We start from the raw sequence: 55,087 nt of genomic DNA on the forward strand, positions 1-55,087 counted from the left end.
TCACCGAGTGCTCCGTGCACCGGCGGCGTCGCCATAAAGGTCATGTCCGGGCAGAGGTTGTACGCCCCGCGTTTGCAGTAGGCGCAGCGGCGGCAGGGCAAGCCGGGTTCCAGCGCGACCCGGTCGCCCACCTGGAGCCGGGTGACACGCCTCCCCACCGCGTCGACCACACCCATGACCTCATGGCCGAGGATAAGCGGCGCTTCCACCACAAACGGGCCGATCCTCCCGTGGGTGTAGTAGTGCACGTCGCTTCCGCACACGCCGACCCGCCGCACCCGCACCCGCACCTCGTGCGGCCCGGGGGCACCGACCGCCCGCGTCTCCCAGCGCAGGTCACGCGGGCCATGCAGCACGCTCGTGCGCGAGGAGACGAACGCAGCTTCTGAAGTCGTCACGGTTCACCCTTTCTGTGGAGCGGCCGAGCTCACCACACCGTGTAGCCGCCGTCCACCACCAAGGTCTGTCCAGTCACAAAACTGGCTGCGTCGCTGGCGAGATACAGCACGGCGGGCGCGATCTCGCGCGGCTCGGCCAGGCGGCCAAGCGGCGTCTCCTTGAGCCAGGTCTCACGCCACGCGGGCGTCTCCAGGCCGCGCTTGGTCAGCGGCGTCGCCGTGTAGCCGGGCGCCACCGCATTCACCCGCACGCCCCGCCCCGCCCACTCGCCCGCCAGCGAGCGGGTGAGGTGAATCACGGCGGCCTTGCTCGCGTTGTAGGCCGCCTGGGGCTGCGGATGGTTGCTGATCAGGCCGCTCATGCTCGCCGTGCTGACGATGCTTCCCCGACCCCGCGCGAGCATCTGGCGCCCGAACGCCCGGCAGCACCAGAACACGCCGTCCAGGTTCACGCTCAGCACCGCCCGCCACTCCTCGTCGGGTGTGTCCTCTGCCGGAGTGTTGCGGACAATGCCCGCGTTGTTCACCAAGACGTCCACCTCGGGGAGGCGCTGGGCCAGGGCCTCGACCGCCTCCGGGTCACTCACGTTCAGCGCCTCAAAGGCGGCGCCCAGCTCGCGGGCCGCCTCCGCGCCCGCATCCGGATTGAGGTCCGCAAGGGTGACCCGCGCCCCGGCCTGGGCCAGGCCCCGCGCGATCTCAAAGCCGATGCCCTGCGCGCCGCCGGTCACCAGGGCGTGCCGGCCGTCCAAGCGGAACAGGTCGAGGATGGAGCGGTCATGGGTGGTCATGGAACCTCCTGGGAGAGAGTGGGTGGGGGAGAGGTCACTCGGCGGGCACGTCCCCCGGCGTCATCAACACCTTTTGTGCGCCCGCCAGCCCGGGATGGGCCTTGAGGTTGAGCGCTTCCCCTACCCGCGTCAGCGGCAGGCGGTGGGTGATCAGCGGCTCGACCTTGACCCGCCCGGCGCGCAGCCAGTCGAGCGCGAGCGGCACCGTCTGGTTCAGCGCAAAGGAGCCCAATACGCTCAGGTCCCGCTGGAAGAGGGTGTAGGGGCTGAGGGCCACCGTGGCTTCTTCGGGGGCGACCCCAAACACCAGGACCTGTCCCCCGACGGCCGTCAGGTCAGGCAGCGCCTGCACAACGGTGGGCACACCGGTCGCCTCGGCCGTCACGTCAAAGCCGTGGGGGTGCTTGTCCAGCAGTTCGGTGCTCAGCTCCGCGTGGGGCCGCAGCGTCGCGCTGGCCCCCAGCGCCCGCGCGAGGTCAAGCCGGTCCTGCACCGGGTCGACCACCGTCACGCTCGCGCAGCCGCTGGCGAGCAGGCCCTGCATCAGCAGCAGTCCGATCGCGCCGGCACCAAAAAGCAGCGCGCTCGCGCCGGGCGGCGGGCGCAGCCGCTTCATGCCCCAGGCCACGCAGCCCAGCGGTTCGGCAAAGGACGCCTGGTCCGCCGTCAGGCCCTGCGCCGGGTAGACGTTGGTGGCCGGGCAGACGGTGTAGCGCGCAAAGCCGCCAGGCCGCGTGACCCCCAGGGCCTCGTGGTGCGCGCAGTGCTGAAAGAGACCGCGTTGGCAGGCGTGGCACTGACCGCACCACAGGTTGGGGTCCACGGCCACCAGGTCGCCTTCCCGCACGTTGCGGACGCCGGGGCCCACCTCATCCACCCAACCGCTGATCTCATGGCCGGGCACCAGGGGAAAGCGGGCACCGAAGTGACCGTGCAGCAGGTGCAGGTCCGTGCCGCATACGCCGGTGCCGTGGACGCGGATGCGCACCTCGCCGGGGCCGGGATGCGGCGCCGGAAGCTCGCGCACCTCGACCTGACCGGGTGCCGTGATGACAGCGGCCGGCATCATTTCGGCAGAGCGCGTCATTTCACCGCTCCGAAGCTCAGACCGCGCACGAGCTGACGCTGGGCCAGCCAGCCGAAGATCAGCACCGGCAGCACGGTGAGGGTGGCGGCGGCACTCATCTGCGCCCAAAAAAGGCCCTCTGAGGTCTTGAACGAGCCGATAAACACGCTCAGGGGGGCCGCGTCCGCACTCGTCAGATTGATGGCGAAAAACACCTCATTCCAGGCAAAGATCAGGGCCAGCAGCGCGGTGGCGGCGACGCCCGGCATGGAGAGCGGCAGGGCGATGCGGAAAAACTCCTGGCTGACACTGGCGCCGTCCACCTTGGCGGCCTCGTAGATCGCAAAGGGAATTTCGGACATATAGGAGTGCATCATCCACACCACCAGCGGCAGGTTCATGGTCGTGTACATCAGGATCAGGCCGCCCAGGGTGTCCAGCAGCCCCAGGTTGCGAAACAGCAAAAACAGCGGCACGATGACGCCCACCGCGGGCATCATCCTCGTGGAGAGCATCCAGGTCAGGGTGCCGTGCGCCCGCCGGGTGGGATACACCGCGAGCGCAAAGGCGGCGGGCAGCCCCAGCACAAAGGCGAGCAGCGTGCTGCCCAGGGCGGCGATCAGGCTGTTTTTGAGCGCCGGAAAGTACGCGGGCAGGGCCTTTTGAAAGTTTTCTAGGGTAGGCGTAAACCGGAACACCGGCGGCGTGGCAAACGCCTGCGCCTCGGTCTTCAAGGCGGCCAGCAGCATCCACACCAGCGGGAACAGAAAGGCGAGCGCGATCAGGTAGGTGAGCACCGTCAGCAGGATGGGGCGGACCCGGAGGCGCGAGGTCAGGGGGGTGGACGACGTGGTCATGCGTGGGCCCTCCCGCCGGAGCTGCGGCTGATCATCCGCAGCAGGTAGACGGCCAGAATATTCGTCAGAATCACCGTGATGACGCCTGCCGCACTCGCCAGGCCGATGTTGTACTCGGCAAAGGCCTTTTGGTAGATGAAGTACGGCAGGTTGGTGGTGGCGATGCCGGGGCCGCCGCTTGTCGAGCCGTAGATCTCGCCGTAGACCTGAAGCAGGGCGATGGTCTCCATCAGCACGACCACCTGGATGGCTTGGGTCCAGTGCGGCAGCACGATATGCCGGAACTCTTGCAGCGGACCCGCGCCGTCGAGCCGCGCCGCCTCGAGCTGATCATCCGGCAGGCTTTGCAGGCCGGTGAGCAGGATCAGCATGGCAAAGGGCGTCCATTCCCAGGTGATCATGGCGATCAGGCTGGCCATCGGATACTGCGCCAGCCAGTCCACCGGCGTCCCGCCCAACCGGGTGACCAGCCAGGAGAAGAAGCCGAACACCGGGTTGAGCAGCATGTTCTTCCAGACCACGGCGGTGACCACCGGCATCACCAAAAAGGAACTGATCAGCAGGGTGCGCAGCAGTGCCCGCCCCACGAAGGGCCGGTGAAGGAGCAGGGCCAGCGCACCGCCGATCACCAGGGTCAGGAGGAGGGTGCCTCCCGCCAGCACCACCGTATTCACCAGGATGTGCACATTCTGCGGATCGGTGAGCAGAGCGGCGTAGTTGGCCAGGCCGACAAAGGGCCGACTGGTGGGATCAACCAGGTTGTACCGAAAAAACGAGTAGTACACCGTCATGAAAAACGGCACCTGGGTGGTCAGGATCAGGTACAGCAGCGCGGGCCAGACGAGCGCGGCGGGGGTGAGGCGGACGCCGCGCTTGGGGGCGGGCGGCACGCGGGTCGCGGTGGTGGGAGGAGCAGCCGTCGTCATGGCATCACCTGTAGGGGAACGTCAGGCTTACTTCTGGTATCCGCCTTCCTTGGCAACGCGCGTGGCGGCTGCCTGGGCCTGCTGTAGGGCCTGGTCGATGCTCGTCTGACCACTCAGGGCGCCGGCAAGGTACTGGCCCACCTGGGTGCCTAGCGCCTGGAACTGCGGAATGCCCACAAACTGGATCCCGGTGTAGGGCACGGGGTCCTTGGTGGGGCGGGTGGGATCTGCCCGGCGAATGGCGTTGAGCACCAGGCTGGCAAAGTCCCCGGCGGCCTTTTTGTAGTTGGGGTTGGCGTAGGTGCTGCTGCGGGTGCCGGGGGGAACGGCGGCCCAGGTGCCCTTTTCGCGCGCCACCAGGGCGATGTAGTCCTTGGAGGTCGCCCAGGTGATGAACTTGAAGGCGGCGTCCTCCTTTTTGGTGCTCTTGGGAATGGCCAGGCTCCACGACCACAGCCAGTTGCTGCCGCGCGGGGTGCCGGGCCCTACGGGCGCGTTGGCAAAGCCCACCGCGTTCACGATCTTGCTGGAGGCGGGATCCTTGAGGAAACCGGCGGCGACCGTCGCATCCACCCACATCCCGCACTTGCCCTGGCTCATCAGGGTGAGGTTTTCCGTGAAGCCGTTGCTCGTCGCACCGGGAGGGCCGTACTTCTTGAGCAGGTTCACGTAAAAGGTCATCGCGTTTTTCCAGGCCGGGGTGTTGAGCTGTGCCTGCCAGTTGGGATCGTACCAGCGGCCGCCAAAGGTATTGACCATCGTGCCGAAAAGCGCCATGTTCTCACCCCAGCCGGGCAGACCGCGCAGACAGACGCCATACACGCCCTGAGCGGGATTATGAATCTTGGCGGCAAAGGTCTGGATCTGCTGCCAGGTGGGCTGGGCGGGCATGGTGAGCCCCGCTTTCTTGAAGAGATCCTTGTTGTAGTACGTCATGCTGGACTCGGCATAGAACGGCAGAGCGTAGAGCTGACCGTTGTACGACAGGCCCTTGCGCACGGGCTCCAGCACGTCCGCGAGGTCATAGCTCCGGGCGATGGCCGGATTCTTGCCGAACAGGGGGTTGAGGGGGTCCAACCAGCCGTTCTTGGCCCAGATGGGCACCTCATAGGTCCCGACGGTCGCCACATCAAAGCTCCCCGCATTGCTCGCTACGTCCAACGTGACCTTTTGGCGCAGCTCGTTTTCGGGCAACACCACCCACTTCACGTTGATGTCCGGGTATTTCTTTGTGAATTCCGGCGTGAGTTTCTGCATCGTGACCATGTCCGGGTTGTTGACCGTGGCGATGGTAATGGTGGTGGCAGCCTGAGCACTGGCACCCAGCGCAAGGCCAAGCAGAACAAGCTTTTTCATGACAAAACCTCCTGAAACCGCCCCGCGGCAGGACGAAGAAAGGGCGAGCGACCCGAACGCCAGGACACGCACAGCCTCAACTGCAGGGATAACCCCCAGTTCCCAAGAAATGGTCTCGTGGCCATCATTGAAACACAGCGCCGAACCTTCGTCTAGTCTTTGGCATTGAACTCGGTACAGACAGTGGCCTCGTGGCCAGCCGGATGGACCGCCGCCTTCTCTGATGTACCGGCAGGTTCTAGAATGCGCCCGTGGCCACGATCCAAGACGTTGCGCGGCTTGCGGGCGTCTCGCCCACCACAGCCAAACGCGCCCTGCGCGAGCCTGACAAACTCACCCCCGAAACGCTGGCCCGGGTGCAGCAGGCGATCACCCAGCTCGGCTACGAACCCGACCAACGCGCCGGGAGCCTGCGCGGCGGCCAGAGCCGCACGGTCGGGCTGGTGGTGGCCAGCATTGTCGAGCCGTTTTTTGCGCAGTTTGCCCGTGCCGCGGCCCGCACCCTACAGGCGGCCGGCTACACCCTCATCATCAGCGAGAACGAGTACAGCGCGCGCCTGGAACGCCAGGAACTCAGCCGCCTGTACGGGCAGCGGGTCGCGGCGATTCTGCTGCGACCCGGCTACGGCCCAGAGAGCCGGGAGTACCTGCACCGCCTGCGCGAACGCGGCCTGTTTCTTCTGGAGTACGACTACCGGCCTCCCGACTCGTCTTTTCCGAGCGTTGTTCTGGACAACGCGGCGTGCATGCGCGAGGCGGTGGCCTACTTGCATGGTCTGGGGCATACCCGCATCGCTGCCCTGGGCACCTATGACCCGCAGGTGCACCCCGAGGAGCGTTCGCGCACCTTTCCCCAGGCCATGCGCGAGCGCGGCCTGAGCGTGCCGCCCGCCTACCAGCGGGTGACCCTGCTCACCGAGGACACCGCCTATACCCTCACCCACGAGCTGCTGGGGTTGCCCGAGCCGCCCACGGCCCTGATCGCGCTGACCGGAACGCAGGCCATCGGGGCATTTCGGGCCATTCGGGAACGGGGACTGCGCCTGCCACAGGACCTCTCGCTCCTCACCTTTGACAACTACCCCTGGACGGCGCTCGTTGATCCTCCGGTGACCGTGATGGAGCAGCCGGTGGTGGCCATGGCCGAGACGGCGGCGAAGGCCGTGTTGCGAGCGCTCGCCGGGGAAGAAGTTCACCCTGCCCATCAGGTGCTTCCCGGCCGCCTGATCGTCCGCAGCAGTTGCGCGCCGCCCCCGGTGCTCACCCTGCGGTAGTCCGGCGGCCGCAGCGAAGGCGTTGGCCGTGTCTCTCGTTGGGGTCGTCCAGTGTTCAGGAGCACTCCAGAACGCACAGCACCCCGGTGTCCGTCCCAACCACCGCATGCGTGCCGGATGGGGTGAGCGCCAAGGCAGTGGGCCGGGTGTTCATCTGGGCGGCAACACGCGGCCCTGACGCGCGGACCTCGACAAGCTCACCGCCCGCGCTGACGGCCAGCACGGTTCGCCCGTCACTGCTGGCCGTCAGCGCTGTGACCGAATCCGGCAGTGACCAGCTCGCTCCGCCCAGGGCCTGTAGCCTGCGCCCCTGGGCCGCGACCGGGGTGTCATCCGGCAAGGCGACGAGGGCACGGGGAACGCCGCCGAGGGTGGCGAGGCGCTCGAGGTCTCCGCTGTGCGCGTCAAGCCACCACAGGCCACCGTCCGCCGTGCCCACGTACGCTCCCCAGCGCTGCACGCTCGCCGCGAGGCCGGTGATCCAGTGAGGCAGCGGCCGCGTTTGCCCCAGCGAACGAAGCGCCTCGAGGTCCCACAGGGCGAGTGTGTTCGCCGCGGTCCACGCGAGCGCCCGTGCCGCGCCGGGAAGCACCACGAGCTGATGAATGCCCTCAGGGGCGGCGGCGGTGCGGGTGACGTCCCCCCACACCATCACGCCGCCGCCCGAGTCGGTGAGTACGAAGCGTTCACCGGCGGCCTGCACTGACGTGGGCCGCCCGCGCGTGAACGAGGACGAATCGAGCGGCTCAAGCCTCGGGGACCAGCGACACGCCCGTAGGTCTGCGCCGATGGTGACGATCTCACCGCGAGGGTTCACGGCGACACCCAGAACTGGCCCCGAGTGCGCGCGGACCGTCCGGCTGGAGGGCGTGACCGGCGCGGCGGCGGCGGACGTGAAGAGCGCGAGCAGGGCCGCCCCGTCCCGGGGGCGCTCGTCGGGCCGCAGGGCCAGCGCGCGCGTCACCGCGCGTGTCAGGAGGTCCGGCGTGCCCGTGGGGAGGCTCGGCAGCGCTTCTCCCAGGGCGCGCTCAACGGCCGTGGGGGGCGGGCGGCGGGTGAGGGCGAACAGCGCGAGCGCCCCAAGCGCGTACACGTCCCCGCTGGACGTGATGGGACGGCCCCCGAGCACTTCCGGCGCCTGGAAGCGCTCGGGGGCGGTGAGGCCCGGCCAGGGCGGCGTGAGGGTGTACGCGCCGTCCCGAACGAGCACGCGTTCGGGCGCCAAGGCACCGTCAACCTCACCTTTGCCGTGCGCGAAGGCCAGGGCGCCAGCCAGCGAGCGCACGAGGGCCAGGCCCGCCGCGGGCTCGAGCGCCTGCGCCCTCAGCACCCGCGCGAGCGGCACTCCGCTGTGGGTGTCCAGCGCCGCGTAGGCGGTGCCGTGCTGTTCGAAGGCGTCCAGCACCCGCTGCCGCCCCTCGTGCGGCTCGTCACGCCAGGCCTCAGCGACGTGCCAGAAGCGCTCGCGCTCGCGCGCAAAGCCCTCATGCTCGTCCGGCACGACCAGCGTGCCAACCCGCCGGAACCGAGGAGGCAGGAACTCACGCAGGATGACGGCCTCCTGGCGATCCTCGTCGAACGCCAGGTACGTGATGCTCGCCTCGTCACGCGCGAGGGCGCGCTCTGTTCGGTAGCGCAAGGCGAGCTTCGTGCCGGGCGGCAAGGCGGCCAGGACCGCGCCGCACGCGCGGCAGGTGAACGCGCCGGGCTCGTTGTGCTGGGCACACTCGGGGCAGCTCAACGCCCGGACCCTCCGTCTGCCGCCTGACCCGCGTACTCCAGCACGACCTCGATGCGCGCCTGCGCGGGGTCATCGGGCGCGAGGTGAGCAAGGGGGTCCTGGCCGCCCCGACCGGCGGTCGTGAGAAACCAGGGCGCGACCTTGCCTTCATTCACGAGGAGCCGGGCGACCGCGGCGGCTCGGTTGGTGGCTTCCTCCCAGCGGTCGTTCCGGGTGGTGCGCACCGTGTGCCCCTCGATGCGGATGCGGCGCCACTTGTCCTGGTTTTCCCGCAGGACCCGCGCGAAGCGCAGGAGGGTCGCGCGGCCGTCCGGGGTGAGTTCCGCCGTGTTCGGCGTAAAGAGCTGCGCGGTTCGGAAGCGCCAGCGCTGCGTTCCGGGCGGGTCATTCTTGCCGGGCGTGAGGATCGGCCGACGCGCGGGCTCGACGAGGCGCCTGAGGGACGCCTCAAAGGCCTGCTGGGCTTCCTTGTAGCGCACGTCCTCCCAGCTGACGCGGCCGATCGCGGTGAGGGCCCCGACGAAGAACACCATCACCAGCACGACGTTTAGGGCAGTGTCCGCGACGGCGATGTACGGGTTGACGTCCTCACGGGCACGGTGGGCGCGGCGGAGCGTCACGCGGGACTCGCCTCCGTCCCTTCGCCCTCACGCCACGCGCGACCGGCGAGGTGCTCGGCGGTTGGCAGGCGCCGCAGGACGCCGAGCGCCTCTTGCCCGAGGGCCTGCAGCGCGCTCAGCTGCGCGACGGCGGTCCCCACCTGCGAGAGGGTGCCCTCGAGGTCCTGATGCTGCAGGAGCCGCGTGAGCTGCTCGTGGGCTTTCGTGAGACCCTCAACGTGCCGGGTCAGTTCGGCGAGGGCGCCGCGCGTGTGGCCGCCCTCCTGCGTGAAGGCGTGCGTCACCCGCTGAAGTTGTTCGGTGGCGGCCTCGAGCGCTTCTACGACGTGAGTGGTGGAGCGCTCCGCGGCGGCCGTCTGGGCCTTCAAGACCGACTCCACGGCCTGCGACACGCCACCCGGCAGGGCGTCCAGATACCGGGTGAATTGCTCGAGCTGCGCGGCGACGGCGTTGGCCTGGTCGGCGTAGTGACTCAAAACCTCCCGCAGACCGCCGCGCAGTCCATCAAAGCCCTGCTGCACGCTGCTTGTGATGCCGTGGGCGCCCATCACAAAGCGTTCCGCGCCGTCTTGAACCTGCTTGGCGGTGTCGTCGAGCTTGCGGGCCGTGCCGTGCAGTTCGCTCAGAACGCTCACGCCGGTCGCCTCGAAGGCCTGGCGGATGGCGTTCAGCTGGCCGCGTTCCATCTCTGAGTGCTGGGTGAGCTGGCGCATGCTCGCGTCGAACATCTCCTGGAGTTGCGCTTGGGCGTTGCGGAGCTCCTGGTGGTACTGGCCGAGGTCCCGGGCGACGCCTTGAAGTCGGTCGGAGCTGGCCTTGACGGCGCTCGCGGAGGCCTCCATGCTCGTCCCGATGCGCTGCGAGGTGTCCCGCAGGCTGTCGAGGCTCTGCTTCATCACCTGCCCCGCCTCGCTCAGTACGGCCTTGAACTCGTGGCTCGTTTCCGCCATAAGCTGCTGCGTGCGTTCTGCGGCAGCCTGACCGGCCTCGACCGTTCGCTGCGCGGACGTCACGACGTCCTGAAGGCTCTGCAGCTGCTGTTCCGTCGAGGCGGGGTACACGAGCGGCGCGTAGTCGAGCGCGAGCGTCTCGAGTTGCGCTTCAAGCGCGTCGAGTTCACGCAGGGACAACGTCAGCTTGGCCTGCACCGCGAGGGCCCCCAGCACACCCCAAAAGGTCCCGGCGAACGCGCCGCGCAGCTCATTGAGGGTGCGCCCCAGGCTGTCACTCACGAGCGCTGGGCTGGCGGCCTTGAGGGCGCTCTGAATCTGCGGGGCCATCTGGGTGAGGGTGAAGCCGAGCCCGACGACGGTGCCGACCAGGCCGAGCAGCAGCAGGGCATTCGGCCAGGCGCGCAGCGGCGTTAGCCGCGTGGACACGGCGCTTTGCGCATGGGCAACCTGGACGTCGAGCGACGCATTTGCGAGGCCCTTGTGGCGCAGCATCCCGCGGATGAGCTGGCCCGCGGCGCTGTGCTGCTGCGCTGCGGACAACTTGTTCAGCGCGCTGACGTCCTGAAAGTCCGCGAGGTGGGCCGCGATGGACTTCGCGCTGTCGCGCTCTGCGCGCACCTGCGCCCGTGCACGCACCACCTGAGTGAAGGCGAGCACGGCGAGTACGGCGAGTACGGCAAGCACGCCCTTTACCACGGGGTTGGGCGGGAAGATGATGCTAAAGAAGGTATCCATGTCGCCCCTCTCAGTTCTGCGTGGACGCCGAGGACCTCACGGCAGAACGGCCCAGCGGCGGACCCCAGTAGTGGGCTTCGTTGATGAAGCACCGCCAGCCGTTGCGGGCGGCGTCGCGCTCGTCCTTGCCGATGAAGCCCCCGCAGTTCGGGTGGTCACAGTAGTACCCGTCCTGGGGCGCGACGCCCCACTGCGCCCGGTCGCCCTTGTTCTTCCAGAGCCGCGCGAGTTGCGCGCCGTCCACGCCCATCTCGCTGATGTACGCGGCGAGCAGGGCGGGCTGCTGGGAGGCGTAGCGCATCAATTGCTCGCCCGCCCATAGCTCGTTCTTCCAGCCCTCGATGGGCACCGCGTGATAGCGCTCGTGAAAGGCCCGCAGGCGCCGCATGAGGTCTTGAATGAAGGCGCGGCTGGCGTCCTCGGGGGACAGGCCGGGCTTCTGCCAGTGCATTCGGATGCGGTCCAGCAGCACCTCCAGCGCGCCCTGCAGGCTCATGCCGTCGAGGTCCCGCTCGCCTTTCGCGAGGAGGCGCGCGGCGTGCGTGAGGTTCATGGGGAGGCGGCGGGTGGGGCGGTCACCGAAGGCGCGCGCTTCCCAGGGCATCACCAGGCCCCGCTCGAAGCGCAGTTCGTCGAGAAGCACACCGAGCACGAGGGCCTGCTCGGCTTCCGCGTGCCGGTACTCCTCGGCGGCGCTCAGGCCGTACCAGTTGACGTCCCTGCGGGTGTGGAAGGTAGGGAAGTCCCCACATTCCGCTTCGGCGAGGCCGCCGCGGCCGAGCACGTCCGGCAGGGCGCGCAGCGGGAAACGGTAGCGCTCCACGAGGAACAGCACCCGCGTCGGGTCGGGGCTGTCCTTGACGTTCGTGCTACCCTGCGCGAAGCTGCCGGACACCAGGTGGCGGAACTCGTCCTTGCGGGCGTCGCTCGTGCCGCGCGGCAGCAGCAGGTACTGGTCGATCTTGACGGGGCTGCGGTTGCCTTTCTTCGCGGCTTCCGGGTCGAACGCGAGGAACGGTTCGGCGCGGCCCGCGGCGGACTTCACGCGCGCGTCGATGCTCTCGCCACCCTGCCTGAGCTTCTCGAGGCGCTCCACGACGTTCTCGGTCGCGAGGAACTCGAAGGGACCGCGCGCCACGCTCGTGAGGCGGTCCAGCTGCGCTTGCGGGATGATCAGCTCGGCTTTCGGGTCGTAGTCCGCGCTGACCCACGTCTCCTCCTTCACGTGTTCGTCCGGGGCGATCGCGTCGGGCAGCTCGGCCCACGCGGCGATGATGTCCGCGTGCAGCCGCGCCTGAACGTTCTCAGGCGTTTCGTAGACGTCGCGCGCCGCGTGCTGGATGCCGCGCTCGAACTCGCGCTGAACGGTGGTGTTCACCTCGAAGAGCGGCAGGCCGTTCACGGGCGGCACGGTTTCCGCCAGGGTCCGGTAGCGCTGGAATAGGCGCGTGCGAAGGTGCGTGACGCGCCCGTCGAGCTTGCGGAGCCGCGTGGCAGACCTCAGCAGGAGCCGCCGCAGCATCTCCACGATGCCGAGGTCCTCGGTGAGGCGCAGCCGGTGGGTGCGCAGCACGAAGTACACATTCGCCTCGACTTGCACGCGGGCGTACTCGCGCAGCGCTTCCCGCAGGTCGCGGCGTGCCGCGTCGATGGCGGCGCGGTTGGGCCTCAGGAGGGAGCGCTGCGCCAGCGCGTTCCTGAGGCGCGTGACGCCGTCCTCAACCCGCCGCCAGGACTCCGCGATGTCGGCTTGAGCGCCGCGGGCGTTCTCTTCCGCCGCCTGCTCGAGCTGACCGAGGTAGGAGAGCAGCTGGTTGAGTTCCTCGTGCAGCACGGCGGGTCCAAGCGCGCGGTCCTGCAGGGCTTCGCGGACGCGAGCGCGGAACTCGGCGTAGGCTTCGCGCACGATGACGTTGCGGCGCTCGCGCAGGGACGCGGTGAGCGCCCCGCCTTCCTGCACCTGCTGGCGCAGTTCTTGCAGCATTCGCGCGAGCTTGCCGAAGTCCGGTTTCTGGGCCTCGAGTTCACGCAGCGCCTCGCGCACCTCGTCCTCACGCCATTCCTCCTGCGTCTTGCCGAGCAGGCGCGTGACGAGCCGCTCGTAATCCACGCCGAGGCGCGCCGTGAGGTCCTGCGCCACGCCGGGCTTCGCGCTCTGCCACTGCTGCAGGGCCTCGCTGAGCAGCTTCTTCGTGCAGGCTTCCATGACGTGCGCCGCCGGGAACTCGATGGCACTCAACCCGAAGGTGTTGAAGATGTGCGCCTGGTGGTCACGGTCCGGCATGGGGGCGTTCACCGCCTGCGCGGCCGTGTCCATCTCCGGATTCATGGTGAGGAGCAGCACGCGGTCCGCGATGAGTTGCGGCAGCGCCAGGAAGGACGTGCGGGTCGGCTCGGCGGGCGCGAGCAGGTACGGCATGTCGTACGGGTACCGGGTGAACGTCGCCTCGCTTCCGTCCGGGTAACGCACGGGCGGCACGTCGTCGTGCGTGGCCTGCGCGAGGTGGTTGAGTTCCAGCAGGGCGTGGTAGGCGTTCTTCTTCAATCTGTCGGCGTTCGAGTCGATGGTGTGGCTCAGGCCACGGTGCGGCAGGATGAAGAACGCGAGGGTGGATTCCTCGTCCTTCATCAGGGTGCGCAGGAAGTACCCGAAGTCCGGCGCGAGCCCGCTGCCGGTCCCGCCCGCCAGCGTGCCGACCACCACGACACGCACGTGCCCGCCCTCAGCGAATTCGACCGTGGGGTCACTGCCGTCGCGCAGCGGCCCGCGCTTGTGTGTCGCCTCGGCGGCACTCAGGGCCCGCAGCGTGGAGAGATGATCGAGGAGGCGGTTTTTGACGCGCTTGAAGTTGTGCTCCAGCAAGAAGGCCAGCCGCCCGCCCATGCGGATGTTGCTCACACCCGCCTCCGGGTCGGCGATCTTGCGCAGCGTTTCCGTGTCGGCCCACTCGCTCAGCCTGATGGTCGTGAACGTTTCGGGGTGCTGCACGACCTGCTGGTGTGTGCGGCTGTCAAAGCCGATCGCGATGAAGTCGCTGCGCTCGCGAAGCGGGGTGGGTTCGTTGTGGTTCGTGTCGATCGCGAGGAAGCGCACCCAGGGGGCGCGGTCGAGCGACCCAAGTTCCCACTCCAGGCGCGAGACGAGGTGGTTGCAGGTCTGGGTGCCGGTGCTGCCCAGACCAATCACGAGGGTCTTGGTGACGGTCATGCTGGTCATGCGCTGTGCTCCTTCGCGTCGAGCGGTGAGATGGCGAGCTTGACTTCCGCGGCGTACGGGCGGGGCGGCAGGTTCGGGCGGGACTGGCGTCCGGTGACGCGCAGGCGGTACTCGGCGGTGCTGAGCGGCAAGACGTTGCCGTCCGGAAGGTTGCTGATCGTCGCGCCGTTTTCCGCGCGGACGCTGAGGCCGCGCCCGTCCCGCGTGATGGTGAGGATGCGGTCGCCAGGCAGGTCGGATGTGTCGAGCACAACGTCACGGGCGCTGTCCTGCGCGGCCGGGTAGCCTCTGCCACAGACGTTCACGACGGTTTCCCCGTGCGGCACGTTGGTCGTGAAGCTTCGCCCGCCGACCGTGACCTGCCAGGCGCCCTTGCCCGCTGCGCGGCCCATCCTGGGGGATTGGGGGGCGCGCGGCGTTCGCGGTCGCCTGACCCACCAAAGGGCAGCGGCGAGCGCCACCACAGCGAGCACGCCGATCAGCAGCGGCCACAGCGGGCGCGGGGATGAGGGCGATGGGGGAGGAGTGCCCCGCAGAAGGTGGGCGCGGGTGCCGCCCGCGAGCGGCACGTTCTGGAAGGTTTTCGGGACGAACACGACGGCGTCGAGGGTGCGCTCCCGGCCGCTGGTGGCTTCTACGAAGGCGAGGGGGACGCTGGCGCCGCTGGGATTGCGGGCAGGCAGGCGCGTAAAGGTCTTGAGGAGCGCCTGGTAACGCGCGTCGCCCTCCCCGATGGGCTTCTGGGTGCTGCTGGCGACGCTAAAGGCGGTGTTCGTGAGGAGAACAATGACGGCGTTTGTCGTGTTGGGAAGGTCCTGGGCGATTTCGACAGCGGCGCGCTCGGTGTCGTGCCCGCCGCCGGAGCCGAGGCGAGTGGAGCGTGGCCAGAGGCGGTTGACGTCGTTCCGGGCGGCGTTCGTGGCGGGCACGCGGTAAGGGTTGAGCGTCGCGCTCGCGTGCGGGTAGACTCCCATTTCCCAGGCGTACGCGCGGACCTCGTCACCGGGTGCGAGGTGCTCGGTGACAAGCTGCGTTGCGATAGCCCGGGCGGCTTCGGCTCGCCCGGGGTCGCTGGCGAAGTGCCCGGTGCTGAAGCCGAACGCGAGCTGCAGCCGGGAGCGCTCGAGGTCCCCGCCCGCCTGCGTGACCGCGGCCTGGACGCTTTGGAAGAGGGTGTCGGCCGCGTGCTCCGCGCTCGCCGGGTCGATGCGAACGGTCTGGGTCTGCGCATGCCCGGCGCTGAGGTGCACGGCGGTGAGGAGGGCGCAAGCGCGCAGAAGGGTTCGCGGGTGGTGCGGTGTGTTCATGCGCATAACTCCGAGGCGTGGCCGCTTTGTGCATGGAGGCACTGAGCCGAAGGACGTGCTGTGAAGGGGGATGTTCCACGCAAGGTGCTCTTTACCTTACTGCTTTCTCACATTTGTCATATGTTCTCATTCTTCTTCGCTGTAGAAGACGCCTTCAGGGCCACCTCAGATGTTACTCATTCTTCCGGCCGCCGCGTGCTTATTTGCCGCGCCCTTCAGGCCACGCTCGGCCGCAGGGCGGGTGCGGGGTGCTGTCGCGCCCGCCTGCCGTCACGGCACGTCAGTACATGACGCCCCCACCGTGCACGCTGTAGGCACGATCAGCCCCGAGAGGAGGACGTATGAAGACGTTGTTCCTGACCAACCACGCCACCAAGCGGTACATCGAACGCTTCGCCGGCAACCTCAGCCCCAGGGAAGCCAAAGCGCGCCTCGAGCGCCTCGTCCGCTTCCGCCGCGTGATCCCGGGCGGCGCGCGCCTCTATTCCCTCGGGCTGCCCGGGGCACGGTGCTGGTGGCCGCGGCAGGGAATGACGGGGGGCGCGCTGCGACTCGCTCACCTGCCAACTGTGCGGGCGTCGTGGCCGTGACGGCATTGACCGCTCAGTTACAGGTCGCTTCATATGCCAACACGGGGACGAGTGTGGCAGTGGCCGCGCCAGGTGGCGACGCAAGGGACGGTATTGACCTGGGGTTCGGCACGAGCGCGTCAGGCACGAGTTACGCCGCGCCGCTGGTGGCGGGTGCGGTCAGCCGGGCACTGGCCCTGCATCCGGGCTGGTCGTCGGAGGCCCTGCGCGATCAGGTGCGCCGGTCGGCCCGGCCCCTCGCGCAGGCGGCGTGTCCTGGAGGGGGGTGCGGAGCGGGTCTGCTCCAGGTGGACCGCCTGCTGCGGCGGGACATGTGACTCGGAGGCACGACGGAGGTGAGGTGAGCGGCCGATTCAGCCGAGTCCCGTATAGGACTTATGGTCAACTCAAGGTCCAAGTAGGGTATACCCCAGCCCCTCAGTACCTGACAGGTTGAGGGAAGTGTCGACCAGGACGCAGAACAGCAGGACGAGGGGCGGCAAATGGAGGTGTGATTCAGCCCAGTGCCGCCCTGTCGCATGTGGACACCTTCGCCGCGTACCTCAAGGAACGGCTGCCTCATCACCGCTCGGACTCCCTCCGTCGGCTGACCGAGGTGCTGTTCGGCATCCTTCAGGCTGAATCCACGTTGCACCGCAAGATTGCGCAGCACATCGACCGTGCTGCCTCACCCACCTCCATCACCCGGATGGTGGCGCGGACCTTCCACGAGACGAACCTCACGCCGCAGGACGTCCAAGACGTCCTGCTCCCGCTGCTTCCTCCTGGGAAGCTGACCTTCGTGCTGGACCGGACGAACTGGAAGCTCGACGTTGCGGACCTCAATCTCCTGGTGCTGGGGGTCGCCCTCGGTGACGTGGTGCTACCCCTGACCTGGCAGGTGTTGCCGCATGGTCGAGGGGCGACGCTTCGCGCGACCCGATGGGCGGCAACAGTGACCTGCGGGGCCGGATGCTGCTGGTCGGGCTGCTCCTGAAGCGTCTCCCGGCCCGGCGCTGGGCCGTCCTGATTGCCGACCGGGAGTTTATCGGGCAGGAATGGTTCAGCTTCTTAAGGGGCCGCAAGATCAAGCGGTGCATTCGGATTCGGGACGATACGCTGCTGGACGACGAACCCGCGCGGAACGCCTTCCAGAATCTGAAACCGGGTGAGGTTCGGGGCGTGCTCGAGCGCGTCTGGGTCTATGGCAGCTTCATGCAGGTGGTGGCGACGCTCTCCCCGCAGGGAGAGCGCGTCCTGATCGCTTCTGACCTGTCTCTCTGGAATACCCTCACGACCTACCGCCGTAGGTGGGGGATCGAGTGCACCTTTTGCGCGATGAAGACGCGAGGTCTGAACCTCGAACAGACTCATATGACCCAGCCGGACCGCCTTTCGCGCCTCTTTGGCCTGCTCAGCCTGGCGCTCGCCTGGATGGTTCGCGTTGGGGCATGGCGGGCTCAGCAGCAGCCCATCCCTGTGAAGAAGCACGGTCGCCCGGCCTGGAGCCGGGCGAGACACGGGCATGACCTGCTCTGCACTGCCCTGCGCTGGGGAAAAACCACGTTCTACACGTACTTTGAACTGCTTAAATCGCCTTTTCCCGCTCCTGGACAGCAAAAATCACAACCTGTCAGGTACTGAGGGAGGTGACCATCTGATAACCAAGGTTGTAGAATGAGGCGTTTTTTAGATAATTGTATTGGCTAGATTACGGAACTTGCATAAGGAGGACGCCTTCTATGTAATGCTACTGACGTTGGTACACCGACAAGCGTGAACAACAAAGAAAAACGTGGTTCGGTAGAACCCGCCTCATTAGGTATATAGGGAGTAGTATGATTAAAAACAAGATCGCCCTCCTGAGTTGTATACTGATGAGTAGTCTTTTGTTGGGTTCATGCGGGCAATCGAATAGCCAATTAACAGATGAGCAAAAAGAGTATGCTTCTCTATATAATGAAAATAGTGTCAAGGTGACCAATACCCTTAAAGCAATCCCTGGAGACAGAGCTGTGGGAATGGTGTTCACCCGCTTGGTGTCGGCAGATGAAATAAAGGAGGCTATCGACAGTCGGGAACACCATCTCATAGGTTTTGGTTATTACTCACATACCTTTGGCGGTTACTATAGCCCAGCAGGCCCAATGCCATTCGAAGCTGGATATGCTGAATTTCGGAATAGGCTGTCATCCATTGCTGATGATGTCAACAATGGCTCAAAACAGTTCTTCCAAAGCACTCAGAATCGAATCACACGTGCTAGCTTGGAGCAAAGTCCTGATCTTCGGGCATCCATTGCAAGTCGTCTGGAGAACATTGATCTAAGCAAGCAGTTTATTGCAGATCTCGAAGAAGACGGAAATCTAATCTATGGACTGGTTCTAAGTGCGGATCGCGGAGTAATCGAACAAGTCGCGGCAAGGCTGCCGGTAGATGTGTATTTGGGTATCAAACCTAAATCTCGCTGGTCACTGGCACGCCCCAACTTCGTGCAGGCCCTTCGAGAACAATCAGGCCGGGCACTGGAGGCTCAGTCCGCTAGCACAAACACCGATAAACTAATCAATGAATTAGAAAACACTTTTAAGAAGTGGGACTTAGATTGGAGGATTAGATGAAACCTATCTTGCGCCGCCTCGTTACTTGGTCAACATCTACCCTAGTTTTTATTGGTGCCAGCTTTGCGTTTAGCTATAACACGGCAAATGCTGCTACCTGGATTCCGCGCACTGGTTACGCAAAATATATTGGCAGCGACGGTAACTTCCGAGCGGTGATAAGTCAGCAGTGGTCATCTGCCGATCTTGGAGTTTTAAAAAATGCGGACTCGCGACCTCCAGCAGCTCTCCCGTCGCCGGATGGAACCGGAGTTCCTCTTGCCCCAGCGCGAGACGAATGCTGCGCTTCCCCACCCGCACCTTCCGTGCCAGCCGCACGCGCGGCAAGGGCGACTCGAACACACACACGGGAATGCCACTCCCCCCGAGCGCAGGGAGCGCGATCCGGGCCTGACTCGCGGCCCGCTCGTACAACCCGAGGATGTCCTCGTGGATGCCCACGAACCGGGCCTCCACCTCCCCCAGCCGCGAGAGACTGCCCAGCGCCCACGCCCGCACCAGGACGCGGTCCTCTGCCGCCAGGGCGGTGAGCCGTTCCCGGAGCAGGGCCAGGGGAATCGGATGGTCGCCCCCGTACAACGCGTGCCCTTCCCGGTCATCGGTGAGCTGAACGACCTGCACCTGCCGCGCGGCCGGGCGGGTCAGGCCACTGGACGCCGGAGTGCGGGCGGGGGTCGGCAGCACGATCTGGGGGCGCGGCACCTCTCGGGCCGGGACGGGAGGCGGCACGTCTTCAGGCGGCAGAATGCCGGGGCTGACTCGCGTGCCGCTGGCCCACGCCTCCTTGCCGTAGGCAAACCGCAACGTCTCCTGCGCCCGGGTGACAGCCACGAACTGCACCGCGCGTTCCTCCTCCGGGTCGCCCTGGGGCATGGGCATCATCTCCGGGTCTTCCACGGGAGAGCCAGACGCCGTGGTGCGTGTTATACGGGCAACCGCAGCGTACACCTTCGTCACAAAGAGTTGAAGTGCCGTCCCCATTCGGCAAGACGGCACTCATGAACTCCCTGCTGTTGGAGGAACCGAACGTGCCAGCCTCAGCCTGGGGAAAAGGCCACAGGTCTACAGAGCAGAAGGACCCCAGCGTAAGTCGCTGGGGTCCCTGTCAGGCGGTGACTTCAGGGGAGGTGCTTCTCTTGGGGACTGAGGGCATCAGGATACTCGGCTTGCGTGGCCGAGAGACTGCTATCAGCAGCAACTTTGATGGTGAAGACAACCGCAGTGACACCAGCCGCTTGCTTAAGCATGCCCTTTTGTGCAAAAACACTCTCCTTACCAGTCTTTTCGCAGGACATATTGAGTGCCCAATCGTATCCGTGGAGAAGGTTTGTGTTATACGCATACGTGCCGTGGCGTTTCAAGAACAGTATCGCTGTGATACCCGACATGCTGCCTTCATCTTGGGTCGCGGACGTTTTTGCGTAGCCATGCTCTTGAGTATCTAGGTGATATCCCACGTAGGGGGAGATCGTCTTGAGCACGCTGCCCGTGAGTTTAATGGTGCCACAAGAGGCGAGGTCCGTTGGGGACACGGCGAAGTACAACACCGTTGGAGAGGGCGCATTGTCTACCAAGTTGAGATTGCAACTCGTCAATCCAGCCACTATTAGCGGAACGGGCCATTTCATTAAATTTCTCATGGGATAACTGAACTCCGCAAGTTCAGGGTGGTGCCTGCCGGGAACTGCCCCTCTCTGACACGCAATCCCAGCCAGAGCGTGTTGCCGTTCACGCCCTCAACCACGACCGGTCCTTGGGCATTCAGGTAGCCATCTCCCTTCTTAACAGAGAAGCTGCCAGTCAGCGTGCCTACCGGGGAAGCACAAACCATCTCCCCATCCACTGATGCCTCACAGGGTGGGCTAGCGGTGGCGTAGACGTCACCGCTAGCGCTAATCGTGCTGGCACCGCTGCCATCGACGCTCAGCTTGGCGCTAAGCGAGGCTGTCTTCAAGTGCCCGGTCTGGCCGGAAGGGACTCTGATATATGCCACCCTGCTACCGGGAGTCAGGGCCTCAGACACCCTCAGGGTTGCGGGTTCCAGGGGCAGCGGGGTAGCATCCTGACGACAGGACGCCAGGGCAAGCGTGAGCGACACGAGCAGCAAGACACGGCTCAGATTCAGTCTCATGGGTTTTTCCTCCTGAAGAGTCCGTCCCCCTGCCCCCGAGCAGGAGAACGTCCCCTTCACAGGCTGCTGACTTTCCCAGCAGCTTAGTTCTTGCGGATGGCCACAGCGCCGCTATAGGCGGACCAGCGGTTGGTAACATTAATCCAGTCACGCACGTAGGGGTCGCCCTGGCCATTGTAGGTTTTGCCGTCGGTGCCACTGTAGTTACCTTGACCGGACATGAAAAGGAACACGTCAGTGTAGCCGCCGACGTACTCATAGGCGCGGTAGGCATGCGAGATGCTCATATGGCCACCACCCCCTCCGCTGCTGTACAGGAACATGACGCTGTTGCCGTCCTCGTTGATGCCCCGGCGTACTGCATCCCGGACCAGGCGGGTGTAGCTGTTGAAGTCGAACGTAGGGCTCGACTCCATCCCGCCGAGCATAGGAATCTGCGCCTTGATCACACCCTCTGTACGGTACTTGCCCTGTCCCAGTAGTATGTTCAACACTGACTGGATGCCGTCCCCGAAGCCATGTGGGGTGACCAAGGTACCGCCCTCAAACTCACCTGCGCCCATCATCTGGCTGATGCGCGGCTCGTAATAACCCGCTGGCACGCTGTCGGCCTGGACTGGTTCGCTGGCTTTGCGCCGCATCTTCTGCACAGCCTCGTTGATCCCGTCGTATCCGTTCCACCCCAGCGCCGTGCGGAGGTCATCCACCATCTGGCCGCTCTTCCCGCCAGCCAGCGCATTTGCGCCGATGGCCCGGATCACAGCGGTGGGGACGCACCCTAGCCGCGCACCCACGGGTTGGCCGTACTCCTCCCAGTTAGCGATCTGACCGTTGAAGGGATTAAACAGCCGCATTCCCCACTTCCCCTCAGGCGGCAGGGTCTGGTAATAGGGGTAGCTGTTGGCCTGCTGCTCGTTCCCGAGGTCGGCTGTCTGCAATGCCTTCCAGGATGCCACCTGCTGCGGATGAGTCTTCATAGCGACATAGCCATTCAGGCCACTCCCGGCAATTCCTGCGCGCGACTTGATGCGGTTGAGGAAGCCCCAATCGGCAGGGTCCTGGTCAAGCGAGGTCTGGGCGCTGAGCTGTTCCCCTTGCCCACGCGCCGGGGTCGCCAGCAGCGCCTGCCCGGCAACCAGATTGCCCTGCCCGTCCACGGACCCTGAGGACAGGGCGCCCATCTCCTCGCCCACCTGTGCCCAGGCCTCGTGCAGCGCCTGCTGCGCTGCCGTGTCCTTCAGGTAACCGGCCTTCAGCTCCGCGTAGACCTCGTGGTCCCGCTTGAGTTGTTCGGCGCTTACCTCCTGGCCGGTCTGCACGTCGTAGGTCCGCCCCGCGTGAGTGGCGTAGATGACCTGTCCCTGCGGACTGACCAACTCCACATCACCTAGACGCGCACGCAACGCGAGCAGTCGGTCAGCAAAGCCGGGACCGAACTCGAAGGCCAGCAGGTTGCGGTCGGTGGTGGCACCCGTGGCCGTCACCGGCGTGTCTGCCTGTGCCGCGGCTGCCCAGAAGTCTGCCGAATCCTTCGGCCCGCGAATGGTCAACCAATAGAAGGGTTGACCGTCAAGATCGTTGACCAGAACGCTACGGATGCCCGTTTCCTCGATGGCCTGCCCACTGAGTCCCCCCGTACGTAGGTCATTGGCCAGCACCAGGGCCTGTGCCTGTGCTACAGGCACCACCGTACCCGGGAGTGCCTTAGTGCCCTCTGCGGGGTTGTCTGTCCACAGGCAGCCAGCACTAGGGAGAGCGAAAGGAGAAGCCCTACCCGGCCTTTCTTCATCAAAATCTTACTCACTCCTTAGCTCTAGCACATTCAAGATGGGCAGTGGGGCAAGTTTGCGGCAGTCAAGGTGATACTCAGCCCTGATGGCCCTCCAATCTCACTAGGGAAAAATCTCACTTTGCGCTTCGTAGCAGACTCCTTAAACCACCCCCAGGTAAGCAGCGAATGTGTCAACATGCGAGAGGGCGGCACGGGGCTGAATCACACACCCTTTTGCCGCCCTTTGCCCTGCTGTTCTGCGTCCTGGTCGACATTTCCCTCAACCTGTCAGGTACTGAGAACCTCTGGAACGCCAAAATGCCGCCTAGGACGCACTTTTCTTCGACCTGTCAGGTACTGAGGATCCGTGGCTTCCGACCGATCACCTTTTCTTGGCATACACGCTCTAGGCCGACTTCCTTGCCCGCTGGGCCTGTTCCTCTGCCAAGAGCGCCCGCGCCTCGCGGAGGAGGACCTGCCGCATCCACGTGCTCACCTCAAGGTCCTGAAGCCCGCGGCCTGCCGCAGCAAGGCCAGGTGGTCGTCTGTCAGCCGGACCTTCACCACCTTGTTCTTGGCTGGCTTCTTTTCATCCTGTGCCGCTGCCTTGGTCACCTGGTCAGCGTACCACTCTGTGAACCCAAATGGGCCACAAACGGGCCACAAACAGAGCGTGAGCCGTGTATGATGTCCTTGAAGAAATGTGCTGGCGGCAGCATTCATACAGGGACGACGGCCTGTGGGCCGCGGCAAACGAGGAGCGTGAGGTATGGCAAGGGGCAAGACCGGGATCGAGTGGACGGACAAGACGTGGAACCCGGCCACGGGCTGCACGAAGGTTTCACCTGGGTGCAAGCACTGCTACGCGGAGGAGATCACCCGGCGATTCAAGGGGACGTTCCCGCAGGGCTTCCGGTTCACGCTGCACCCTGAGCGACTGCAACAGCCCCGCAGTTGGCGGACGCCCAGTCGCATCTTCGTGAACTCCATGTCGGACCTGTTTCATGAACAGATGCCGCTCAGCTTCCTGAAGCAGATTTTCGAGGTCATGGAGGCGTGCCCGCAGCACGTGTTTCAAATCCTCACCAAGCGGGCGGAGCGACTGGCTGAGGTCGCCCCGCTGTTGCCGTGGCCTGACAATGTCTGGATCGGTGTGTCGGTGGAAACCCAGAAGTACACGTCGCGCATTGACTTCCTGCGTCAGGTGCCCGCGAAAGTGCGCTTCCTGTCCTGTGAGCCTCTGTTGGGGCCTCTGGAACTCGACCTCACGGACATCCACTGGGTGATCACCGGCGGGGAATCGGGGCGCGGGCACCGCCCCATCGAGGAGGAGTGGGTGCGGAGCATCCGCGACCAGTGCCAGGCGAGCGGGGTCGCCTTCTTCCACAAGCAGTGGGGTGGCGCGACGCCCAAGAAAAATGGCCGCCTGCTGGACGGCCGGGTGTGGGATGAGATGCCTGCACTGCTGGCCTCGCTTGAAGATGAGGTCGTGGAGTTGAGCGCGGACTGATTTAGCGGAACGTCACGAGGGCGGTGTCGGGCATCTGGTGCGGCGGCACCGTCTTGCCGTCGGATTTGATCACGGTCAGGCAGTTGGATTGCCGCAACTGCTTGAGGGTGTTCTTGTAGTCTTTCTCGACATATGGGGCGCGGGGGAAGGCGAGGTCATGCTGGGCAATGACCTGTTTGACCGTGAGGGTCTGCCCCGCGAACATCTTGAGCAGTTCATCCCCCAACGCGAAGTGGCCATCGAAGAGGCTCCCCTGGGTCGCGTGCGGGTTGAATTCGAAGCTCCCGCCCGCGCGGTCGGTTCGCAGCCCGGCCATGACTTCGCGGATGATCTTGCGGGCACACTGGTTCTTGGAGACGAACACGAGGTAGTGGCTGGTGCGGTCACGGTCGTGGAACTTGAACTCGAAGGGCACGACGTAGTGCTGCGGAACACCGCCCCGTTCGAGTTGCGACCACAGGTGGTCGGTGATGATCTGCTGCCGGTCACTGGGGGTACTCGCATGCTCCAGCTTGCCTTGGAGTGCCTGGTAGCTCTGGGTTCCGAGCAGCACCTCGGGCTGGCGGCGAATCTTCGGTTCAGGGTGCTTCAACTCAGGGTTGAAGCGGTTGTAGTTGAAGAAGAACAGCAGGTCGTTGCCGTGCTGGCGCACGATGGCGTTCAGGTCGTCGAAGGTGAAGCCGCCGTACCCGAAGGGGTCGAGGAAGTAGAGGGCCGGGTAGGGCAGGATCCATGACCGCACCTGTTCGGCGGTGACCCTCTCGCTGGTGATGGTCACCCGCTCCCTGATCAGCGGCCAGGCTGGGTGCTGGGTCATGGCCTCGCGCAGGCTGGCAGCATGGGCCGGATTGGCGTCGTTGAAGTGCAGGTGCAGCGTGGAGGTGAGGCCAGGGTTCTGCTGCACCAGATCGAGGATCTTCAGGGGGGTGGAAGGGAACTCCCCCTCCTCGCTGATGAACTTCCCCGGCCCTGAGAACAGGTCGACGTACCCAACCTTAGGGCCACGCTTCGCCATGATGTCCAGCCATGGTTTGAAGTACTTCACGACGATGTCCGTCTTGATCTTCGATGCGAGGCGCTGAGAATCGTTGAAGAAGTTATCCGGCGTCGGCAAGGCTGTCCCCCTTTCTTCCAGTGTAGGGGGACAGGGACTGTTATGGGGGGTTGCGGCAAGTTGTTGACCTCAAGGAAGCAGAGGGGACCCAAGCACACAGGCGGCCTGAATCTCAGGCCGCCTGTTGCACGACCTGCTGCCACGTCTTGAAGGCTTCTTCTTGGTGAAAACGGCGCTGGGGGGCAGGGATGCTGGAGCGAGCGGGATGGTGAAGGTTCGAGACTCGGGCGTGCAGGTCGAGGAAACCCTGTGCTCTTGTTCGTGACCTGAACCCTCGCTGCTGACGTTCTTGCCGTCGGGTGGAACGGTGCGATTGTTCAATCAGGTTGTTACAGCGTGCGGTGGAGACGACCTGGACGTGCTCCACCGTGTGGAGCACGGGAAGCTCGCGTAGGGCCGCACCATAGCTCCAGAGCTTGTCGGTGTGGATCACCTCCGGCACGTCGTACTCACCGAGCAGTCGAGCGAGGAACGATCGAGCTGCCTCGGTATCGCGGTGTTTCTGAAGGAAGACGTCCAGCACGGCTCCGTGTTCGTCGACGGCTCGCCAAAGCCAGTGGTTCACTCCGCCGATGTCCACGTGCATCTCGTCAAGGTGTCACCGGGAACCCCGACGGGGTTCCCGGTGGCGCAGTCCCTGGGCAAAGAGGTCGCTGAACTTGATGCACCACGTCCGGATAGATTCACGGGTGACACAAATTCCTCGTTCCAGCAGCAGTTCTTCGACATCCCGATAGCTGAGCGTGAAGCGGTGGTACAACCACACGGCGTACCCGATGACCGCGAGAGGAAAACGGTAGCCGGGGAGCCTGTCACCGCTCAGCACGTCGTCACCCTACCCGAACAACTTGCCATAACCGTTCGGCGTGGAGGACTTACCGCCCGCTACGATACGAGACGGAGCCTCACCCTCAACGTCGTGCCGAACCAACCCCATACCACCGAGACGAGAGCCCGCGTGAGTGCCCTTGAACTGCCGAGTACGCAGGTGCGTTTCAACGCTCACGTCTGCCGTCAGCTCCACCCGCCCAGCCAGCCCGGCTGAGAGGAGCGCGATCCCCCATGCCGCTCCTCAAGCCTGACGTACACGACTACGGGCAGGAGGAAGCGACGGTGTACCGCGCGTTGCCTTCCACCTTGAGTTGCCCGTTCGTCTCACTGATCACGATCGCCATGAGGACCGTGGTCTCAATCGGGACCCTGTAGGCGACCGTTTGTTGATTCCGGGTGATCTGAATGCATGTCAGCGTGCCGACGGAACCGCGGAAATCGTACGATGAGCCTCCTCCTGCCGCGAGCACGTCCTGCTTCACGAGCGCTGCGCCCTGGTAGTAGGACACTTGCGCGTCCGTACTTAAGGGCCCAACGCCGGCGCTGACCCAGCCGGTTGGTGTTTGCGTGCAACCAACCAGGAGCGCTCCCCCAGCCAGGACGGTAATGGCTTTCCTCATGGGACCTCCTCGATCCAATAGACGCCGCCAATCGGGACCCACCAGGCGCTCAAGTTCAGGCTAGCGCGGTTCCCGAGGGGCACTTGCAGGTGCCCCCACAAGTCACCGTACGGGTTCTTGTCGAAGGATCGGAGAACGCCGGAGTGTTGAACACCCAGACTAAATTCGAGACCGGTGATGGGTGTCTCCCTCGTGAACTCCCTCCACAGAATGTTAAGGCTCTCACCCCACGCGACGGGGCCCCATCCGTAGTGAGACTTCGCCACGAGCTTCAAATTCTGGCCCGTTTCGGCACTTCGGCGATTGATGTACGCTTGCAGGCCCGAGGCATAGTTCCAAGGATTCGTGGCGCGTTGACTGTTTGGAAGCTGCCACCACCAAATATAGTTGTACGCCTGCATGTCACTCACGAGCGCTTTCGCCGCCTGCTCGTATGACCAGTCAGGATTCACGTACTTCACCCCGTTCACGTAATAAAACCCCGTGATGGGCCAGAGGCAGCGACGCTGCCGGAACGCGCCCCGGAACATGGGTTTCATCAGGACCGTCTCGCGCCGCGCGTTGAACAGGCTGAGCCGCCGCGCGTCCTGCACGCTCACGTCCGGCGGCACGAGGCCCCACCGTGCGAGCAACGCCTCCCGGTACCCGGCCCGCTGCCGGATGATCACGCCCGGCTGCGTCGGCGCGACGTTGTACCGCGCCCGCCCGTCACCGGGTTTCTCCACGCCGAAAATCAGCCGGAACTCCGCGGGGGAGAGGGTGTCCGTGACGCGGCCGCACATGGTCAGGACGGCTGGAGCAGGTACGGCTCAGGGTCGAACGTCTCCAAGACCTCACTGAGGCAGTCCGCCACCCACGCGCGCACCACGCTGGCCTTGTCCGGCCATGGTCCCTCCACGCGAATCTCGCTCGCGCGGGCCTCGACGACGTGCACCTCAGCGCCGCCCCACTTCGCGGTGACGAGGGGCGTGAGTTGAGCTTCGATGGCGGCGAGCATGGCGTCCGCGTCAATACGCGGCGCGGCGCCTTTCGCTTTGCCGGTTTTCGCGTCGGGCGGCGGTCTGGGCTGCTCGACCCGGAATCGGATGACGACTCTCCTGCTCATGCCCACATCATGCGTCGAGCATGTCACGTGACACAAGAGAGGGGCGCGCAAGGCACCCCTTCAGGTTTCCGTGCGGCGCTCGATCACGTACGCGGCCTGCACGCGGCGGCACCACGCGACCAGCACGCCCCGCGCGCTCTCCGTCCACGTCAGCACGCTCCCCGCGAGGTCCTGGCAGGCCCGCTGGGCCGCGTCGAGGGACGGCGCGCGTCCCTCACGGTCGTGCCGCACGTCGTCGTCATCGAGCTTGAGTTGCTTCCAGTGGTACGCTCCCATGCCCACCCAGTTTAACCAAACCCTGAAATCTCAGGTAAACTTTCAGGCATGAGCAAAATGACGGAGCGTTCCCTCCCATGCGTCGGGGACACCGCGCAACTCCTCAGCGAAGGACCCGGACCATGGCACGTCACGCACGTGCACGACACGCCCGACTGGGCGGAAGTCACGCTGGAGCACGGCAAGGACGGCCGGATCGTGCACGTCACGCACGTCAAGCACTTACGAACTGAGTGAGGCAAGCGAAGCGCCCCCCTCGCGGGCCACTGGCGCGCAGCTCTGGCGTCACGGGTACCGAGCGACCCGGCGGCGCCGCTGCCCGGAATGCGCCCCCGTCACGCCCGCGGGCACCTTCCGCGCCGTGGCGCACGAGGCCGCTCTCGCTTGGTTCCGCTCCCTGACGGACGAGGAGCGCGGGCACGTCATCCTTCACGCGTACGAGCGGGCCACTCCACGCGGAACGGGCGAGGATGCGTAGGTCCTCCAGGGGCGTGACGGGTACGATGACCCTAACCGTACTGCCGGACTACCCGACTCGGAGGATTCCTTGACGCTGTTCGATGACACGCAAGGCACGCAGGTCGTGTTCGCCACCTTCCAGCACGCGCAGCCCTTCCAGCGCGATCTGCTGCGCGGTTACCGCCGCGCCCGCGTCGTCACTTACAGCGCCAGCCTCCGTACCGTCCTGTGGCTCATGGAGGAAGTCGAGGAGCTGGAAGTCATCATGGGCGAACCGAAAGTCACCGCGAGCCTCGCGTCGATCGCCGCGTACCAGCACGTCACCCTCACCGAACTCCACCAGGAGGCGGAGGCGGCCGGGAAGCACGCGGAACTCCTCAAGCGCCTTCAGAACGGCACGGTCAGCGTCCTGGTGCTGAAGGAAGCCGTGAGCCACGCGAAGCTCTACCTGCTCGACCGGGAAGGAAGCACGCGCGTCCTGACGGGCAGCGCGAACCTCAGCGACCGCGCCCTGAACGACGCGACCGTTCCCGTGGAGGGGCAGCACGAGCAGTTCACCGCGTTCGACGATCAGGAGCGCGCCTGGGCGCACTACGAAGCGGAGTACGAGCGCCTGCGCGCCAAGACGCAACTCCTGACCGTCCCCGCGAACCTCAAAGTCGTCACGCCCGCCGACCTGCCGCTGCTGCAGGAAGCCCGCAAACACCCCCTCGTGATCGCCGTGCCCGTGCACATCACGCACCCCGCGCGGGACGTGCGCTTCGAGCGCCTCACGCAGGAGTACGGGCCGGCCCTCAAGGAAGCCGTCACGAAGGTCAAGGGGAAGTTCGTGCTGGAATCCAAGAACCTCCCCGTCGTCGCGCGCGTCCTGCGGGACCGCAAGGCGCAGCGCGAAGCGGAAGGCGTGCTGCGCCTCGACCGAGAAGGGAACGCGCTCGTCAGCAGCGCCGGCTTCCGGGTGGAGGCGGACCCTGAACCGGCTGGGCTGCGGGACGACGCGGCGCTCCTCACGTCCTTCTTCGAGGGGTACGCGCACTTCAGCGGAGACGGGGACACACACGTCCTCCAGCAGGATTACTTCGCGTTCCTCGCGTGGCTGTACGTCAGCCCGTTCATGTCGGACCTGCTCGCGGAGGGTCTGCGGCGGGACCTCAGCCCGCACAAGTACCCGCTGTACGCCGTCCTGATGGGGAAGAGCAGCTCGGGGAAGACGACCGCGACGCGCGTGTTCCTGCGCAGCATGGTGGGGGAGGGCGCGATCGAGCGGCCCGGGCAGGACCTCGGGAAGCGCAACCTGCGCGGCCTGATGGCGGAGTCCGGGCGGCTGCCCGTGTACTTCAACGACGTGGAACGCAACAAGCTGACCGGCATCGCGAGCGACATCAAGAACACCGCGGAGATGCACGACGGGGAGAACGTGCTTGCCCCAATGGTGTTCAGCCTGAACGGCAACGAGCAGGGCCTGGAGGACGAGCTGCGCAAGCGGCTGTTCGTGGTACAGACGAACCACGCGCTCGATCCCACGCGCCTCTCCCGGGAGGAGCGCGACAACCTGCACGCGAACGCGACCCGCACGCAAAAACGGATCGGGACGGCCCTGTACGCCGCGTACCTCGCGCGCCTCCTCCCGGTCCTGGACGATGAGGAGCGCCTCACGCCGCACCTGAGCGACCCGGTGCGACTGAGCAGCGGCGTCCTGCGAGAGGTTCTCGCGTCCGCTGGCTTCACGCCGGTGTGGGCGGCGGAGGTCAGCGTGCACCGCGACGAGGAACGCGTCCTCGCGCAGACCCGAGCGACCCTACTGGGCCTCTGGAACAAGCCGCGGCACGGCTGGACGGTCCGGCGGGACCGCGTCATCATCCCCGTGCGGGACGACCTCAGAGTCGGCGCGGCCCTCGCGCGCAACATTCCCGACTCGCTCCTCATGAGCGGCAGCACGAACGGGCAGCTCGTGGTGCAGCGGGACGGACTGGAGCGCTTGATGGGCGTGAAGCTCACCCGGCCGTGGTGGCAGCGGCGATAACCCGAACGGCAGAGCGGACCGCACCGAGACACCTGAAGGTCACGCCACCCGGCTCAACGATCAGCACCAGGAGGGCCCATGCACGACGCTCCGAACGACCGGGAGCAACGCGAGCAGGAGGACGTCACCGTCCATGCTGCTCGAGCGCTCCGCCGGGAGGACCTGACCATCCCCATCATCATGTCCGTGTTCAACGTGCCCGTGGACGAGGCACGAATCCTCCTCGCGTACTACCAGGGGCGAGGCATAAGCGACGTGCGGGTCAGCGTCGAACCCTGACGCTCCCAAGGGTGCGCCGCTCTCACGGGTGTCCGTCAGCGTCAACGTCCTGATGCCGTTTCACGCGCGGCCGCTTCCGGTGCTTGTTCCAGCGGCACAGGCCGCAACCGCACACGGTGTTGTTCTTGCTGGCGGCGCCGCGGTGCTTGTACACCCACGCCCACGGCGTCCAGTCCGGTAACGCCCGCACGTGCGCGCGACGCAAGCGGCGGTGAATGTGCCGTTCCCGCTCGTGACGTACGCGGGCGCGGTCGTGTCGTTTGGTTTTGATGCGCTCACCCCACGCGTCGCGGGTGAGATTGGGCCGGTCAGACTCCCGGGTGGGAGCACTTCAAGCTGCCGACCCGCGACGCATCGAGGCGACGCGAGGACGTGGTACGCGCATGCCCTGATGTTAGCCTCCGCGAGGGCAATTGGCGTCCTCAAGATGACTTACGCAAGTGAGGCCCGTGGCGTCATGCCGTCAATGTAAAGTGAGCACTTCCCTCGCGACGCGTTCCGCAGTGGTTTGAAGTCGCTTACCTGAGCGGACGTCATGCTCCCACACGGTCAGAACGCGCCAGCCAGAAGCTCGCAGGGCCTCCTCCACCTCGGCGTCGCGCTCGACGTTGCGCGCGATCTTCACTACCCAATCAGGGCGAGTGTCAGGCTTCACGCGCCTGCACGTTGGGCAGCCATGCCACCAGCAGCCGTGCAGGAAGACGACGACGCGCCTGCCTGGAAAGATCAGGTCGGGGCGGCCAGGAAGTGACGTACCGTACCGCCGCGCGTAGCCCTCGTGCGTGAGATAGCGCAGGCCAAGCCGCCATAGGGCGGCCGCGAGAGCGCGCTCGGGTTTCGTGCGTCCGCCGTTTGAGCGCATGGCTTGAAGGCGTTGCTCGGGGGTCATCACGTCTCGTCGCTCGCTCACGCCTCATGCTCGCGTCTCTCCCGTGAGGTCGTGGCGACGCGTCTCACGTATGCTCGGAGCATGACGCCGCGCGATCTGCTAACGACCGAGGAGGTGGCGGCCGCGCTTGGCGTCACGCCCGGACGCGTCCGGCAGTTGGTGCGGGATGGCCGCTTGAAGCCCGAGGAAATCACGCGGCGGGTTCACTTGTTTCGCCGGGAGGTGGTGGAGGCGTACAAGGCCGCGCCGGTCCCACGTCGCGGGCGCCCCCGTAAATCCTAACGCTACCGTTAGTGTTTTTCTGGTAAGATACCCGGTAACATGACCGCCGACTTCAGCAGCATCGAACTCTTCGTCGGCGCGGGCGGACTCGCGCAAGGCATCGCGCACGCGGGCTTCCACCCGTGCCTCGTCGCCGAGTGGAACCGCGACGCCTGCCAAACAATCCGCGAAAACCAAGAACGCGGCCTCGCCATCGTCCGTGACTGGCCGGTCATTCAGGGTGACGTACGCGACCTGAGCTTCGATCGTTACGAGGGCGTGGACCTCGTGTCCGGCGGTCCTCCCTGCCAGCCATTCAGCGTTGGCGGGAAGCACGCCGGGTACAACGACACCCGCGACATGTTCCCTCAGGCCGTCCGCGCCGTCCGCGAGGCGCGACCCCGCGCCTTCATCTTCGAGAACGTCAAGGGCCTCACGCGCCAGACCTTCCGGAACTACTTCGAGTACATCCGCCTGCAACTCCAGTACCCGGAGATCACCCGACGTAATGGCGAGGAATGGCCCGAGCACCTCGCCCGACTGGAACAGCATCACCTCAGCGGCAACCGCGACGGCCTCACCTACCGCGTCGTTACCGAGGTCCTTCAAGCGGCTGACTTCGGCGTCCCCCAGAAGCGCGAGCGGGTCTTTTTCGTCGGCTTCCGACGCGACCTCGGCGTAGACTGGCACTTCCCGACACGCTCGCGGGGCTCAGGCTGGGGGCGTACCCGACGCTCAGGGTTCCGCCCTGCTGCCCCACACTGACGCCGCCCAGTCCGAGCCGCCAGTTCACGCCGAGGTTCTGCGCGTCACTCGCGGACAGCTGCTCGACCCGCAAGCGCACCCGTACCGACGGCACGGGCACGTCAATCAGGTTGATGGCGCTCACCATGTCCAGCACCTGGGCGCGGGGACCCGTCAGCAGCAGGCTGTTCGTGCGGGCGTCCGCGATGATGGTGACGTTTCCAGCCGGCTTCCCGCCCTCGGTGGTTGCCGTGCCCGTGCCCGCCTCACGGCCTGCCGCGCTCTCGTGGGTGCCCGAAGCACCCAAGCTCAGGCGTCCCAGGTCCGCCGCCATCAGGGACGCGTCCGCATACCCCAGCTTCACGCTGCGCGTGATGATCTCCGTGGGGACCTGCGCGTTCAGGACCGGGCCGCTTTGCAGCGTTCGAAGCAGTTCCGAGAGCCTGACCTGCTCCGCTGGGGCGGCGCGGATCGCCAGCATGTTCCGCCCATCCACCGTGTTGATTTCCGCGTCCGGCGCTTCCCGCCTCAGGGTCGCTATGAGGTCGGCCGCTTTGCCGGTCATCACCGGGTAGTACGTGGTGACACGCTCCGCACGTCGCGCGGCTGTGTCCTTGAGGGCCGCGGTCACGTCCGTATGCCGCGACGCACGTGCTTCCACAACCACGACGCCCTGCTCGGTCAGCGGAATCACGGTGATGTCTCCGAACAGCGCCCGCAGGTACGTGGCGTCCGCTTCAGGCACAGGCGTCACGTACGTCCGCCGGGAGACGGGGTTGACATCCTGGGCGGGCGTCGGGGTGGGCACGGGCGGCTTCACGGGCGGCAGCGCCGCGAGAATCGCGCGTACGTCCGCCTGCTGCCCTTCCGTGCCCTTTACCACCAGAGTTCCCCCCACCGCGGTAACGGCCGCGCCCGTGACGTCACGCACCGCGGCGGCGATGGCCGCGGAATCGCCCGTCACCGTATACGTCCGCGTCACGGGCGCCGGAGCCGCAGGCGCTCCGGGGACTTCTGGGGTTTTGGGCGTCGGCAAGCTCAGGAAGAACTGCTCGGCTTCCGCGACGTCGGCGGGCGCTCCGCTCAGGAGCACGATGCCATCGTCGAACAACGCCGTTCGGACGCGAGGCGTCAGCCCCGTGACGCGCTCCAGGTGGGCGGCTGTGAACCCCGGCAGGTTCAGGATGCGGTAGGTGCCCTGCGTGGGGGCGTTCCCGGGCGGTATGAGCCTTCCCTGCACGCGGGCGATGGCCCCGGGCGTGCCGACCAGCAGCAGCTTGCCCATCACGGCCGCCGTGGTATTCGGCGCGTACAGGTTGATCAGCGTCGCGATCGCTTGCCGAGCGGGCATGGGCGCGATGCTGTCGCGAATCGTCACGCTGGGTAGGCCCTGGGTCAGCACCGAGAGCCCCGCCGCCCGTCCGATCCCGGTCAAGGCCTGCTCCAGCGTGAGGCCACCCAGGGGCACCGTGAGGCTCACGGTTTTGTTGAGTTCGGCTGTGGAGGGCAGCTGGACGGTGGGAGCCGGCGCTGAGGGAAGGGGCGTGAAGGTGACGCTGGGCGACTGCGCGAGGCTGGGCGCACTCAGGCTCAGCAGCAGGGTCAAGGTCGGGATGCGCATTCGTCTCACAGAAGTCCTCCAGAAGCCCCGGCGTTTACGCCTGGGGCGCTCCTCAAAGCTGTAGCCATAGCCATCTCCTTTGTGCAGAGTTGAGAAAAAGCGGTGGTGGAGGCCGTCCACTTGCGGGAGCTTGAAGCTGCCTGTGGCTCGAACCGAGACTCCTCTAGGGTGCCGCCGGGGCGGGTTGGTCGCGGTCCTCCCCCGCGGCGGGCACCAGGCCGACCGCGTCATCCACGCGAATCTTCAGGCGCTTGCCGTCCGGCGTTCGCCCCAACACGCGCACCTCGGTTCCGGGGATCACGTCGCCCACCTTGACGGAAGAGGGGCCTTCTTTGGTGTTCAGCAGGGCGACCGAAACGTCCTCGCTGACGGCCAGTCCGCCGAAGGTCACGCTGAACTCGCTGATCCAGGCCTCGGCCGCGTTCGGCGTGTTCGGAGCGCCGAGGGTGGTTGGACTCACCGTGACGCGCGTTTCGGACGCGGTGGCCGCCGCTCTGGGAACTGGAGGCGTGGGCGCGGGCGTGACTGTGATACGTGGAGCGGCCTCCACGGGGGGCGGTGTGGGGGCGGGCGTGGCCTGGACGGTCACGCGGGGCGGCGTGGGCGCGGCGGGGGGAACGGGCGGCGCCTCCGTCACCCGCACGCTGGGCGTCGGTGACGGCCGCGACGTGATAGGCGCGGGAGAAGGTACGGCAGGCGCGGCGCCCACAAGAGGTGCGGGCGTGAAGTTCGTGCTGGAGCGGGCGGGCGGCGGGGGGGCCTGTACAAACGGATCGCGAACGTCGGTTCGTTCCTGGGCCGTCGCCTTGGCGTGGAGTGCGGGAGGCACTTCGGAAGCGTCCCGGCGTTCCGTTGCGGGCGCGGCCGTGATGGGTGTGGGAACGGGAGGTTCAGGCGTCACCCTGACGGTCATTTCAGGTGCCGTGGGCCGCTGACTCAGCACGGCGGCAGTGCCCAGTGCTCCGGCAAGCAGAAGCGCGCCCAACAGGAGGGGCAGGCGGGGGGTCGCGCGGCGCTGCGGCGTGGGTGGGAAGGGGAGGGTGTCGTCCGTGGTCATGGGGCGGCTCCTTGAGGGGACTTGGGTGTTCGGGTGTAGCCGGTCACGTGCAGGCGGTGCTCCTTGCTGTTCGCGCTGTCGATTTCGGTGACGGTCAGCACCCGGCGCTCGTCCTGGGTCCAGTCGAGGAGGCGGATCAGGCTGGGGTAGCGCCCATTCAGCGCGACGTCGAGGTTGACGTCGGTCAAGCCCGGCAGGGTGCTGGGCTGGGTGGTGCGCATGATGGACACGACGGTCAGGCCTTGTGCCTGCGCGGCCTGCTGCAACCGAGCGAGCAGGACCCCCAGGTTCTCCTCGGCCGGGAACTGCCGCTGCGCTTCGGCGGCGCGCTGCTCGGCCTCCCGAACCCGCTGGCGCAGCGCGGGCAGCTCACGGATCTTCGTTTCGGCGGTGCGGTAGGCCTCCTCGACCCGGGCAGCTTCTTCCTTCAGGGTGGTCTGCCGCGCGAGCATGGACCGGGTCAGGGTGAGGTGGCCCGCGACAGCGAGGGCACCCGCGATCAACCAAGCGAGGGTGCCCTTCATGGGACCTCCGGGGTGGGGCGTTCCTGCATGCTGCCGCGCAGACGCCACCCGCCCCCGGGGTCACGGTCCAGCGCTTCGAGATTCAGGCGGTACACCCGTTCCAGGTTGGCAATCGCGGTGGTGGCGGCCGCGCGGGACTCGGCCAGGGCCGCGAAGGTGTAGGTCACGTTCGGCTTCGTGGGCCGTGCGGGCACGGCGGGCGCGGGTTCCGAACCGGTGGGCTCGCTCGCGGCAGGTGGCGGTTCGGAGCGCCGGGCACTGGCGAGCAGGGTCAGGAACCGCACCGCGTACCTCCCGTCTTTTTCCGGCAACTGATCCGTGACGCGTGTGAGGTGATCGCGCCAGTTCACCCGCGATCCGAGAATGGCTTCAGCTTCCTGAACGACGCGCTGCGCTTCGGCTTCCCGGGCCAGCAGGGACGCGTGCTCCTGAAGCGGCGCGGCATGTTGCGAGAGCAGCACCTGTTGCGTTTGCATGGTGTTTCGAATTCCAGCGTTTTGCACGCCCAGCACGAGGCCAGGCAGGGTGCCCAGCGCCAAGCCCGGCGCCAGCGGCCACCAGCGAGGCCGCTGGCTCACCTTGGCCTGCTCCTGGCGGCTGAGGGCCTGAATCGGCGTGAGGGGCGGGTGGGTCAGTGCCAGCCGGGCGAGGTCTTCACCGCGCAGAATGCTCACCCGGACATTCGGAGCGTTGTGCTGGATGCTGGCCCGTAGGGCGCTCACGGTGTCGGGCTCTCCCAGCAAGATGACGTGTTGAACGTAGTCCGTTGGGGAAAGCAGGCTGGCCAGCCCGCTGATCATGGGGTAGAGTCTGCCGATCCGCTGCTCAACCGTACCGGAGGCGGCATCCCGCGTGCGGGCGATCACCTGCCCGCCCCGCATCAGCAGGCTGACGTCTTGGTGGGGCTGAACATGCAGGACGACGGTGCCCTGGGTGTCCGCGTGGTGCGTGGCGGTGACGACGGCAGGTTCGACCCCCACGGGCGTCAGGCCCAGGCGCGTGAGGCGCGCGTGCAGGCCAGCGAGTTCGTCGGCGGGGGCAAACGCGATCAAGGCGGAGGTGGTGCCCTGGTCATCGACGGTGGGGAGCACGCTGAGCCTTGTGTCCCCGTGAACCGCGTTGGGCAGGTACTCACCGGGGGTCAGGTGAATGGCGCTGCTCACTTCGTTTGGAGCGAGGCCGGGCAGCGACACGAACGTCGTGTCGCTCACCGCGCTCAGGTCCACCGTGAGAACGCGGCCACGGTAGCGGGTGCGGGCTGTGGCATCCGGCGTGAGGACCTGCACCCGGCCCTTGCGGTCGACCAGCGTGGCGCCATCGGGGGCAAGCACAAGCACGTGGGTGGGCGGGAGACGGCGCTTCTGGCTTGTTCTGGGAGTCACGGCCATACCCTCATGGTGGGGGCGGGGCGGGTTGGTCGCGTCGGCGCGCCGCGCTGGCCCTCTAGCGAGTCCAGGCGTTGCGTACGTCTGCTGGGCGGGAGGTGCTTGCGGGGAGGCTCTGGAGGTAGCGGGCATACCGTTCCCGCTGCATCACCCGGCTCTCCGCGCTGGAGGCTGCCAGAATGTTTTGCTGTACCCCGACGGCCAGTTGACGGTCCATCAGGGTGCTGCCGTCGGCCTCACGAGCGGCCATGTCGTCGTAGTACTTGTTCAGCGCGGTCTCGCCGTCCCCGATCAGCTGCTGAATCTGCGGATTGACCAGCATGACCTCCAGCACCACCTGGCGGCCCTGCCCATCCGCGCGGGGCACAAGTTGCTGCGTGATCACGCCCTTGAGGGTGGCCGCCAGTTGCGTGCGAATCTGATGGATGCGGCCCTCCGGCATGGCGTCCACAATGCGCGTGATGCTGCTGGGAGCGTTGTTGGTGTGCACCGTGCTGATCACGAGGTGCCCCGTCTCAGCCGCCGTGATCGCCGCCTCGATGGTTTCCGGATCGCGCATCTCCCCCACGAGAATGATGTCCGGTGTCTGCCGCAGCACGCCGCGCAGGGCCTGCGCGAAGCCGTGCGTGTCCTGGCCGATCTCGCGCTGGGCGATGATGGCTTTGTGGTCCTCGTGCACGAACTCGATGGGGTCCTCGATGGTCACGATGTTGCGCCGGTAGTGCTGGTTGACGTGATGAATCATCGCCGCGAGGGTGGTGGATTTGCCGCTGCCGGTGCCGCCCGTGATGAGCACGAGGCCGCGCGGCTGCTCGATGAGGCGCTTCATGGCGGGGATGATGCGCTCGGCTTCCAGCAGTTGGAGGTCTTCGAGCGTGGGCGGCGCTTTGGGCACGGGCCGGAAGGTGAGTTTCGGCCCGCCGCGCTGGTAGCTGGCGTTCACGCGGAAGGAATGGCGGTCGGTCGAGAGGCGGAAGTCCGCTTCTTTCTCCTGAGCAAACACCGCGAACTTTTCTGAGCCGAGCATGGTCTTCAGCAGTTCTTCCAGATCCGAGATGGTGATCTCCGGCAGGTCCGGAACGGGGTGCCATTCCCCGTTGAGCTTCATGATGGGGGGCGCGAGGTGCTTGAGGATGATGTCCGACGCGCCCTGGTCCACGGCGTCTTCGAGGATGGCGCTGATGTCTTCCAGGGTGGGCGTGAAGGTCGCGGGTTCGGTGTTCAGGATGGTCATCGGTCAGCGCTCCAACTTCAGGCGTACGCGGGGATGAGGTCAAGTTCGGCGTGCACGACACCCTCGACGTCATCCAGGTCCACCAGGCCGTCAGCGACCTTGGCGTACCCGTCGGTGATGAGGTCCAGCATGCCGCGGGAGAGGGCGTACGCCCGCAGGGCGTCGACGGTGGCACCCGCGCTGATGAGTTCACGCATGCCCGCGTCGACCACCATGAGTTCGTGCACCGGGATCAGGCCTTTGCGACCGCGTTCGCACCTGCCGCACCCCGCCGGGTTGACCCGGCGGGCCTTGCCGGTGACGGGAAGTTGAGCGGCCCGCAAGCGTTCTTGCACGTGCTGCGGCAAGGCCGTTTCCTGCGAGCAGCGCGGGCACACGCGCGGCACGAGGCGCTGCGCCAGGACGCCCCGCAGCGCGGGCGCGATGTTGTAATCCTCGACGCCGATGTTCCGCAGGCGCTGCACGGCGCTGGGCGCGTCGTTCGTGTGCAGGGTCGAGAGCAGGAGGTGCCCCGTGTTCGCGGCGGCAATGGCGACTTTGGCGGTGACGGTGTCCCGGATTTCCCCCACCAGAATCACGTCCGGGTCCTGGCGCATCGCGGTGCGCAGGGCGCGCTCAAAGGTGTACCCGGTGGCCTCGTTGATCTGCGCCTGATTGATGCGCGGCAACTGGTACTCGATGGGGTCTTCGAGGGTCTGAACGTTGTTCTCCTCGGTGGCGATGCGTTTGAGCGCGCTGTAGAGCGTAAAGGACTTTCCGCTGCCCGTCGGTCCGGTCACGAGAATCATGCCGTCCGGTTGACTGATCATCTGCCGGAAGCGGTCGAGGGTGCGCGGGTGCATGCTCAACGCTTCGATTTCTGGAATGTCGCTGGCCTCCTTCAGGATTCGCAGCACGATCTTCTCGTGGCCTTCGGCAAGGGGCATGCTGCTCGCGCGCAGGTTCACCCGGCCCGTGCCCAGCCGCAGCAGGATGCGGTTGTCCTGCGGTTCTCGGTTGTTCCCCACGTCCATATTGGCCATGAGCTTGAGCACGCGAATCACGTTGCCCATGCCCTGCTTGTCCACGGTGTCGTTGGTCGCGAGCCGCAGGCGCTGATCGATGCGGTAGCGCACCTGCAACCCTGCTTCGGTGGGCTCAAAGTGAATATCCGACGCGCCCCGGCTCACCCCGGTCGTGATGATGTCGCGCACAAACCGTTTGACGGCGTTGTCGTCTCCGTCCAGCTCGACTTCGGGGGTGGGGCCTTGCCGCGCGACTTCCTGCGCGAGGTCCCGCAAGGTCGTGTGAACGGTGTACGCATCACGAATCAGGCGGTCAAGCACGGTGGAGGTCGTGAGCAGCAACTCGATCTGGGGTTGTCCGCTGCGCTCGGCAACGGTCGTGCGAATAATCACCTCGCGCTGCGGGGCATCGGTGAGCACCGAGAAGACGCCACCTTCCAGGCGGTAGGGAAACACGCGGTACGTCACGCACGTCGTCTCATCCAGCAGGTGCGTGACCTCCGGGCTGGGGGGGTGTTGCAGGGCGTCCACGAACTCCAGGTGACGCGAGAGCGCCAGGGCGCGGAAGGCCTGCTCCTCATTGATGCGTCCGGCTTTCAGCAAGGTCTGCTCCAGGCGGGGGTCTTGCAATTCGTGGGTCTGTACGTTCCCGTAGCCGAGTTGAATCAGGGCTTCCCCCGTGGTCATGCGCCGCGCGCGTTCCCGCGTACGCATGGGCCGGGGACCCGCCACAGGAGGATCGTGACGGGGCCGTAAGGGATCAGACGGATCCGTCAGCAGCGTGGAAGCGGCTGGGGGCGGCGACACCGGCACGCTCGGCTCAGCCGTCACGGGCAGCGGGTCCGGCACCATCGGCGTGACCCGCACGTCCGGCTCGGGTGTGGCGGCGGCCACGGGTTGCGGCGCGCTCACCACGGGCGTGACCGCCTCTTGCGCGGCAAGCTGCGCGAGGTCCACCGGAGGACGGTACTCGTCATCGCCCTGAGGCGCGGCTTCCAGCATGGGGGGGTTCGGAACCCAGGCGGGCTCGGTGGGGCGCTGCTTCGGGGCTTCGACCACCAGCTCGTCGGGGGGCAGGTAGTACAGGCCCGGCTCCTGAAAGGGGTTGCTGCTGGCGCGAACGAGGGTGCCGCCCGCTTCGGCCTCGACGATGCCGCGTGTGGCGTCCAGCACCCGCACCGCACGGTCCGCGCGAGCGATGCCGACCTTTTGGAGGGCACGCTCGATGACGGCCTCGTCAATAAACGTGCGGGCACGCTCCAGCACAAACGCGTCTTTTTCATGCTGTGGACTGCGTTGCAGCCTTGGGGGGACCCGCAATCGCCCCACCTGAAGGATGCTGAGTTTGGCTTCGGTTCGGACAAAGTCGCCGAACATCTCTTTCTTCATGGCTTCCTCAAAAAAACGGGAATGTTGGGACACGCTCAGCAGCGCCCCTTGTGCCACGGGCGGTAGCCGTCGAGCCAGACGTGCAGCCAGTACCCGACCAAGTACCCAGCCAGCGCGGCGAAGACGCTCTGGCCCGACACCCCCGTCCAGGGCAGGGTCAGCAGGGGACTGGACCGCATCAGCCAGCGCAACACGCTGAGCATGACGCCCATGACCGCCAACGCGTACCCGAGCAGCAGCAGGGGGCCGCGCACGAACGTATGGGTGACGCCCCGGTGCCGCACGAACAGGCTCAGGGGCCGCCACAGCTCCCCCCAGAGGCCCCAGTTGCGCCGTGCCCGCACGCGAACGTGCCCCGCGAGGTCGAGGTCCGGCGTGATCAGCAGGGTGCTCAGCAGCATTCCCCCACCAAACGCGATCAGGGTGTCCTGGGGAAGAGACAGCAGCAAGCCTGCGGCAGAGAGCACGGCGAGGGCACCCAGGTTGACGGCGGTGTGAACGTCGCCACTCGGCATGCGTTAGGGCACCTGAAGGGTCTGCCGCACGGTCGCGCCGGCCAGCCCCACCCGGTACGGCCAGGAGATCACGGGCGAGGAACCGGCGTCGGCGGCGCTCAGGGTCACGGTGCCGTAGCGGGTGGTCCCCGGCGGCACCACCATCGCGCCCAGGTTCGGCTTGACGACCACTGGACCGCTCACTCCAGTGACGGTGAGCTGCCGTTCGTCGAGCGACACCGCCTTGGCGCCTGCTTGCACGCGGTAATTCAGGACCAGGGTGTTGCCGTCCCGCACGGCCGCATACGTGATGCGGGGCGCGTCCGCCTCCGTCACGGTGAGCGGCGCGGAAACGGGCGTGCTGGAGGGCTGGACGTTGGTCGCGGCCGTGGAGGTTTCCGGTTCTGTCACGGTGACGCTCACGATGCTGCCCGCCTGGGTGCCCGTCATCATGACGCGCCAGGTGTAGGTACCGGACTCGGTGGTGATCACGATGGGGGTCGTGCCGTGCGTGGTGAGGCCCGCGAGCAGGACGCGGTTGCCGATCATCCGGGCGTCGACCAGCCCGCCGCGGGTCACGGTCACGTCCGTCACGGTATCCGGAAAGGTGAGGGTGGCGAGGGCACCGGGGCCCAGGTGGAGGGTCTGGGTCTGGGTAGCGGCCTGCTGGGCAGGCAGCGTGCGCTGCAGATCACGAGCGGCGAGCGCCGGACCGCCGGTGAGGGCGAGGGCCAAAAAGCCGTGGATCAGTCGGGGGGGCGTCTTCATGGGGAACCTCCACGTTGATTGTGGTGCCGGGGCGGGTTGGACGCGGCGATGCCCGGTCGAACACCGGCAGGTCACCCACGCATACGCACCTCACCTCACCGCGCATGACGGCCCGCCGCAGGGTGTCCTCGACGACGCGCCGCGAGCAGCCCGTGGCCCGCGCGAGCGCCACCACCGTGCGGGCCTGCGGAACGAGGGCGAGAATGCCCTGCGTGCTGATGCGGTCGGTGGCGTGGGGCAGGGCGGGCAGAAGGTTCAGGCGGCACGTTCCTCCCCGGTCGGCGGCTTGCCGCACCAGGCCGGTGCGGGCGAGCAGCGCGAGAAGGCGGGCCGTCTGGGAACGGTTGAGGCCCGTCACGCGGGCAAGGCGGCGGGCAGGCGCGTCCCCTTCGAGGAGGTGCTCGGTGGCGTGCAGGGTGGAGAGGGGAGAGAGAAGAGGCTGTCTCATGGTGAGGAGGCACGCGCAGCGTGAGGACCAAGCCGCGCGAGCAGGGCCTGCTGAATCAGGGCGTGCGCGCGATAGGGGTCCTGGGCGTACTGCGCGAGATACGCCTCTTTGAGGTCGGCGAGCGCCTGCACGTGCGGCAGGACCGGCTGCCCGCCCACGCGGTAGGCTTCGCCCTCGACGCTCACCACTGGGCCACCCGCCTGCTGCCGCAAGACCAGCGCGGTGAGGACGCTGAGGGTGAGCAGGCCGCCCTGCTGCTCGGACACGCCGTACATCTCCTGGAAGGTGCGCGTGAGGGTGTCGCGCGCCACAGCGCCGCGGTAGGGGAGGTCACTCTTCAAGGCGTGACCACGCGGGGCAGGGTGTCTTGCAGGCTGAAGGTGGAGCCTCCGGCCTGGCCCTCGACGCGGATGGTGTACGTGTTGCCCGACAACGCGATGGTCGCGCTGCTCACGTGTCGTGGCCGGGGCAGGCCCAGCGCCTCGCAGGAGGCGGGCAGCGTCACTGTAGTGGTGATCAGGGACCGGCGCTGCTCGGCGGTCGCGAGGCAACTCTGGAGGTACGCGGCGGCAATCTGGCGCTCCGCGCTTTCCCGTCCGAGCAGGAGATTCGGCACCAGCACGGCGGCAAGCACCCCGAGCAGAGCGATGACCACCAGCAGCTCGACGAGGGTAAATCCCCCCTGGTGGGGGTGCGGGGGGGGTGGAGGTGCGGAAGCAGGGCGGAGGAGGTGGACGCGGCCCAAGGGCGTGGCCAGGGAGCAGCCCCACGGGTGGGGCAGCAGGGGCGCGTCAAAGACCACACGGGGGTCATGCAGGACCACCCACGAGCCCCAGGTGGAGATGCGGCGTGGGGGGTAGCGGACAGTGACGGTGACGCGGGCGTGCGGGTTGGGGCGGGCGTCGTGCCACGCGAGGCGGGCCCGCTCGTACCACAGGGTCGCCAGGGCAAGCGGCCAACAGAACATGCCGATGGTGAGCGCCGCCGCCAGTCGCCACCCGCGCGGGTCCCGCGCCCGTTCGCGCAGGGCGCTGAGGGCAGCGAACGTCACCAGGACGCCCAGGCTCAGGTAGAGGACGGAGAACATACCTTCAGCTTGCCGTCGGGTCGGGTTGAACGCCCTCCAGACTGGAATGGAGAAGGAGACCATCGTGTCGCTCACGGCGGCTCAGCCGCAAGAACGTCCCGCGGAGCCTGCCCATTTCTTTTATCTAAGGGAAATTAGGCAAAATAACGAGTGCTTCCAAGGCCCAGGGTGGGGCTCCTTTTGCAGGCGGCCAGGGCGTTGATCGCCTGGCCGCTCGGGGCGTGCGCTGCTCCGTTTAGAGGGTGCCTTTGAGGGTGGTTGCGGCCTTGAAGGCGAGCTTCTTCCCGGCAGGAATTTGGATGCGCTCGGAGGTGCCGGGCCTGACGCCGGTGCGGGCGGCCGTGGCCTTGACGCTGAAGGTCCCCAGGCCGGGCAGTCCCACGCTCTGCCCCTGCCGAATCGACTCGATGATGGCGTCCATGGCGGCGTTCACGGCTTCCCCGGCCTGTTTCCGGGTGAGGCCGGACTTCTCGGCGACCATCTCCACGAGCTGGATCTTGCCGACCTTGGTGCTCTCGGCGCGCTCAGCCTTGGAGGCGCCAGCGGTCGTTGGGGAAGCTTTCGAGGTCTTCTTGGGCATGGGGTGCATCCTGACAGTTCCCGCCCAGGGGCACAAGCCGCCCCCCCTGCGGTAGGGGTCTGCGGGTCCGGGCGGCGTGCGTGGGCGGTGGGTGCCGGTGGTTTACCTGCGCGACTCGCACACGTCGGGCGAGGGACCACGTACCTTCCTGCGCTACTGGAAGGGCAAGAAGACGGTGCCGTCTACGGAAGGCCTGGTGCTCTAGTGGCAGCCTCCCGAGCCCCCGGCGCCGGAGTTGCCGCACTACCTCTGGTGGGGAGACGTGCCCGGGGGCCTGCTCACCAAGACCGCCCTGAAGGCTGAGGGCCTGAAACCCGGCGGGCCTCCCTTGGCGACCATCCGGTATGGGCGCCGTGGCCGCTATCAGGAAACCGTGCTGTATGGCCGCGCCCAGGCGGTACCGCGCCCCGGAGCAACCCCGGCCCAGCTTGCCGCCTTGAAGAAAGCCCAGGAAGTCCGCAAAGAAAACGAGGAGGCCGCCGAGATCGAGCGTGAAGAGGCCGAGTGGCAGGCGTGGCTGGAGGAGCAAGCCGCTGAGGGGCGAGCGGCCCTGCGCGAGATCGTGGCCCGGGGCAACTGGCTCTCCCTGGACACCGAGACGACCGACAAGGACGAGGACGCCGAGGTGATCGAGTGGCCCTGGTCTCCCCTCTCGGCGAGGTGCTGTTCGAGAGCCTGGTGCGCCCGCTCGGGCCGGTGAGCGAGGAGGGCGGTCCACGGCATGACCGACGAAGAACTTGCGGCGGCGCCGACGTGGCCCGAGGTGTACGCGCAGCTCGTGCCGCTGATCGGCACCCAGGAGCTGGTGGCGTGGAACGCGGCCTTCGACCGGCGGGTGCTGCGGCGGTCGAGCACATTACACGGCCTGACCTTCCCGGAAACGACGTGGCACTGCGCGATGATGTGGGGTGCCCAGATATGGGGCGAGTATTCGGAATACCACGACAACTTCAGGTGGGTCAGCCTCGACGTGGCGTGCCTGATCGAGGGTGTGCGCCTGGACGCTCGGCACCACCGGGCGGCCGGTGACGGCCAGCGTTTGAGTGCGCTGATGAACGCGGTGGCATAGGCAGCAACGCAAAAGGGCAACCTCTTTTTCAGGAGAGGTTGCCTCATCCTTGGGACTATCGGGCGTACTTGGTCGCAGTCACCGTGATGCTGGCGTCGTAACCTTCAAAAAGTTGTTCGACGAAGTAGTATTTGCCCTTGTAAGTGATGCCGTAGAAGTTCAGCCTCGCATCCCTGAACCCATGCCACTCCACCCGGGCGCCGCGTGCTTTCATCTGGTCGTACCAGCTCTTGATGGCGGCATTCATCGGTGCGTTTCCATTGCCGTTGGGAAGGTCCGGGTTGTGCCAGTTCAGAACTGCGCGGGCGGTGCAGTTGCCAACGCCAGCCTTGACTCGCTCAGCAGCAGTGAGACGTGTATTCGGAGTCAGAGTCTTAACATAGGCTTCCACGCCTTCAACCCGTCGGGGAGCCGCACAAGACCTGGAAGGCTGGGCCGTGAACTTTACATCATTTGCTTTTAAGTACAGAGGAAAATCTTTGAGAAGTTGTATGCTTTCAACTCCCTGAACAGGGATCGTCTGCTGAGAAGTTGCGCCACCCGCCAAGGCCGACGAGAGGAAAAGATTGAGTGCCGTTAGTGTGGCAATTCTGATCATACGCACCTCGCCTCTTATTGTACTCACTTTTATGAAGTCCACTTGAGTGAACTTTTCCACAACGGACTAAGGCGTTCCCTACTGAGAACGCCTTAGTATATGACGATGGCTGATGTCCGTCTGATGGTCAGCGTGTCATGTCAATGTCGGCTGTAAAGTTGTTAGAGGTCGCCCCGCCACTCGTGATTTGGACGATGGTGCTGTTGGGCCAGCGACAGCCACCCGTGTTGATGCTCGCCGTATTCCAGTATTGATAGGAGTAGGTCCCGTTGACGTATTTTGCGAGTTTGCTTTCCGTGTGAGCCGTCAGACTTCTTGCCTGAAACTTCGTGCCACCCGTGTAGCCAGCCAGTCCCTTACTGGCAATCGAAGCCATGCGCTTCAGGTACATGCTGGTGCCAGCGAAGTTGGCCCCCGCCCCGGTGACGTTGACGAGCACCGCAGAACCGCCGGTATCCGGGCGGTCAACGCGCAGTGAGGGTGCCCCATTTATCGGTCCAGGCCTTTTGCAACAACTAGCGTACCTCAGCCCGCCTTTTGCAGGCGGGCGAACTCGTTCGGTGACTGGCCGTCCAGACTGCTATGCGGTCTGACTTGGTTGTAATCCTCGCGCCAGGCGGCAATGACCAGTCGTGCCTCGGGAAGGCTTTGAAACCAGTGGAGATTCAGGCACTCATCCCGCACCCTCCCATTGAAACTCTCGATGTAAGCGTTCTCCATGGGTTTCCCCGGTGTGATGAAGACGTGGGCGATGCCCAACTCATGGGTCCACTGATCCAAGGCCTTGCTGATGAATTCGGGGCCGTTGTCCGTGGTGATGCTCGTCGGGCAACCCCTCACGGCCACCACCTCGGTCAGGCGACGCACCACATCCGCCCCGGTGATCGAGGTCCCGATGTGCATGACTAGGTTCTCGCGAGTGAAGTCGTCCACGACGTTGAAGACGCGAAAACGCTGTCCGGAGGCGAGCTGGTCGGACATGAAGTCCATGCTCCATCGCTGATTGGGTGCAGAAACCTCAGGTTTCTGCACCCGCTGCCTTCCCGTCAGCTTCTTGCGCCCCTTTTGCCGGACTGCGAGTCCCTCTGCTCGGTACAGGCGGTATACGCGCTTGTGATTGACCTGTGTCCCTTCGCGCCTGAGCAGCGTATGGAGCCGCCGGTATCCGAAGCGGGGACGTTCTTGCGCCAGGACCCGCAGACGGTCAATCAGAACTCGTTCACCCTCCTTTTTAGGGCTGTTATGCCTCTGGGTCGAACGCCAGAAGCCCAGTACCTGGCAGGCCCGGCGCTCACTGACCTGGAATTCACGGCGCAGGAACCCCACCATCTGCTTCTTGACGGGTGTTTGCGCCTGGGGCGTGGCCTCAGGCGTCACCACTTTTTTCCCACCACCTCCTTGAGCATCTGATTGTCCAGTGCCAGGTCCGCGACTAGCTTCTTCAGGCGGCGGTTTTCCTCCTCCAGCAGACGAAACCTCTTGGTTTCGTCTTTGGTCATCCCCCCGTAGCGCGCCTTCCAGCGGTACAGGGTGGTGATGGCCAAACCATGCGTCCTGGCGACCTCACTGATCGCTCCCCCAGCCTCAACCTGGCCGAGGATGTCCAGAATCTGCTGCTCGGTGTACCGTTTCCCCTTCATATGACCCCCAGATTGCCACTGGATTTGCAATCGGACTGGACCGGGAAACGGGGGGCACGTCACTGGCTCCCGTCTCGATCCGTGATGTTCGCAGCGAGCACTTTCACGCCCAGCAGCAGACCCTGGGTATCCACGATCAGGTGATGCTTCCGCCCGTTGATTTTCTTCCCGCCGTCGTAGCCTCGGGGCCCCCTTTTTGCGAGGTCTTCACGCTCCTCGAATCCACGATCCCAGCCGTGGGCACGGCATTTCGCCCGAGGGCCTCACGCATCTGAGCCCGGAGCGCATCGTTGATGCGCTCCCATAGCCCGCTCTTCTTCCACTGCCGGAAGTAGTCGTACACCGTTTTCCAGTGAGGAAAATCAGCGGGCAACAGGCGCCACGACACCCCACCCCGTTTGACGTAGAAGATGGCGTCCACAACGTCCCGACGATCTATTCGAGCTGGTCGCCCACCTGCTCGTGGCGCAGGAATCAGTGGTCCGAGAATCGCCCACTCCGCATCACTGGTGTCGGTTGGGTAGGTCCGGCGTCGAGGCACGCAAAAATGGTAACCTTTTCATGACAACGCTCCTCCTACACGCTTTCCAGACAGCCTCTGAGGCAGGGGAATGCGGTGATGATTTCATTCGTCCCCGACTTTGTGGAGATGAGTACGGTGGTTTCACCGCTGGTTCCAATAGGTTTACCCCTCAGTACCTGACAGGTTAGGCTTTTTGCCGTCCAGGAGCAGGAAAAGGGGATGTGAGCAGTTCAACGTACGTGTAGAACGCGGTTTTTCCCCAGCGCAGGGCAGCGCAGAGCAGGTCATGCCCCAAGGCGAACCATCCAGGTCAGCGCCAGACTGAGCAGGCCAAAGAGGCGAGAGAGGCGGTCCGGCTGGGTCATGTGGGTCTGTTCGAGGTTCAGACCTCGCGTCTTCAGCGCGGAGAACGTGCATTCAATGCCCCACCTACGGCGGTAGGTCGTGAGGGTATTCCAGAGAGACAGGTCAGAAGCGATCAGGACGCGCTCTCCCTGCGGGGAGAGCGTCGATACCACCTGCATCCAACTGCCATAGACCAGGGCGCGCTCGAACACGCCCCGCACCTCCCCAGGCTTCAGGTTCTGGAAGTGGTTTCGCGCAGGTTCGTCGTCCAGCAGCGTATCGTCCCGAATCCGAATGCACCGCTTGATCTTGCGATCCCGCAGGAAGTTGAACCATTCCTGCCCGATAAACTCCCGGTCGGCAATCAGGACGGCCCAGCGCCGGGCCGGGAGACGCTTCAGGAGCAGCCCGACCAGCAGCATCCGGCCCCGCAGGTCACTGTTGCCGCCCATCGGGTCGCGCGAAGCGTCGCCCCTCGACCATGCGGCAACACCTGCCAGGTCAGGGGTAGCACCACGTCACCGAGGGCGACCCCCAGCACCAGGAGATTGAGGTCCGCAACGTCGAGCTTCCAGTTCGTCCGGTCCAGCACGAAGGTCAGCTTCCCAGGAGGAAGCAGCGGGAGCAGGACGTCTTGGACGTCCTGCGGCGTGAGGTTCGTCTCGTGGAAGGTCCGCGCCACCATCCGGGTGATGGAGGTGGGTGAGGCAGCACGGTCGATGTGCTGCGCAATCTTGCGGTGCAACGTGGATTCAGCCTGAAGGATGCCGAACAGCACCTCGGTCAGCCGACGGAGGGAGTCCGAGCGGTGATGAGGCAGCCGTTCCTTGAGGTACGCGGCGAAGGTGTCCACATGCGACAGGGCGGCACTGGGCTGAATCACACCTCCATTTGCCGCCCCTCGTCCTGCTGTTCTGCGTCCTGGTCGACACTTCCCTCAACCTGTCAGGTACTGAGACCGCGGTGCCTCAACGTGCGCGGCATGATGAGCGCAATCTGGCGCGGCTGAACCTCGTGCTCGCGCAAAACCGCACGACGCTCCAGAGGTGGCGCAAGGAACTCGTTCTGGACGCATGGCATCGATAACGACGTGCTGCTTGCCCTGGTGAGTGCCGCGGTTGTGCAGGATGTTCCTCCGGGGCGTCATCCGGATTTCCGTCCGGGAGTTGCTGCGCCTCAGCGGCCTAGGCATCAATGGCCGAACCTACCGGCAGGTCGAGGAGATCCTGTACCGCCTGCGGGAATCGAGCTACCGAGTCCACCAGGGCTTAACGGTCGAAGCTCCGGAAGAGGAACGAGTGGCTTTAGGTAAAGTAGACCCTATGACCCTTGACCGCTACCGGGGTGACCGCCTCGCCCAGTCCCGCGAGTGGGTCGGCCTCCACGACGAGGAACTTCGCCGCCGTGCCGTCCGAGCGGCTGGAGACAAAGACGCGGACGCCCTCGTGTCTCTGACCCGCGCCTACCTCACCCACCAGGGTAGCAGTGGTGTCCTCACCAGTCCACGCACGATCGAGGCCTACACCCTGGGCGTCCGGCAGTTCGTGGGGTACGCTGCGGCAAACGCCCTCAACCTCCTGCGACCCGGTCGCCACGACGCGCAAAGCTACGTTGCGCACCTCCTCGCCGCTGGGCGCAAACCCGCAGGCGTAGCGCTCAAAGTGGCTGCCGCGGGTTGCCTCTACCGCGCCCTGCGCTGGGCTGGAGCCACCGACGCCGACCCCTTCCGCGACGCGCGGGTGCCCAAAGACCGCACACCCGGCATCGTGAAGCGCCCCCCCTACACCGAGGACGAACTTGCCGACGTGCTCGACCACGCCGATACGCACGTCAAGTTCCTTCTCTTCCTCACCGCCCACGCGGGCCTGCGGATCAGTGAGGCGCTCGCGCTGGAGTGGACGGACCTCGACGAGGGGGCCCGGCGCATCCGTGTCCGCTCGGGAAAAGGCCGCAAGGGCCGCGTCGTCGCCATGAGCACGAGTCTTGCTCGCGCTGCCCGCCACTACCGGGGCCTGTACGGTCCTGGCGGCCCGGACCACATGGACGGCAAACGCACCACGCCGAGCACGCACGTCTTCCGGTACGCCACGGTGATGAACGCGCGGTATCACGTCCAGAAGGCATTCGGGCAAGCAGGCGTCCAGTTCCGGGGCTTTCATCCGGGGCGCAAGTACGCTGGAACGCGACTCTTGCGGCAGATTAGGGACTTCGGGCGGGTGGCCGCGCACCTGGGACACGAGTCGGTGGACACGACCCGCAAAGGGTACGCACAGCTCGCCGCTGATGATCTGAAGGATGACCTCGCCGGTTGGTGACGTACTCGCCTCCCATCATTTGCTTCAGGAAGAGCGTGGACGCCGCCTCTGCAAGGCCAACCCCCACGTCCGCCCCTCTCCCCCACGCCGAGGTGCACTTGCCCCAGCAGCATGATTCAGCCCTATCCAGGTTTGACACTCCCCCCCTTAAAAGGGTGGGATTCTTGCTTCAGCGACAGACGCCCGCAAGCGCAGGTCTTCTTCCGTCTCCACAAGCGTTTCGGGAGTTGCCTCCCCCGTTTTGGCGTGCCCCGCCATACGGAGTCCGAGCTTCAGGATGTTGATGGCGGCGTTGTAGTCACGGTCTAAGTTGACGCCGCAACCGCACACATGCTGCCGGGTCTTCAGGTCTTTTTTCACCGTCTGACCGCACCCCGAGCAAATCTGAGAGGTATACGCGGGATTGACCGGAATGGCTATCTTGCCCATGATTCTCGCAAAGTATTCAATCCATAACCGGAACTCTCGCCAACTGGCGTCTCTGATGGACTTGGACAACTTGCGATTGCGAATCATGTTCCTGACCTTCAGGTCTTCGTAGGCGACGACATCGTGAGATGCCACTACGCACCGCGCCAGTTTGACGGCGTGGTCTTTACGCTGCCTCGATACCTTCAGGTGTTTCCTGCCCAACCTCGCCACAGCCTTCTTGCGATTGTTGCTCCCCTTCACCTTGCGGCTGACCCGACGCTGCAACTTCTTGAGCGACTGTTCAGCCTGCCGGTAGAAGCGGGGGTTGGGTTCATCATCTCCGTTGCTGTCCGTGTAGAACGACTTCAACCCCACATCAAGCCCGATGGTCTTCCCACTGGGCATGAGGTCGAAGTGTCTTTCCACGTCCACAAGGAACTGAGCGTAGTAGCCGTCAGCCCGCTTCACGACCCGCAGACGTTTGATGTCTTCCAGACGGTAGAGCCGGGGGTCCCACGTCCCCTTCAGCTTCATGACCCCGACCTTGAAGCCGTCCGTCAGCGTCAGCCGTTTGTTGGGGGCATCGAGCTTCCAACCCGACTGCTTGTATTCCACGCTGCGGACGTTCTTCTTGAACCGGGGGTAGCCGACCGGCTTCACGCCCTTCTTGCAATTGTCGTAGAACCGGGAGATGGCCGCCCACGCACGCTCACCCGCCGCTTGTACGGCGGTGGAGTTCAGCTTCTTCGCCCATTCGTACTCGGCGCGGAGCTTCGTGGTGTGCGTATAGATGTCGTTTTTGGACACCTTCTCCCCGTCCATCCAGAAGCGCAAGCAGGCGTTACGGACGAACTGGGCGGTACGGATGGCTTCATCCATTCCCCGCCGTTGCTCCTCCGACGACCTAGCCCTCGAACTGAGTTCGGCCCCCTTGGGGAGCCATGAAATCGCGCCGTTAGGCGGCGTACACGGATGAATCCGTGGGAATGTACAGCTCGGCCACCGCTTCCGCGTCCTGCGGTTGCCCGGGATCCACCGTCAGGAGCTGGCCCAGGACACCGCGCTCGCTGAGCTGCCGGGCTACGTCGCTAGGTACAGCACCTCGACTGGCCAGCTTGGTCAGGACCTCGGCCAGTTCATGGTGTGGAGGTCGTGCCGTGATTCAGGGCTGTGTCCACTTGTTCTTATTCGGAGCCGGGTTCTCCCTGAAGCCAGGCGAGCAGGGCGGAAGCGTCAAGAACGGTGCTTATCCTGACTTTGAACTATAGTCCATTATAGGTAGTTCAAAACCAGGGGCAAGGAGGATGGGAGCGGCAAGAGTGGTAAAGTTGCACCATGTCCGCAAAAGAGGCATTTACATTGGAAGTGAAGGAGAACGGGCGAGTGTTTCTCCCCGTGGCTTTCCGTCAGAGCATGGGAATAGAGCCAGGTGAGCGACTAATTGCCCGTGTAACTGAGAAGGGCAAAGCTGAGCTGGTGACAGCAGGGCACGCGGTTGACGTGCCCCCCGTTTCCCGGTCCAGTCCGATTGCAAATCCAGTGGCAATCTGGGGGTCATATGAAGGGGAAACGGTACACCGAGCAGCAGATTCTGGACATCCTCGGCCAGGTTGAGGCTGGGGGAGCGATCAGTGAGGTCGCCAGGACGCATGGTTTGGCCATCACCACCCTGTACCGCTGGAAGGCGCGCTACGGGGGGATGACCAAAGACGAAACCAAGAGGTTTCGTCTGCTGGAGGAGGAAAACCGCCGCCTGAAGAAGCTAGTCGCGGACCTGGCACTGGACAATCAGATGCTCAAGGAGGTGGTGGGAAAAAAGTGGTGACGCCTGAGGCCACGCCCCAGGCGCAAACACCCGTCAAGAAGCAGATGGTGGGGTTCCTGCGCCGTGAATTCCAGGTCAGTGAGCGCCGGGCCTGCCAGGTACTGGGCTTCTGGCGTTCGACCCAGAGGCATAACAGCCCTAAAAAGGAGGGTGAACGAGTTCTGATTGACCGTCTGCGGGTCCTGGCGCAAGAACGTCCCCGCTTCGGATACCGGCGGCTCCATACGCTGCTCAGGCGCGAAGGGACACAGGTCAATCACAAGCGCGTATACCGCCTGTACCGAGCAGAGGGACTCGCAGTCCGGCAAAAGGGGCGCAAGAAGCTGACGGGAAGGCAGCGGGTGCAGAAACCTGAGGTTTCTGCACCCAATCAGCGATGGAGCATGGACTTCATGTCCGACCAGCTCGCCTCCGGACAGCGTTTTCGCGTCTTCAACGTCGTGGACGACTTCACTCGCGAGAACCTAGTCATGCACATCGGGACCTCGATCACCGGGGCGGATGTGGTGCGTCGCCTGACCGAGGTGGTGGCCGTGAGGGGTTGCCCGACGAGCATCACCACGGACAACGGCCCCGAATTCATCAGCAAGGCCTTGGATCAGTGGACCCATGAGTTGGGCATCGCCCACGTCTTCATCACACCGGGGAAACCCATGGAGAACGCTTACATCGAGAGTTTCAATGGGAGGGTGCGGGATGAGTGCCTGAATCTCCACTGGTTTCAAAGCCTTCCCGAGGCACGACTGGTCATTGCCGCCTGGCGCGAGGATTACAACCAAGTCAGACCGCATAGCAGTCTGGACGGCCAGTCACCGAACGAGTTCGCCCGCCTGCAAAAGGCGGGCTGAGGTACGCTAGTTGTTGCAAAAGGCCTGGACCGATAAATGGGGCACCCTCACGGTGACCTCCACACGTGGGATGTTCGCCTATCTGGTTCCTGACGGCGTTTCCCTGGCTGATGAGCTGGTGCAGGAACGGCACGACGAGGCAGCACGGGAATGAGTACGGTCCTTGACGCTTCCGCCCTGCTCGCCTGGCTTCAGGGAGAACCCGGCTCCGAATAAGAACAAGTGGACACAGCCCTGAATCACGGCACGACCTCCACACCATGAACTGGCCGAGGTCCTGACCAAGCTGGCCAGTCGAGGTGCAGCACCAACCGACGTGGCCCGGCAGCTCACCGAGCGCGGCATCCTGGGCCAGCTCCTGACCGTGGACCCAGGACAGTCCCAGGACGCGGAAGCGGTGGCCAACCTGTACCCGACCACCCGCAGCGCTGGACTCTCCCTTGGCGACCGTTACTGCCTCACGCTGGGGCAACGATTGGGCGTGCCGGTCCTGACGACGGACCGGGCCTGGAACAACGTAACGATCAATGTGTGACCTTCGCGGTTTATGCCCGGGCAATGTTGGCGGAATTGGGTATCACGGCCAGAGTGGTGATTGGAGAGGCCACGTACAAGATGCATGGCACCAAGCATGTGATGCTTCACGCATGGGTCGAGGTGGGAGAGGACCTGGTGGATGGGAATGTGGACAGCTTTGAAGAGAACGTCTCTATCCCAAATGAAATTCGGCCTCAGCCCTATTGGGGCCCCAAACGCCGTGCTCCCAACCGCACGTTCAAGGAAACCCGTGAACTGACGGCGGACCGCGAGGTGGCAGAAATCCATGACGACTTTGCCTCAATGCGGGAGAGTGTGTTGACACGCTTCCGCCAAAAGCGCCCCGTGTAACGTGGCAGCTCGGCGCGCGGCGTTTCTGTTCCCTCAGGAAGAAGGGACTGCTGGGAGAAAGTGCCACTCCTGTCCGGTCTGGAGCAGCGACTGGTCCAGCGTAAAGGGCAGCCACACGCTCGGTGCCCTGGCCTGCCCGTCGTAGAAGGCCTCGTGGCGCAGTTCCATGATGAAGTAGTCACCCTGGAGCGCGTCACACCGGGTGCAGCCCTGGCTGAGGTACATCCCGCCGACCGTCTTGCTGAAGCGAGGCTTGATGGCCCCCAGGTTCAGTGGGCCGCGGACTTCGGGCGTCAGCAGGCGCGCGAGGAGCTGCTTGACGGGCGACCCATCCCCCCAGACCCCGCCCTCATCCCAGCTCAGGGAGAAGCACACCTCGTCGTGCCTGGGGTGGGCGACATGGACCGTCACGATCACCTGTGTGTCCCGCTTGCAGCGCCAGCAGGTCAGGCCCGCCGTGGTGACTCCCAGGCGAGCGGGGCCAGGGCCCTTGGGCCAGATCACCAGACGGCTGCTGAGGGCACCACGCACGAACTCGGCTAGGGGCACCCCGAACGGCCGCACGTAAAGTTGCGTACACTAGCTAATCC

Annotated in this window: 57 protein-coding genes and 4 pseudogenes; 19 read left to right on the plus strand and 42 right to left on the minus strand. The window is 65.5% G+C overall.

Annotated features, from left to right (window positions below; all coding sequences use genetic code 11):
* The 6 genes from EI73_RS13175 to EI73_RS13200 all read right to left on the minus strand — a co-directional run.
* Window positions 1-398, minus strand: a 398-nt coding sequence (locus EI73_RS13175) for an alcohol dehydrogenase catalytic domain-containing protein (RefSeq protein WP_034389031.1), incomplete at its 3' end; no start/stop codon positions are given.
* A gap of 29 nt (window positions 399-427) precedes the next feature.
* Window positions 428-1,189 carry an SDR family NAD(P)-dependent oxidoreductase gene (locus EI73_RS13180; RefSeq protein WP_034388432.1) on the minus strand — a complete coding sequence of 254 codons (762 nt, stop codon included), beginning with the start codon at window positions 1,187-1,189 and terminating at the stop codon, window positions 428-430.
* Between the two features lie 34 nt (window positions 1,190-1,223).
* On the minus strand, window positions 1,224-2,276 hold the full coding sequence (locus tag EI73_RS13185; RefSeq protein ID WP_197050780.1) for a zinc-dependent alcohol dehydrogenase family protein: 1,053 nt from the start codon (window positions 2,274-2,276) through the stop codon (window positions 1,224-1,226).
* On the minus strand, window positions 2,273-3,112 hold the full coding sequence (locus EI73_RS13190) for a carbohydrate ABC transporter permease (RefSeq protein ID WP_051935609.1): 840 nt from the start codon (window positions 3,110-3,112) through the stop codon (window positions 2,273-2,275). The genes EI73_RS13185 and EI73_RS13190 overlap by 4 nt, the downstream gene beginning before the upstream one ends.
* A complete protein-coding gene (locus tag EI73_RS13195; RefSeq protein ID WP_034388434.1) occupies window positions 3,109-4,038 on the minus strand; it encodes a carbohydrate ABC transporter permease in 930 nt (309 codons plus the stop codon). The genes EI73_RS13190 and EI73_RS13195 overlap by 4 nt, the downstream gene beginning before the upstream one ends.
* Window positions 4,039-4,065: 27 nt before the next feature.
* Window positions 4,066-5,394 carry a sugar ABC transporter substrate-binding protein gene (locus EI73_RS13200; protein WP_034388436.1) on the minus strand — a complete coding sequence of 443 codons (1,329 nt, stop codon included), beginning with the start codon at window positions 5,392-5,394 and terminating at the stop codon, window positions 4,066-4,068.
* A 251-nt stretch (window positions 5,395-5,645) separates the two neighbouring features.
* Here EI73_RS13200 and EI73_RS13205 point away from each other — a divergent pair, with 251 nt between their 5' ends.
* Window positions 5,646-6,668 carry a LacI family DNA-binding transcriptional regulator gene (locus EI73_RS13205; protein ID WP_034388438.1) on the plus strand — a complete coding sequence of 341 codons (1,023 nt, stop codon included), beginning with the start codon at window positions 5,646-5,648 and terminating at the stop codon, window positions 6,666-6,668.
* 55 nt (window positions 6,669-6,723) lie between these two features.
* On the opposite strand, the gene EI73_RS13210 is transcribed toward EI73_RS13205, so the two are convergent.
* Genes EI73_RS13210 through EI73_RS13230 form a run of 5 tightly spaced genes read right to left on the minus strand, consistent with a single transcriptional unit; the run spans window position 6,724 to window position 15,241 of the window.
* Window positions 6,724-8,409: a hypothetical protein gene (locus tag EI73_RS13210; RefSeq protein WP_034388440.1), complete on the minus strand. Its 1,686-nt coding sequence runs from the start codon at window positions 8,407-8,409 to the stop codon at window positions 6,724-6,726.
* Entirely contained in the window at window positions 8,406-9,029 is a 624-nt protein-coding gene (locus EI73_RS13215) for an OmpA family protein (protein ID WP_034388442.1), read from the minus strand. Before EI73_RS13215 ends, EI73_RS13210 begins: the two co-directional genes overlap by 4 nt.
* On the minus strand, window positions 9,026-10,717 hold the full coding sequence (locus EI73_RS13220; protein ID WP_034388444.1) for a hypothetical protein: 1,692 nt from the start codon (window positions 10,715-10,717) through the stop codon (window positions 9,026-9,028). Before EI73_RS13220 ends, EI73_RS13215 begins: the two co-directional genes overlap by 4 nt.
* Window positions 10,718-10,727: 10 nt before the next feature.
* Window positions 10,728-13,934: a tubulin-like doman-containing protein gene (locus EI73_RS13225; protein WP_034388446.1), complete on the minus strand. Its 3,207-nt coding sequence runs from the start codon at window positions 13,932-13,934 to the stop codon at window positions 10,728-10,730.
* Window positions 13,931-15,241, minus strand: coding sequence for a hypothetical protein (locus EI73_RS13230; protein WP_156103596.1), 1,311 nt, complete (start codon window positions 15,239-15,241; stop codon window positions 13,931-13,933). The genes EI73_RS13225 and EI73_RS13230 overlap by 4 nt, the downstream gene beginning before the upstream one ends.
* A gap of 341 nt (window positions 15,242-15,582) precedes the next feature.
* On the opposite strand from EI73_RS13230, the gene EI73_RS16560 reads away from it, so the two are divergent.
* The 4 genes and pseudogenes from EI73_RS16560 to EI73_RS16375 all read left to right on the plus strand — a co-directional run bounded on the left by EI73_RS16560 (window position 15,583) and on the right by EI73_RS16375 (window position 18,431).
* Window positions 15,583-15,831, plus strand: coding sequence for a hypothetical protein (locus EI73_RS16560; protein ID WP_051935610.1), 249 nt, complete (start codon window positions 15,583-15,585; stop codon window positions 15,829-15,831).
* Entirely contained in the window at window positions 15,756-16,148 is a 393-nt protein-coding gene (locus tag EI73_RS16565; RefSeq protein ID WP_197050781.1) for a S8 family serine peptidase, read from the plus strand. Before EI73_RS16560 ends, EI73_RS16565 begins: the two co-directional genes overlap by 76 nt.
* Window positions 16,149-16,426: 278 nt before the next feature.
* Window positions 16,427-17,454 (plus strand): annotated as a pseudogene (locus EI73_RS13240) (transposase).
* Window positions 17,455-17,648: 194 nt separating this feature from the next.
* Complete coding sequence (locus tag EI73_RS16375) at window positions 17,649-18,431, plus strand: hypothetical protein (RefSeq protein ID WP_156103597.1); 783 nt, start codon at window positions 17,649-17,651, stop codon at window positions 18,429-18,431.
* A 93-nt stretch (window positions 18,432-18,524) separates the two neighbouring features.
* Here EI73_RS16375 and EI73_RS13245 read toward each other — a convergent pair whose 3' ends face one another.
* From EI73_RS13245 to EI73_RS16855, 4 genes are all read right to left on the minus strand, one after another.
* A complete protein-coding gene (locus EI73_RS13245; protein WP_156103598.1) occupies window positions 18,525-19,304 on the minus strand; it encodes a hypothetical protein in 780 nt (259 codons plus the stop codon).
* A 245-nt stretch (window positions 19,305-19,549) separates the two neighbouring features.
* Window positions 19,550-19,912, minus strand: a complete 363-nt coding sequence (locus EI73_RS13250; protein WP_156103599.1) for a hypothetical protein — start codon at window positions 19,910-19,912, stop codon at window positions 19,550-19,552.
* Window positions 19,913-20,645: 733 nt separating this feature from the next.
* Window positions 20,646-22,220: a hypothetical protein gene (locus EI73_RS13260; protein ID WP_156103600.1), complete on the minus strand. Its 1,575-nt coding sequence runs from the start codon at window positions 22,218-22,220 to the stop codon at window positions 20,646-20,648.
* Between the two features lie 605 nt (window positions 22,221-22,825).
* Entirely contained in the window at window positions 22,826-22,948 is a 123-nt protein-coding gene (locus tag EI73_RS16855; protein ID WP_255344509.1) for a hypothetical protein, read from the minus strand.
* A 154-nt stretch (window positions 22,949-23,102) separates the two neighbouring features.
* Between EI73_RS16855 and EI73_RS13265 the strand changes: the two genes are divergently transcribed.
* Window positions 23,103-23,843: a DUF5131 family protein gene (locus EI73_RS13265; protein WP_051935612.1), complete on the plus strand. Its 741-nt coding sequence runs from the start codon at window positions 23,103-23,105 to the stop codon at window positions 23,841-23,843.
* Window position 23,844: 1 nt separating this feature from the next.
* On the opposite strand, the gene tcmP is transcribed toward EI73_RS13265, so the two are convergent.
* The 6 genes and pseudogenes from tcmP to EI73_RS13295 form a co-directional block, all read right to left on the minus strand.
* Complete coding sequence (gene tcmP / locus EI73_RS13270; protein ID WP_034388455.1) at window positions 23,845-24,957, minus strand: three-Cys-motif partner protein TcmP; 1,113 nt, start codon at window positions 24,955-24,957, stop codon at window positions 23,845-23,847.
* 112 nt (window positions 24,958-25,069) lie between these two features.
* Window positions 25,070-25,783: pseudogene (locus tag EI73_RS13275) on the minus strand (IS6 family transposase).
* A gap of 265 nt (window positions 25,784-26,048) precedes the next feature.
* Entirely contained in the window at window positions 26,049-26,408 is a 360-nt protein-coding gene (locus tag EI73_RS13280; RefSeq protein WP_034388457.1) for a hypothetical protein, read from the minus strand.
* Window positions 26,405-27,190, minus strand: coding sequence for an SOS response-associated peptidase (locus EI73_RS15690; protein ID WP_051935613.1), 786 nt, complete (start codon window positions 27,188-27,190; stop codon window positions 26,405-26,407). Before EI73_RS15690 ends, EI73_RS13280 begins: the two co-directional genes overlap by 4 nt.
* A gap of 2 nt (window positions 27,191-27,192) precedes the next feature.
* Window positions 27,193-27,513, minus strand: coding sequence for a hypothetical protein (locus EI73_RS13290; RefSeq protein WP_034388458.1), 321 nt, complete (start codon window positions 27,511-27,513; stop codon window positions 27,193-27,195).
* 60 nt (window positions 27,514-27,573) lie between these two features.
* Window positions 27,574-27,789, minus strand: coding sequence for a hypothetical protein (locus EI73_RS13295; protein ID WP_034388460.1), 216 nt, complete (start codon window positions 27,787-27,789; stop codon window positions 27,574-27,576).
* A 48-nt stretch (window positions 27,790-27,837) separates the two neighbouring features.
* Between EI73_RS13295 and EI73_RS13300 the strand changes: the two genes are divergently transcribed.
* The 3 genes from EI73_RS13300 to EI73_RS13310 all read left to right on the plus strand — a co-directional run bounded on the left by EI73_RS13300 (window position 27,838) and on the right by EI73_RS13310 (window position 30,550).
* Window positions 27,838-28,026 carry a hypothetical protein gene (locus EI73_RS13300; protein WP_034388461.1) on the plus strand — a complete coding sequence of 63 codons (189 nt, stop codon included), beginning with the start codon at window positions 27,838-27,840 and terminating at the stop codon, window positions 28,024-28,026.
* Window positions 28,027-28,336: 310 nt separating this feature from the next.
* Window positions 28,337-30,271, plus strand: coding sequence for a phospholipase D family protein (locus EI73_RS13305; RefSeq protein ID WP_034388462.1), 1,935 nt, complete (start codon window positions 28,337-28,339; stop codon window positions 30,269-30,271).
* Between the two features lie 78 nt (window positions 30,272-30,349).
* Complete coding sequence (locus EI73_RS13310; RefSeq protein WP_034388466.1) at window positions 30,350-30,550, plus strand: hypothetical protein; 201 nt, start codon at window positions 30,350-30,352, stop codon at window positions 30,548-30,550.
* Between the two features lie 463 nt (window positions 30,551-31,013).
* Here the strand turns inward: EI73_RS13310 and EI73_RS16010 are convergent, their stop codons facing one another.
* The gene (locus tag EI73_RS16010) at window positions 31,014-31,460 is read right to left on the minus strand and encodes a very short patch repair endonuclease (protein WP_197050782.1); all 447 of its coding nucleotides are present in this window, start codon (window positions 31,458-31,460) and stop codon (window positions 31,014-31,016) included.
* A 60-nt stretch (window positions 31,461-31,520) separates the two neighbouring features.
* Here EI73_RS16010 and EI73_RS16995 point away from each other — a divergent pair, with 60 nt between their 5' ends.
* Together EI73_RS16995 and EI73_RS17000 are read left to right on the plus strand one after the other, a co-directional pair.
* Window positions 31,521-31,721: a helix-turn-helix domain-containing protein gene (locus tag EI73_RS16995; protein WP_034388469.1), complete on the plus strand. Its 201-nt coding sequence runs from the start codon at window positions 31,521-31,523 to the stop codon at window positions 31,719-31,721.
* A gap of 39 nt (window positions 31,722-31,760) precedes the next feature.
* A complete protein-coding gene (locus EI73_RS17000) occupies window positions 31,761-32,465 on the plus strand; it encodes a DNA cytosine methyltransferase (RefSeq protein WP_081909080.1) in 705 nt (234 codons plus the stop codon).
* Between the two features lie 100 nt (window positions 32,466-32,565).
* On the opposite strand, the pseudogene EI73_RS16745 reads toward EI73_RS17000, so the two are convergent.
* The 12 genes and pseudogenes from EI73_RS16745 to EI73_RS13375 all read right to left on the minus strand — a co-directional run.
* Window positions 32,566-34,296: pseudogene (locus EI73_RS16745) on the minus strand (secretin N-terminal domain-containing protein); the annotation flags it as partial.
* Complete coding sequence (locus EI73_RS13325) at window positions 34,229-35,122, minus strand: hypothetical protein (RefSeq protein ID WP_034388477.1); 894 nt, start codon at window positions 35,120-35,122, stop codon at window positions 34,229-34,231. The gene EI73_RS13325 and the pseudogene EI73_RS16745, both read right to left, overlap by 68 nt.
* Complete coding sequence (gene pilO, locus EI73_RS13330; protein ID WP_034388480.1) at window positions 35,119-35,646, minus strand: type 4a pilus biogenesis protein PilO; 528 nt, start codon at window positions 35,644-35,646, stop codon at window positions 35,119-35,121. Before pilO ends, EI73_RS13325 begins: the two co-directional genes overlap by 4 nt.
* Window positions 35,643-37,034 (minus strand): hypothetical protein, encoded by a 1,392-nt coding sequence (locus EI73_RS13335; RefSeq protein WP_034388483.1) that lies wholly within the window; start codon window positions 37,032-37,034, stop codon window positions 35,643-35,645. Before EI73_RS13335 ends, pilO begins: the two co-directional genes overlap by 4 nt.
* 55 nt (window positions 37,035-37,089) lie before the next feature.
* Entirely contained in the window at window positions 37,090-38,265 is a 1,176-nt protein-coding gene (locus tag EI73_RS13340) for a type IV pilus twitching motility protein PilT (protein ID WP_051935615.1), read from the minus strand.
* Window positions 38,266-38,282: 17 nt separating this feature from the next.
* Window positions 38,283-40,658 (minus strand): GspE/PulE family protein, encoded by a 2,376-nt coding sequence (locus tag EI73_RS13345; RefSeq protein WP_156103601.1) that lies wholly within the window; start codon window positions 40,656-40,658, stop codon window positions 38,283-38,285.
* Window positions 40,659-40,693: 35 nt separating this feature from the next.
* Window positions 40,694-41,173 (minus strand): DUF2227 family putative metal-binding protein, encoded by a 480-nt coding sequence (locus tag EI73_RS13350; RefSeq protein WP_034388485.1) that lies wholly within the window; start codon window positions 41,171-41,173, stop codon window positions 40,694-40,696.
* A 3-nt stretch (window positions 41,174-41,176) separates the two neighbouring features.
* On the minus strand, window positions 41,177-41,920 hold the full coding sequence (locus EI73_RS13355; RefSeq protein WP_156103602.1) for a hypothetical protein: 744 nt from the start codon (window positions 41,918-41,920) through the stop codon (window positions 41,177-41,179).
* Window positions 41,844-42,368 (minus strand): helix-turn-helix domain-containing protein, encoded by a 525-nt coding sequence (locus EI73_RS13360; protein WP_034388491.1) that lies wholly within the window; start codon window positions 42,366-42,368, stop codon window positions 41,844-41,846. The genes EI73_RS13355 and EI73_RS13360 overlap by 77 nt, the downstream gene beginning before the upstream one ends.
* Window positions 42,365-42,709: a hypothetical protein gene (locus EI73_RS13365; protein WP_034388493.1), complete on the minus strand. Its 345-nt coding sequence runs from the start codon at window positions 42,707-42,709 to the stop codon at window positions 42,365-42,367. The genes EI73_RS13360 and EI73_RS13365 overlap by 4 nt, the downstream gene beginning before the upstream one ends.
* Window positions 42,706-43,455, minus strand: a complete 750-nt coding sequence (locus tag EI73_RS16570) for a type IV pilin protein (protein WP_034388496.1) — start codon at window positions 43,453-43,455, stop codon at window positions 42,706-42,708. Before EI73_RS16570 ends, EI73_RS13365 begins: the two co-directional genes overlap by 4 nt.
* A gap of 235 nt (window positions 43,456-43,690) precedes the next feature.
* Window positions 43,691-44,035: an HU family DNA-binding protein gene (locus EI73_RS13375; protein ID WP_051935617.1), complete on the minus strand. Its 345-nt coding sequence runs from the start codon at window positions 44,033-44,035 to the stop codon at window positions 43,691-43,693.
* Between the two features lie 76 nt (window positions 44,036-44,111).
* Between EI73_RS13375 and EI73_RS16860 the strand changes: the two genes are divergently transcribed.
* From EI73_RS16860 to EI73_RS15705, 3 genes are read left to right on the plus strand one after another with little or no spacing between them, the layout of a single operon-like run.
* Window positions 44,112-44,240 (plus strand): hypothetical protein, encoded by a 129-nt coding sequence (locus tag EI73_RS16860; protein ID WP_255344510.1) that lies wholly within the window; start codon window positions 44,112-44,114, stop codon window positions 44,238-44,240.
* A gap of 57 nt (window positions 44,241-44,297) precedes the next feature.
* Window positions 44,298-44,735, plus strand: coding sequence for a hypothetical protein (locus EI73_RS15700; protein WP_156103603.1), 438 nt, complete (start codon window positions 44,298-44,300; stop codon window positions 44,733-44,735).
* A gap of 21 nt (window positions 44,736-44,756) precedes the next feature.
* Entirely contained in the window at window positions 44,757-45,104 is a 348-nt protein-coding gene (locus EI73_RS15705) for a 3'-5' exonuclease (protein WP_051935619.1), read from the plus strand.
* 55 nt (window positions 45,105-45,159) lie between these two features.
* Here EI73_RS15705 and EI73_RS16385 read toward each other — a convergent pair whose 3' ends face one another.
* The 6 genes and pseudogenes from EI73_RS16385 to EI73_RS13415 form a co-directional block, all read right to left on the minus strand.
* Window positions 45,160-45,702 (minus strand): hypothetical protein, encoded by a 543-nt coding sequence (locus EI73_RS16385; protein ID WP_156103604.1) that lies wholly within the window; start codon window positions 45,700-45,702, stop codon window positions 45,160-45,162.
* A 127-nt stretch (window positions 45,703-45,829) separates the two neighbouring features.
* Window positions 45,830-46,141 (minus strand): hypothetical protein, encoded by a 312-nt coding sequence (locus EI73_RS13395; RefSeq protein WP_034388503.1) that lies wholly within the window; start codon window positions 46,139-46,141, stop codon window positions 45,830-45,832.
* 86 nt (window positions 46,142-46,227) lie between these two features.
* Window positions 46,228-47,342, minus strand: a protein-coding gene (locus EI73_RS16025; protein ID WP_156103433.1) for an IS3 family transposase whose coding sequence is annotated in 2 segments (ribosomal slippage) — window positions 46,228-47,093 and window positions 47,093-47,342 — 1,116 coding nt in all. Because the reading frame shifts where the segments join, the coding sequence is not laid out codon by codon here.
* 59 nt (window positions 47,343-47,401) lie between these two features.
* The gene (locus tag EI73_RS17005; protein WP_156103640.1) at window positions 47,402-47,503 is read right to left on the minus strand and encodes a hypothetical protein; all 102 of its coding nucleotides are present in this window, start codon (window positions 47,501-47,503) and stop codon (window positions 47,402-47,404) included.
* Window positions 47,479-47,883, minus strand: coding sequence for an IS5 family transposase (locus EI73_RS13410; RefSeq protein WP_034388506.1), 405 nt, complete (start codon window positions 47,881-47,883; stop codon window positions 47,479-47,481). Before EI73_RS13410 ends, EI73_RS17005 begins: the two co-directional genes overlap by 25 nt.
* A gap of 166 nt (window positions 47,884-48,049) precedes the next feature.
* Window positions 48,050-48,988: pseudogene (locus EI73_RS13415) on the minus strand (transposase).
* 544 nt (window positions 48,989-49,532) lie between these two features.
* Here EI73_RS13415 and EI73_RS13425 point away from each other — a divergent pair.
* Window positions 49,533-50,525 carry a site-specific integrase gene (locus EI73_RS13425; protein ID WP_034388512.1) on the plus strand — a complete coding sequence of 331 codons (993 nt, stop codon included), beginning with the start codon at window positions 49,533-49,535 and terminating at the stop codon, window positions 50,523-50,525.
* Window positions 50,526-50,672: 147 nt separating this feature from the next.
* On the opposite strand, the gene EI73_RS13430 is transcribed toward EI73_RS13425, so the two are convergent.
* Entirely contained in the window at window positions 50,673-51,968 is a 1,296-nt protein-coding gene (locus EI73_RS13430) for an RNA-guided endonuclease InsQ/TnpB family protein (protein ID WP_369699475.1), read from the minus strand.
* 526 nt (window positions 51,969-52,494) lie between these two features.
* Between EI73_RS13430 and EI73_RS16035 the strand changes: the two genes are divergently transcribed.
* From EI73_RS16035 to EI73_RS13450, 4 genes are all read left to right on the plus strand, one after another.
* Window positions 52,495-53,609 (plus strand): IS3 family transposase gene (locus tag EI73_RS16035; protein ID WP_156103433.1). Its coding sequence is split into 2 segments (ribosomal slippage): window positions 52,495-52,744 and window positions 52,744-53,609, totalling 1,116 coding nucleotides; the frame shifts between segments, so codons are not numbered across the junction.
* Between the two features lie 13 nt (window positions 53,610-53,622).
* Window positions 53,623-53,763, plus strand: a complete 141-nt coding sequence (locus EI73_RS16395; protein WP_156103605.1) for a hypothetical protein — start codon at window positions 53,623-53,625, stop codon at window positions 53,761-53,763.
* A 162-nt stretch (window positions 53,764-53,925) separates the two neighbouring features.
* Window positions 53,926-54,144, plus strand: coding sequence for a hypothetical protein (locus EI73_RS16575; protein WP_197050783.1), 219 nt, complete (start codon window positions 53,926-53,928; stop codon window positions 54,142-54,144).
* Window positions 54,141-54,497: a lasso peptide biosynthesis protein gene (locus tag EI73_RS13450; RefSeq protein ID WP_197050784.1), complete on the plus strand. Its 357-nt coding sequence runs from the start codon at window positions 54,141-54,143 to the stop codon at window positions 54,495-54,497. The genes EI73_RS16575 and EI73_RS13450 overlap by 4 nt, the downstream gene beginning before the upstream one ends.
* A gap of 33 nt (window positions 54,498-54,530) precedes the next feature.
* Here EI73_RS13450 and EI73_RS13455 read toward each other — a convergent pair whose 3' ends face one another.
* Window positions 54,531-55,061 carry a hypothetical protein gene (locus tag EI73_RS13455; RefSeq protein WP_034388518.1) on the minus strand — a complete coding sequence of 177 codons (531 nt, stop codon included), beginning with the start codon at window positions 55,059-55,061 and terminating at the stop codon, window positions 54,531-54,533.
* Window positions 55,062-55,087 lie beyond the last annotated feature (26 nt).

Origin of the sequence: Deinococcus sp. YIM 77859, from assembly GCF_000745175.1 — a bacterium.
In the GTDB taxonomy this organism is placed as follows: domain Bacteria; phylum Deinococcota; class Deinococci; order Deinococcales; family Deinococcaceae; genus Deinococcus.

What these genes read in the sequence shown, in the direction of transcription:
- EI73_RS16560 (WP_051935610.1), top strand. Translation starts at nt 15,583, where the DNA reads ATGAAGACGTTGTTCCTGACCAACCACGCCACCAAGCGGTACATCGAA.
- EI73_RS13375 (WP_051935617.1), bottom strand. Translation starts at nt 44,035, where the DNA reads ATGCCCAAGAAGACCTCGAAAGCTTCCCCAACGACCGCTGGCGCCTCC.
- EI73_RS13230 (WP_156103596.1), bottom strand. Translation starts at nt 15,241, where the DNA reads ATGAACACACCGCACCACCCGCGAACCCTTCTGCGCGCTTGCGCCCTC.
- EI73_RS13195 (WP_034388434.1), bottom strand. Translation starts at nt 4,038, where the DNA reads ATGACGACGGCTGCTCCTCCCACCACCGCGACCCGCGTGCCGCCCGCC.
- EI73_RS13340 (WP_051935615.1), bottom strand. Translation starts at nt 38,265, where the DNA reads ATGACCATCCTGAACACCGAACCCGCGACCTTCACGCCCACCCTGGAA.
- EI73_RS13220 (WP_034388444.1), bottom strand. Translation starts at nt 10,717, where the DNA reads ATGGATACCTTCTTTAGCATCATCTTCCCGCCCAACCCCGTGGTAAAG.
- EI73_RS13245 (WP_156103598.1), bottom strand. Translation starts at nt 19,304, where the DNA reads ATGCCCCAGGGCGACCCGGAGGAGGAACGCGCGGTGCAGTTCGTGGCT.
- EI73_RS13295 (WP_034388460.1), bottom strand. Translation starts at nt 27,789, where the DNA reads ATGGGAGCGTACCACTGGAAGCAACTCAAGCTCGATGACGACGACGTG.
- EI73_RS15705 (WP_051935619.1), top strand. Translation starts at nt 44,757, where the DNA reads ATGACCGACGAAGAACTTGCGGCGGCGCCGACGTGGCCCGAGGTGTAC.
- EI73_RS13300 (WP_034388461.1), top strand. Translation starts at nt 27,838, where the DNA reads ATGAGCAAAATGACGGAGCGTTCCCTCCCATGCGTCGGGGACACCGCG.
- EI73_RS13265 (WP_051935612.1), top strand. Translation starts at nt 23,103, where the DNA reads ATGGCAAGGGGCAAGACCGGGATCGAGTGGACGGACAAGACGTGGAAC.
- EI73_RS13310 (WP_034388466.1), top strand. Translation starts at nt 30,350, where the DNA reads ATGCACGACGCTCCGAACGACCGGGAGCAACGCGAGCAGGAGGACGTC.
- EI73_RS13200 (WP_034388436.1), bottom strand. Translation starts at nt 5,394, where the DNA reads ATGAAAAAGCTTGTTCTGCTTGGCCTTGCGCTGGGTGCCAGTGCTCAG.
- EI73_RS17000 (WP_081909080.1), top strand. Translation starts at nt 31,761, where the DNA reads ATGACCGCCGACTTCAGCAGCATCGAACTCTTCGTCGGCGCGGGCGGA.
- EI73_RS13325 (WP_034388477.1), bottom strand. Translation starts at nt 35,122, where the DNA reads ATGACCACGGACGACACCCTCCCCTTCCCACCCACGCCGCAGCGCCGC.
- EI73_RS13280 (WP_034388457.1), bottom strand. Translation starts at nt 26,408, where the DNA reads ATGAGGAAAGCCATTACCGTCCTGGCTGGGGGAGCGCTCCTGGTTGGT.
- EI73_RS13425 (WP_034388512.1), top strand. Translation starts at nt 49,533, where the DNA reads ATGACCCTTGACCGCTACCGGGGTGACCGCCTCGCCCAGTCCCGCGAG.
- EI73_RS13345 (WP_156103601.1), bottom strand. Translation starts at nt 40,658, where the DNA reads ATGAAGAAAGAGATGTTCGGCGACTTTGTCCGAACCGAAGCCAAACTC.
- EI73_RS13360 (WP_034388491.1), bottom strand. Translation starts at nt 42,368, where the DNA reads ATGAGACAGCCTCTTCTCTCTCCCCTCTCCACCCTGCACGCCACCGAG.
- EI73_RS13190 (WP_051935609.1), bottom strand. Translation starts at nt 3,112, where the DNA reads ATGACCACGTCGTCCACCCCCCTGACCTCGCGCCTCCGGGTCCGCCCC.
- EI73_RS13290 (WP_034388458.1), bottom strand. Translation starts at nt 27,513, where the DNA reads ATGAGCAGGAGAGTCGTCATCCGATTCCGGGTCGAGCAGCCCAGACCG.
- EI73_RS13335 (WP_034388483.1), bottom strand. Translation starts at nt 37,034, where the DNA reads ATGGCCGTGACTCCCAGAACAAGCCAGAAGCGCCGTCTCCCGCCCACC.
- EI73_RS16570 (WP_034388496.1), bottom strand. Translation starts at nt 43,455, where the DNA reads ATGTTCTCCGTCCTCTACCTGAGCCTGGGCGTCCTGGTGACGTTCGCT.
- EI73_RS13185 (WP_197050780.1), bottom strand. Translation starts at nt 2,276, where the DNA reads ATGACGCGCTCTGCCGAAATGATGCCGGCCGCTGTCATCACGGCACCC.
- EI73_RS16385 (WP_156103604.1), bottom strand. Translation starts at nt 45,702, where the DNA reads ATGATCAGAATTGCCACACTAACGGCACTCAATCTTTTCCTCTCGTCG.
- EI73_RS13350 (WP_034388485.1), bottom strand. Translation starts at nt 41,173, where the DNA reads ATGCCGAGTGGCGACGTTCACACCGCCGTCAACCTGGGTGCCCTCGCC.
- EI73_RS16375 (WP_156103597.1), top strand. Translation starts at nt 17,649, where the DNA reads ATGATTAAAAACAAGATCGCCCTCCTGAGTTGTATACTGATGAGTAGT.
- pilO (WP_034388480.1), bottom strand. Translation starts at nt 35,646, where the DNA reads ATGAAGGGCACCCTCGCTTGGTTGATCGCGGGTGCCCTCGCTGTCGCG.
- EI73_RS15690 (WP_051935613.1), bottom strand. Translation starts at nt 27,190, where the DNA reads ATGTGCGGCCGCGTCACGGACACCCTCTCCCCCGCGGAGTTCCGGCTG.
- EI73_RS13355 (WP_156103602.1), bottom strand. Translation starts at nt 41,920, where the DNA reads ATGAAGACGCCCCCCCGACTGATCCACGGCTTTTTGGCCCTCGCCCTC.
- EI73_RS13180 (WP_034388432.1), bottom strand. Translation starts at nt 1,189, where the DNA reads ATGACCACCCATGACCGCTCCATCCTCGACCTGTTCCGCTTGGACGGC.
- EI73_RS16995 (WP_034388469.1), top strand. Translation starts at nt 31,521, where the DNA reads ATGACGCCGCGCGATCTGCTAACGACCGAGGAGGTGGCGGCCGCGCTT.
- EI73_RS13225 (WP_034388446.1), bottom strand. Translation starts at nt 13,934, where the DNA reads ATGACCAGCATGACCGTCACCAAGACCCTCGTGATTGGTCTGGGCAGC.